The 52,398-nt window shown below is 32.9% G+C and carries 32 protein-coding genes and 1 pseudogene; 23 read left to right on the forward strand and 10 right to left on the reverse strand.

The window, feature by feature from the left end:
- Positions 1-1,822, forward strand: a 1,822-nt coding sequence (locus F0000_RS27810; RefSeq protein WP_188112165.1) for a TonB-dependent siderophore receptor, incomplete at its 5' end; no start/stop codon positions are given.
- A gap of 294 nt (positions 1,823-2,116) precedes the next feature.
- Here F0000_RS27810 and F0000_RS17575 read toward each other — a convergent pair.
- A complete protein-coding gene (locus tag F0000_RS17575; protein WP_149626043.1) occupies positions 2,117-7,642 on the reverse strand; it encodes an alpha-2-macroglobulin in 5,526 nt (1,841 codons plus the stop codon).
- 563 nt (positions 7,643-8,205) lie between these two features.
- The gene (locus tag F0000_RS17580) at positions 8,206-9,189 is read right to left on the reverse strand and encodes a toll/interleukin-1 receptor domain-containing protein (RefSeq protein ID WP_149626044.1); all 984 of its coding nucleotides are present in this window, start codon (positions 9,187-9,189) and stop codon (positions 8,206-8,208) included.
- Positions 9,190-9,709: 520 nt separating this feature from the next.
- Here F0000_RS17580 and F0000_RS17585 point away from each other — a divergent pair.
- From F0000_RS17585 to F0000_RS17675, 19 genes are all read left to right on the forward strand, one after another.
- Positions 9,710-10,282: a hypothetical protein gene (locus tag F0000_RS17585; protein WP_223148918.1), complete on the forward strand. Its 573-nt coding sequence runs from the start codon at positions 9,710-9,712 to the stop codon at positions 10,280-10,282.
- 23 nt (positions 10,283-10,305) lie between these two features.
- On the forward strand, positions 10,306-10,899 hold the full coding sequence (locus F0000_RS17590; RefSeq protein WP_149626046.1) for an acyltransferase: 594 nt from the start codon (positions 10,306-10,308) through the stop codon (positions 10,897-10,899).
- Positions 10,900-10,961: 62 nt separating this feature from the next.
- On the forward strand, positions 10,962-11,936 hold the full coding sequence (locus tag F0000_RS17595) for a Gfo/Idh/MocA family protein (RefSeq protein WP_149626047.1): 975 nt from the start codon (positions 10,962-10,964) through the stop codon (positions 11,934-11,936).
- Between the two features lie 60 nt (positions 11,937-11,996).
- Positions 11,997-13,439 carry a lipopolysaccharide biosynthesis protein gene (locus tag F0000_RS17600; RefSeq protein ID WP_149626048.1) on the forward strand — a complete coding sequence of 481 codons (1,443 nt, stop codon included), beginning with the start codon at positions 11,997-11,999 and terminating at the stop codon, positions 13,437-13,439.
- Between the two features lie 17 nt (positions 13,440-13,456).
- A complete protein-coding gene (locus F0000_RS17605) occupies positions 13,457-14,287 on the forward strand; it encodes an FkbM family methyltransferase (RefSeq protein ID WP_149626049.1) in 831 nt (276 codons plus the stop codon).
- Positions 14,288-15,379 (forward strand): glycosyltransferase family 4 protein, encoded by a 1,092-nt coding sequence (locus tag F0000_RS17610; RefSeq protein WP_149626050.1) that lies wholly within the window; start codon positions 14,288-14,290, stop codon positions 15,377-15,379.
- Positions 15,379-16,788, forward strand: coding sequence for a glycosyltransferase family 39 protein (locus tag F0000_RS17615; protein WP_149626051.1), 1,410 nt, complete (start codon positions 15,379-15,381; stop codon positions 16,786-16,788). Before F0000_RS17610 ends, F0000_RS17615 begins: the two co-directional genes overlap by 1 nt.
- Positions 16,789-16,798: 10 nt before the next feature.
- Complete coding sequence (locus F0000_RS17620; RefSeq protein ID WP_149626052.1) at positions 16,799-18,568, forward strand: asparagine synthase-related protein; 1,770 nt, start codon at positions 16,799-16,801, stop codon at positions 18,566-18,568.
- On the forward strand, positions 18,537-19,598 hold the full coding sequence (locus tag F0000_RS17625; protein WP_149626053.1) for a RimK family alpha-L-glutamate ligase: 1,062 nt from the start codon (positions 18,537-18,539) through the stop codon (positions 19,596-19,598). Before F0000_RS17620 ends, F0000_RS17625 begins: the two co-directional genes overlap by 32 nt.
- Positions 19,599-19,618: 20 nt before the next feature.
- Positions 19,619-20,536, forward strand: a complete 918-nt coding sequence (locus tag F0000_RS17630) for a glycosyltransferase family 4 protein (RefSeq protein ID WP_149626054.1) — start codon at positions 19,619-19,621, stop codon at positions 20,534-20,536.
- Entirely contained in the window at positions 20,536-21,540 is a 1,005-nt protein-coding gene (locus F0000_RS17635) for a peptidoglycan bridge formation glycyltransferase FemA/FemB family protein (protein ID WP_188112166.1), read from the forward strand. Before F0000_RS17630 ends, F0000_RS17635 begins: the two co-directional genes overlap by 1 nt.
- A gap of 25 nt (positions 21,541-21,565) precedes the next feature.
- The gene (locus F0000_RS17640) at positions 21,566-22,633 is read left to right on the forward strand and encodes a DUF354 domain-containing protein (RefSeq protein WP_149626056.1); all 1,068 of its coding nucleotides are present in this window, start codon (positions 21,566-21,568) and stop codon (positions 22,631-22,633) included.
- Positions 22,630-23,394 (forward strand): hypothetical protein, encoded by a 765-nt coding sequence (locus F0000_RS17645; RefSeq protein WP_223148919.1) that lies wholly within the window; start codon positions 22,630-22,632, stop codon positions 23,392-23,394. Before F0000_RS17640 ends, F0000_RS17645 begins: the two co-directional genes overlap by 4 nt.
- Complete coding sequence (locus F0000_RS17650) at positions 23,391-24,827, forward strand: MBOAT family protein (protein WP_149626057.1); 1,437 nt, start codon at positions 23,391-23,393, stop codon at positions 24,825-24,827. The genes F0000_RS17645 and F0000_RS17650 overlap by 4 nt, the downstream gene beginning before the upstream one ends.
- 1 nt (position 24,828) lies before the next feature.
- The gene (locus F0000_RS17655) at positions 24,829-25,770 is read left to right on the forward strand and encodes a hypothetical protein (protein WP_149626058.1); all 942 of its coding nucleotides are present in this window, start codon (positions 24,829-24,831) and stop codon (positions 25,768-25,770) included.
- A 468-nt stretch (positions 25,771-26,238) separates the two neighbouring features.
- Complete coding sequence (locus F0000_RS17660) at positions 26,239-27,387, forward strand: sugar transferase (protein WP_188112167.1); 1,149 nt, start codon at positions 26,239-26,241, stop codon at positions 27,385-27,387.
- Positions 27,388-27,532: 145 nt separating this feature from the next.
- Complete coding sequence (locus F0000_RS17665; protein ID WP_149626060.1) at positions 27,533-29,884, forward strand: polysaccharide biosynthesis tyrosine autokinase; 2,352 nt, start codon at positions 27,533-27,535, stop codon at positions 29,882-29,884.
- Between the two features lie 798 nt (positions 29,885-30,682).
- On the forward strand, positions 30,683-31,168 hold the full coding sequence (locus F0000_RS17670) for a ferritin-like domain-containing protein (protein WP_149626061.1): 486 nt from the start codon (positions 30,683-30,685) through the stop codon (positions 31,166-31,168).
- A 1,580-nt stretch (positions 31,169-32,748) separates the two neighbouring features.
- Positions 32,749-37,350, forward strand: coding sequence for a carbohydrate-binding protein (locus tag F0000_RS17675; protein ID WP_149626062.1), 4,602 nt, complete (start codon positions 32,749-32,751; stop codon positions 37,348-37,350).
- A 201-nt stretch (positions 37,351-37,551) separates the two neighbouring features.
- On the opposite strand, the gene F0000_RS17680 is transcribed toward F0000_RS17675, so the two are convergent.
- A complete protein-coding gene (locus tag F0000_RS17680) occupies positions 37,552-38,400 on the reverse strand; it encodes a M57 family metalloprotease (protein ID WP_188112168.1) in 849 nt (282 codons plus the stop codon).
- Between the two features lie 761 nt (positions 38,401-39,161).
- Here F0000_RS17680 and F0000_RS17685 point away from each other — a divergent pair.
- Complete coding sequence (locus tag F0000_RS17685; protein WP_149626064.1) at positions 39,162-41,576, forward strand: TonB-dependent receptor; 2,415 nt, start codon at positions 39,162-39,164, stop codon at positions 41,574-41,576.
- A 76-nt stretch (positions 41,577-41,652) separates the two neighbouring features.
- Positions 41,653-42,495 (forward strand): DUF4249 domain-containing protein, encoded by an 843-nt coding sequence (locus F0000_RS17690; RefSeq protein ID WP_149626065.1) that lies wholly within the window; start codon positions 41,653-41,655, stop codon positions 42,493-42,495.
- A gap of 657 nt (positions 42,496-43,152) precedes the next feature.
- Here the strand turns inward: F0000_RS17690 and F0000_RS17695 are convergent.
- The 7 genes from F0000_RS17695 to F0000_RS28630 form a co-directional block, all read right to left on the reverse strand.
- Positions 43,153-44,853 carry an erythromycin esterase family protein gene (locus F0000_RS17695; protein ID WP_188112169.1) on the reverse strand — a complete coding sequence of 567 codons (1,701 nt, stop codon included), beginning with the start codon at positions 44,851-44,853 and terminating at the stop codon, positions 43,153-43,155.
- 119 nt (positions 44,854-44,972) lie between these two features.
- Positions 44,973-45,269, reverse strand: coding sequence for a hypothetical protein (locus F0000_RS17700; protein ID WP_149626067.1), 297 nt, complete (start codon positions 45,267-45,269; stop codon positions 44,973-44,975).
- Between the two features lie 72 nt (positions 45,270-45,341).
- Positions 45,342-47,033: a S8 family serine peptidase gene (locus F0000_RS17705; RefSeq protein ID WP_188112170.1), complete on the reverse strand. Its 1,692-nt coding sequence runs from the start codon at positions 47,031-47,033 to the stop codon at positions 45,342-45,344.
- Positions 47,034-47,179: 146 nt separating this feature from the next.
- Positions 47,180-48,355 carry an erythromycin esterase family protein gene (locus F0000_RS17710; protein ID WP_149626069.1) on the reverse strand — a complete coding sequence of 392 codons (1,176 nt, stop codon included), beginning with the start codon at positions 48,353-48,355 and terminating at the stop codon, positions 47,180-47,182.
- A 164-nt stretch (positions 48,356-48,519) separates the two neighbouring features.
- Positions 48,520-50,241, reverse strand: coding sequence for an erythromycin esterase family protein (locus F0000_RS17715; protein WP_188112171.1), 1,722 nt, complete (start codon positions 50,239-50,241; stop codon positions 48,520-48,522).
- Between the two features lie 211 nt (positions 50,242-50,452).
- Positions 50,453-50,626 carry a class I lanthipeptide gene (locus F0000_RS27815; RefSeq protein WP_188112172.1) on the reverse strand — a complete coding sequence of 58 codons (174 nt, stop codon included), beginning with the start codon at positions 50,624-50,626 and terminating at the stop codon, positions 50,453-50,455.
- A 111-nt stretch (positions 50,627-50,737) separates the two neighbouring features.
- Entirely contained in the window at positions 50,738-52,222 is a 1,485-nt protein-coding gene (locus tag F0000_RS28630) for a helix-turn-helix domain-containing protein (protein WP_368668114.1), read from the reverse strand.
- Positions 52,223-52,273: 51 nt separating this feature from the next.
- On the opposite strand from F0000_RS28630, the pseudogene F0000_RS17725 reads away from it, so the two are divergent.
- A pseudogene (locus tag F0000_RS17725) lies at positions 52,274-52,398 on the forward strand (transposase); the annotation flags it as partial.

Raw genomic sequence — 52,398 nt, forward strand, 5'->3', positions numbered from 1 at the left:
TGACTTACTCTCTGTTTTTAATCCATATGTTACAGAAAGTGTAAAAGTATCTCGCAGCTTTGCAGCTTTACAATATGATAGCAGAGTTGGGGGAGTGATTGATATCACATCAAAAAATAGTATTCCCAGAGATATCGGTATCGGTATTGGTAGCAACTTCACACATGCTGATATATATACTGAGATTCCTCTGGGGAGAAAAACAGGCTTGATCCTTTCTGGCAGAAGATCGTATATTGATATCCTGGACACGCCAACCGAAGAAATGTATTCAAAAAGAATATTGGGTCATCGATTTTGGGGTTTTACAGCAGAAGGCCTATTTGGAACAGATGTAGCTGTTACCGAAAATAACAATCCACAATATCAAGATTATACAACAAAAATAATCACAGATTTAAGTGCTTCCAGTAAACTGACCATAAGTGGATTTTGGCATCAAGGTGAATCTGACAATAAAATTTATTTGAATGAGGATGATTCTCTTTCAGATTTTAGTTCGACAGAAGAAGATATTTTAGAGAACCAGAATATTGGGTTAGGTATCAATTGGGCTAAAAACTGGGGGACAAATTTTTCAATAACCGCTTCTGGATATTATACTAATGTAACACAAGAATATAGAAATTCAAATTTTGACACTAGTGGCAAAACTCCCGAATTAATTGAAAAATTCGATCTGATAGGTAATCTCGTAGATTTTGGAACATCGATACATCTGGATTGGCAGCTACATAAAAAACATACACTTACTTTAGGATATAATTTTTCTGAAGCAACCATACAAGATAGTTTTCAAGTCCCTATTTCCCTTTCTCCAGAAGATGAAAATTCTGGCTCCAGCTTCGGTTTTACAGTTAAGAATGTTACACATGCACCTTATCTCGAAGATCTTTTTAAAATATCTAATACCATATCTTTAAGCTTAGGAGGAAAGGCAAATTATTTTTCTATATATAATCGATTTTATTTTGAACCAAGGGCAGGTCTTACATTTCTTATCAATAAGAACATAACCACCAACATTTTTGCAGAACGAAAACATCAGGTCATCGATCAACGGTTTGATATTCCATCTCCACTTTTTTTAGTAGATTTCAGATTTTGGAGATTAAGATCACCTGAACTCTTTGATCCCATTCTGAAAAGTGATCAGATTAGCACAAGTTTTTCCTGGAATCAGAAAAACTGGCTTATTGAGTTTGAAGGATATTATAAAAAAAAATATGGTATTGATGATGCATCAAATGCCGTTGGTGACAACAATATTATAGGTTTTGGAAGCTCTGATACTTTTGGTATTGACCTATTGATAAAAAAAAGGATTGGTCGTTACAATACGTGGTTATCATATTCTTATATCGATCAAACATTTCGTTTTGATGATTTTAAAGAAAAACAACCTTTCTCAGGTTCTCTGGATATTACTCATAATATTTCCTGGATTCATTCATATCTTTTGGGGAATTTTGAATTTTCATTAGGATGGAATATCAGAACTGGAAAACCCTACTCTCCTTTGGAAGGAATAACAGATCAAACTTCTAATGGCTCCCATCCTTTATTATTTGGAGATGTTAACAGCAAACGCCTGGATCCATATCATCGGATGGATTTCTCTGCTTCTTATAGGTTTACCCTTGCAAAGGATAGCAAATGGAGAGGAAAAGCCGCACTTTCTATTATTAATCTATATGACAAAAAAAATGTATTAGATAGAAGAGGTACTATTCTAAATAGAGAAAATAGATCAATCGCGTCTGAATTTGATGTGATATCATTAGGTTTTACACCAAATATATCTCTTAGGTTTGATTTCTGAGAAAAGAATATATAATAAATAGACACTAAAACTCTTTTTATAAAATGACGTGATTAAAACTTTTTTTAATTCGCTATAAAAAAACTCTTTTTAATTCCATTTCCGGGCAACAGCTCAATAATTGCGTTTTCAAGAAAAAAGAAGAAGTTATGCCACGTATCATTTGAGTTTTATTCTTGCTTAATATAGTATGTATTAAGTTTACAAATACCAGATTATACAATTCAATTCTCAAATAAAGATATCTGCTAATACAATTATTCAACAGCTTAAAAAGTTTTTCTATATCAACAATTATTTAATCACATCGATCCATTTCCCTTTAGTACGTACCGAATAGTCATTATCATACATGGCCTCACATTGGATCCCCGGTAAATAATATTTTCCTAAATAGGATGCATTCAGTAAAATAGTAATTGTCTTACTCTCTCGTGATTTTAAATCAAAGTAAAAATTTGTTCTATCATCCCTGATATCTGTATAGGTCACCTTATTAGCCTTAAAAGACCCAAAATCAGTAAATCGGGTATTTACGATTTCCCAGCCTGAAGGAAAAATTTCGGTCAGTGCAATATCTTTTACTTTATTCCCTGTTGTATTTGTTATAGTTACTTCGGCTACAAAATCAGTTCCTTGTGATAATTTGATTACATCTATAATGTTACCATCTCTATTTTTATAATCTACAATAGCTTTCAGGTTGCTTTGGATTACTTTTTCTTCTCCTACAGGTAAAATTCCACTTGTTGCTAATTGTATAAAAACGGTATTACCTTTATTGTTTTTTAGCTTTAATTTGTTGTTTTTAAGAATAGATATTTCTCCGGAAGATGCAATTGTCTTATCTATATTAATGTTTGAAGATATACCGTTGAGTTCATAACGTACCTGAACCCCTTTTCCTCCGACATAGGTTGCATATGCAGCCATTGCAATTAATGCATATGATGTAGTTTGAGTACTCATCCAATTCTTTGCAGATAATTCTTTTGCCAATACTGTAGCTACTTTCTGAGCTTTTTCTTTTTGATCCAATAAAACCAATGTCTCTAATGCCATAGAACGATTTCTATTGATAGACCCATAGGTATAATAGTCTCTTTTCCCAGATTGAAAATCAATCGTAGCGCTTCCTAATAATTTATCAGAAGCGTTCTTTTGTCCAACAAGCCCATAGGCCGCTGCCAACCTCAGTCTTGCATCATTTGTAAGACCAGATGTTTCTCTTAATCTATTCATAGAGGATAAATCCGGACTACCGGCTAATGCCAATGTGTATAATCTATAGGCCTGTGCGAGATGATTTGAACCATTTCTCCATCGTTTTGCTTGCTGTTGCTGATACTTAATCCAATTGCTCTTAAATCCAATTGGCAAGACATATCCCTGTTTGTTTGCTTCTAACAAAAAATGTCCTGCATAGGTAGTCCCCCAATCATTTGAACTAGCGTACCCAGGCCAATACGACATCCCGCCAGTAGGCTGGATAAACCGTTTCAACCTATTGATAGCTGCTTCAATATTATACTGTATTTCCTTTTTTCTCTCTGATGACAGATTAAATACTTCTCCCAAATACAATTGCGGAAAGGCAGAAGATGTCGTTTGTTCTAAACATCCATGAGGATATCGAATTAAATATTTTAGTCTACTTTCAAAATTCATAGGTGGCAACGATGAAAACTCAATCGTCACACTATTACTACCATCGATCCCAAACGCAGCAAAATCTATTTCCTGCTCACTATTAGGTTCCAAAATGATAGAACTCACCTCTGTGGTCATAGGATTGGGATTCACAATATCAATAGGAACAGCATAGGAAGCTTTTTCTCCATTTCCGCTGGCGACAACTTCAATATTGGTAATAGAAGCACCTTCCAGCACTTCGATATCAAAATATACCATTTTTTCGTCTGGTTGAGAGAAAGAGAGTTTTTTACTTGCTTCTCCTATAACAATAAATCCTTTGTTTGGTTTTAAGCGTACATTTACATTTTTCACCTTATTTTCCATAGCAAAAACTGTAACAGGAATTGTTACTTTTTCTCCTGGAGTAATCTTTCTGGGTATAGATGTTAAGACCATTAATGGTTTTCTTACGGGTGTCGTTTTCTCCGTGTTCCCGTAGGCTGCATTAGTAACATCAGAGGCAATCACCATGGTTCTGACAGATCCTACATATTTTGGTATTTTAATGGAGTGTGATTTGGTTTCACCCTTTTTGAGCTCAAAAGGTCCTTTATAGATCACCATGGGTTTAAAACGATTGGCTTTTTTGGATTTACTACCTCCCGCTTCTGCATCACCACCAATACTAAAAATTTGATTTATACTTCCGCCATACGCTCCGATAACGTCATCATACACATCCCATGTTTTTACACCTAGTGCTTCTCTGGCATAAAATGTACTCCAGGGATCAGGGGTCTTAAAACGTGTTAGATCTAACAAGCCTTCATCCACAATAGCGATAGAATACGTCATAGGTTTTCCTTGCTCCTCATTGATTTTGATATCAATAGTTTCTTCTGGTCTTAATTCATCAGGCATGGATATTTTTGGATTGATCCTGGTTGATGGATTTTCTACAGAAATAGGAACCACCCCATACAATCGAATTGGTAAATCATTTGCAGAGGACCCGTGCGGTTGTAGCAAGGTAATATTAATGTATACATTGGGGGTATATAATTCATCGATTGGCAATTCGAATTTAGTCTCTCCTTTTTGTGGAGTAATCCAGAGAGATGATAATACTTCAGTACCATTTTCTACAGTTACTAATGCTCTGCTTCCTTCTCCCGACGGAAAAGTTATCGTTGCTTTATCGCCTACATTGTATGTTTTTTTATCTGTAGAGAACACCAACATCGTAGCCGCAGATGGGTCATTTTTATTTGCTCTGCCGGCCCAGCCCGGCCAATCGATATACATAGTTTTTCCTGTAGCATGACCTCCATCAGGATCGATCACTCTTACCAGATATCTTCCCCATTCGGGATATTTTAATTCAAAATCAAACTTAGCTTCTCCTTTTGCATTGGTAGAAACTTTAGTTTTAAAGACTTCGTTCCTATAAGAACTCCGGTTATAAGAAGATAAATTATCTTCTGATGTATCCCACCACCATCTCCAGTTTACTTTGTACACATATACTTCTAAATCCTTAACAGCTTTAGGTTTTCCTTTCTGATCTACCGAGATTATTTCGAAAGTATGCTTCGTATCTGTCAGTAACATTCCACGGGTTTTATCCCCTTTGGGAACATTTATTCCTACATAGGTATCATAAGGTGAAAAATCTTTGGAGATGACATCTGTGCTAAAATCTCCTCCATTTTCATATACTTTAGTAATAAAAGAAGCCCGCAACATTCCGGCTGCCTTACTTTCCAACTTTGGCTTCATGGAAAAATTGACTTTACCTTCTCCAGAAATTTTTCCCTGAAATACTTCTTGTGCTTCAGCGTTAAATTTTCTTGAAGGGTCATCAAAAATATATCCGGGATATGTCTTAAAACTAGTTTTTTTGGCATTAAAACGTACATTAATATCAGTCTTAAGGTTTTTTGCAATAGCTCCGTGAAGCCATAAAACTTCGAGATTTCCGGTAATACTTTTTTGAGTTCCTAATATTTCATCATCAAAAGATGTTTTGATTTTGAGACGATTCGGTTTGATCGTCTCGATTTTTAATGATTTGCTAAAGCTCGCCCCTCCAACACTAATTTTGGCTTGCCAGTTTCCTGTTGGTACCTCCTCATGTGTGTTTACTTCAAAATTATAAAAATTACCTGTTCCTTCTGTTTTAATCTCTTGATGTGTAACTTTTCCATAAGGATCTTTTAATTCAAACTTTACAGGATGACCCTCTGGTAATTTATTAGCATTATCATTTAGCATAAAAGACAAAAACAAGGTATCTCCTGGTCTCCAAACTCCTCTTTCGCCATATATATATCCTTTGATTCCTTTTTGTAATCGTACTCCGGAGACATCAAATTTACTTACAGACAAGGCATTACCATCATTCAATTTTACATATGTCTGTTGTTTTCCCGAGGTAGCTATCGCAAAATATGCTTGTTTATCTGCATCAAAACCTGTCATCCCTTCTGCATCCGTAGTGACAGCACCTATCTCTTGTTGCTGGTAATTATAGAAAGTAATCCTTACATTACTAAGAGGATTTGTAGTCATAATATCATTAACCGCAATCGTATAGGTATTGTTTAATCCTTTTTTGACAACAACTCCCAGATTAGAGGCTAACACATTTGCTGCCAATTTCTTATCTCTAAAATATGAATTGCTGCAAGGGTTCTCTCTTTGGTTCCAGTCATAATCATAATAATCTTCATAGTAATATTGTGTACTATCCCAGAAACTAGATTCCTCTTCTGTATCATAATCTTCTGTTAGCTCATTAATCGCAATCGTATTGGTTGCCGTTCCTTCACATTTATATAATGAATATGCTTTTCTGTATTTTAACTCAACTCTATAAATAGCGCCTGGATCCGGAGATATCAATTCTTTTAGGTCCACAGCAAATGCGTTCCATTTACTCAGATTCAAAGATGTATTCTCTTGTAAGTTAATAAGTTTCTTTGCAGCTGGTCTTGCTACATTTCTTAAATTAGCCGAACCATTAAGATTATTACTTTGTAAAAACTGAAGTATATTATTTTCAAATATCTTAACTACCTGAACTTCTACAGCCCGAAGATTGATCGCTTCAAAATTAAATTTTAAGTTTTCTGAAGTAGGTAAAATCACGCCGCTTTGTAACAGTTTTACTTCTGGTTTTGGCTGCTGAAAGGATATCTTCTCTGTATATGTATTTTTAAGTTTATAACTATCAATACTCTTGATTCCTTCAAAAACAGTAACTTCTAATGTTCCTTTTAATTCTTCTTTTGGATATACTTTTAAATCATTTCCAACCACTGTATATTTTAGATTTTTTACATCTCCAATAGTTACCAATCCTTCAAAATTTTGGTTTTTCTTAAGTGGATCAGAAAAATTTATTTCTACATATTGATTCTCAAAATTAGATACAGAAACACTAATCACAGAAAAATTATTTTTTCCAGGAATACTAAATGAATTTTTGCCTTCTGTGTCAATATCAAAAGATTTTCCGGACCATTTAATTTCTAGTTCAGAATCTTCTTCAAAACGCTGAATACTATCAATTCTAAAACTAAATTGATTTCCGTCGGAAAGAGGCGCTTCAAGTTTTACCGCTACAGTTTTTCCTTCCTGCGTAGCAGTTATTAATTGTTTTGCTGTATCAAAATTCAGCCGATCACTTGCGGTAATTGTACCATCAATATATTGCCAATCCTTACTGTATGACTGAAGATTATCTGTAAGCACAGAAAATTGTTGTTTTACTGTTTTTAAACTAAAAACAAACTCATTATCCAATTCTCCTTTTAAATCTACAACTAAATCTTTCAGATTTAAAGTAAATTTGTAATCTGTGTCTTGCTCAAAACCTATTTCTGGTTGAAAAGAAATGGTTCTATTATTGACTGCAATTACTTTTCCTTTTACTTTAGGAGAAACTGAAAGTATTTTACCGGATAGTTCCTGATTATCATCCCAGTCACTTACCGGTGTTTGTAAAACCACATAGACATTATCCAGAACCGAAATTACGCCTGTAGAAACATCAGAGATATATTCCTGATACTTATTTAGTTCTGAAGCATTTGCCTCTGCAATCTCTTTAGGATCTTTCTTCTTACAAGAAAAAAACAATATCGAAAATAAGGATAGATAGAGAATATACGATAATCTCATATGGATTGATTTTAGTTTATCATAAATGTAAGGTATTTTTGAGTGTAGTAAAACCCTGAAAATAGTGAATTTTATTTTTTATTTAAAATCACTTATTTACACCAAAAAAACCTTTAGCCATAAGATAATCAATCTGTTAAACACACAAAGAAGACTCTTTACTTTTTAAAAACCATCATTAACTATACTCCACAAAAAATTAAGTAAACTAAAAGTCTTTTTTGTTGACCTCATTTTATACAGTCGTTTCTGATGAAAAAAGTTTAGCTTTTTTGCCACAGCAACCTGTAAACACAGACGATCGGCGTACAAAAAGTAAATTTTTCAAATCAAAACATCATTCAAGATAAGTTCATTATGAAGTGGTTTACACTTAGAACTCATCTTGAATTTTTCTATTTTCTATAAAAATGCTCTTTTCACTCAATTTCCGGTTTTTTCTTACTAAAAGCGCTGCTCTGGAGTGCAAAAAAACACCCTTTAATTGATCAAAAAATAACTACTCTTCACCAGAATCAAAAAAGCTTAAACGACTTCTATAAGAATGATTGTTTCCTAAATCCTTATAATGATATATTTTTACAAAAATCAATTAATGCGATTCTACCTTTAAAATACCTAAAAGTAAGATATCGAATCTTTCCTTCATTGTCTTCTAACGCAATGGGGGTATTCAACTCAAAAGTATATGGTTGGTCTTTTCCTCCTTCTATCGCTATATTATCCGCATTCAGTTCTAATTTCTTAGCAGGAGTCATTACTGGTTCTATTTTCCCTAAAATCCCGGGTATCTGACCAAATTTATTAATGACTACAGAACCTGAATCCGGTATTTTTTTGATAACTACTTCTATATCTTCTTTTGGGTTTATATTATGAAAAAGTACTGCAGGATATTCTGAATGTGCAATGAGAACAGAATATAATTTTCTGGTTCTCATCACAAAATGAACCAATCCTTTTTCATCAGAAAACCCTTCTAAGTATGTAGAGTTATTTGCCACCAGGACTACCTTGGCATGTCTGACCAAGGCTCCTTTTTCATCCAACACCTTAATGGTAAAGATAAATGGTTTTGGATTAATCATTGTAGAGAGTTTCGACCATCGGTTTTTTAGAAATGTCTGATCTTTACTCAACTTCTTCTCAATCAAGATGGCTAATTCTTCTGGAGTCTTATATTGAAGATTTATATAACCGATTGTTCTAAGAACTCCGGGGATTTCTGTATCATCAAATCTGGCAGGCAGTATATACTCCCTACTTTCCTGAAATGCTCGCGCTTGCATCGAAACCCTCTCATGATTTGTCCATAATTTTTTATTATAAAAACCAGATATAAATAGCACCGTATATTGTGCCTTGTTCTGGTATATTTCTGATAAATATTCGTATAGGTTTTTACCCCATAGATTCGCCTCTTCAAATAAGTCATAAAACACATTAATTCCTTTGAGTTGTAGACTATTTGCGACTTCCTCAACATATGCCCTGTTCTCTCCTGCAAAAGAAAGAGCTACATCATATTCATAACTTCTATTCCTCATCACTGACTATTTTTAAACCTAATTACTGACCTGAGATCCTCTCAAAAAGAACCTAGTACAAAATTACCTTCTTTATTTGGAATTATTCCATTTTTCGTTGGAAAAATTCCAACAATATTTTTACTTCTAAACCGTAATTTTACCATGACAATAAGTAAGAAAATAATCAAATAAACATAGAATTAAAATTTATAAAAAAAGCACCGCAATACTTAGTTATAATCACAATATCCTTAAAATCAATAGTGTATTATGTTTTTAAATTACCTTTTTTGTGGTTAAACGGTAACTAGGTAAGGGAAAATTCCGTTAAATTTACATTCAACTAAGTTACAAGTTTCATAAAGGGCACTTGGTAACTTGTAGTATCATCGTTTAATTTTAAAAATAAAGTTGATCACTAAAACTCTAAAAGTTCTTTATTTAATTACGCCACATAAATATCTATTTAGGTCTATCGCAAAATAGAAGACCAACCGAATGAATACGCTTAAAAATTGAATATAGAGGATGTCTGAATATGATTTTGAAAAAAGTAGTAACTCTGGTTTTTTTATGTACTGGTATGCTGATAAGTAGTGGGCAAGAAAGTGATCCCTGGTCACTAGGCATCGGTGTTAATATTGTAGATAACTCAGGGAGTCGTTTTGATGAATTACTAAACATAAAAGAAAACTGGAACATCTCTAGACTATTAAAAGCTACTATCGAAAAAAGATTTGAATATGATTTTGGAGTAGAAATCTCTTTTTCGATGAACAGTTTTACGAGAGGTAAAGTAATAAATAGTGTTGTAAATCAAGAGAAAGTAAACTACTTCGCTGTTGATGTAATGGTCAAAAATTATTTTTCGAACTATCTGGAGGATGCAAGACATGCAAAGTTTGCACTCTATATAGTAGGAGGATGGGGTGGTAATTTTTTTAATGCTACTATCAATGAAACCTTGAATATAGGGATAGGCTTAAACATAAAACTGGGAACCTATTTATGGCTAAATTTTCAAACTTTAGGTAAGTTCTCTATAGATGAAAACACACCAGGAAATGCGAATCATTTGCAACACTCTACCTCTGTAATATTCTGGTTATAAACGAATAAAAATATTTATTTTATATGAAACAAAACTATTTTGCACACGAATCATCAGTAATCGATCAGGGATCCCATATAGGTGATCATACTAAAATATGGCATTTTTCACATATTATGAATAACGCTGTCATAGGTCAGCATTGTAATATTGGTCAAAACGTTGTTATTGCTCCCAAAGTGGTTCTTGGTAATAATGTAAAAATACAGAACAATGTATCTGTATACACTGGTGTTACTTGTGCTGATGATGTTTTTCTAGGTCCTTCTTGTGTTTTTACAAATGTTATTAATCCACGAAGCGGAGTGAACAGAAGAGGCTTGTATAGTGAAACATATGTAGGTAAAGGAGCTACCATCGGTGCTAATGCAACTATTGTATGCGGCAATAATATTGGTGAGTATGCATTTATTGGAGCTGGTGCTGTAGTAACAAAAAACATAAAACCCTATGCACTGGTGGTCGGGAATCCATCGCAACAGATAGGATGGATGAGCGAATATGGACACCGATTAAAATTTAATGACAATCATTTGGCTACGTGCCCAGAAAGTAATCAAGTATATAGGCTGGAGCATAATCAAGTTACCAGGGAACAAGTACCCGAAAAGATCTAATTACTACATACCTCTCCCCAATTCTAGTACAACCATTAATTAATGTTAAAAAACATCAAAAAATGACTCAAAAAAATTTTGCATTGATCGGAGCTGCAGGGTATGTTGCTCCTAAACATCTTAAAGCGATTAAAGAGACTGACAATAATCTTCTGGCAGCTCTTGACAAATTTGATAGTGTAGGCGTATTAGATAGTTACTTCCCTAATACCGACTTCTTCGTAGAGTTTGAACGCTTTGACAGGCATTTAGAAAAATTAAAAAGAAGAAAAGGTATTATTTTAGATTATGTTAGTATCTGTACTCCAAACTATCTACACGATGCTCATATAAGAATGGCACTGAGAAGAGGTGCCGATGCTATATGTGAAAAGCCACTTGTACTAAACCCCTGGAATATACAACCTCTTATAGAGATAGAGCGTGAATGCAATGCCAAAGTTAATACCGTGTTACAACTGCGATTACACGATAGTATTATTGCTCTTAAAAACAAGGTAGCAAACGGACCAAAAGATAAAATATATGATATTGACCTTACCTATATTGCTTCCAGAGGTAACTGGTATAATAACTCCTGGAAAGGTGAGATTGCTAAATCCGGAGGAGTGGCTACCAACATAGGTATCCATTTTTTTGATATGCTTATCTGGATATTTGGTGGAGTAACAGAAAATATTGTGCACAAACATGATCTTACGTGTTCTTCTGGATACCTCGAATTAGAAAATGCAAAAGTAAGATGGTTTCTATCAATTGATAACAATCACATCCCAGAAGCCATTAAATTAAAAAATCAAAGAACGTATAGATCTGTAATGATCGATGGAGAAGAAATTGAGTTTAGTTCAGGTTTCACTGAGTTACATACCAAGAGTTATCGGGAGATTCTAAAAGGAAATGGTTTTGGGTTAATTGATGCAAAACCATCCATTCAGGTAGTTCACGATATAAGAAATGCAGAAAAAACACCTGTTCGAGGAGAATACCATCCATTGCTAAATACACTAAAAAAAGCAACTCAGGTGTATTCATAACAAAAAGTATTGAACAACTTTTGATTGTAGACTTTTTTTTTAAAACTAACGTATCTATTTGTGAGTATTTTACAAAAAAAAACAACCATTGGGTTAGTCTGGAGCAGCATTGATAAATTCTCGACAATGCTTGTACAATTTATTCTAGGGATTGTATTAGCCAGAATACTTATGCCCGAAGATTATGGACTTATCGGAATGATTGCAATTTTTATTGCTATTTCTCAATCAATAGTCGATAGTGGTTTTTTTACTGCCCTTGTTCAAAAAAAAGACGTAAACCAAACAGATTACTCTACCATATTTTTTTTCAATATTATAGTAGGGTGTTTTCTGTATGGTTTACTATTTGTATGCGCAGATAGTATTGCTAATTTCTATGAAACCAACGTATTAACAAATATCATAAAGGTGATTGGTCTTAATGTTATCATTGTTTCTACTACCATTGTACATAAAGCTTTTATCACGACCAAGATTGACTTTAAGACACTTGCTATCATTAATATTACCTCTGCAATAATCGGTGGAGGTGTGGGTATATATCTGGCTTTGCATAATTATGGAGTATGGGCATTAGTATATCAATCGATAGTGCGGAGTATGACAATGGCTATCTTATACTGGATGCTCAATCAGTGGAAGCCGGATTTTATCTTTAATAAAAAATCTTTTACGTCTCTTTTTGGGTTTGGATCTAAGCTTATGCTCTCAGAGTTACTTAAAACGTTTTTTAAGAATATCTATCTTATTATTATAGGTAAAATATACAAAGCAGAAGAGCTTGGCTATTTTACAAGAGCTACATTATTTAAACAAATTCCGGCCACCTTAATAACGTCTATTTTACAGAGTGTAACATTTCCCGTTCTGGTAAAAGTAATTGATGAGGATCATAAAGTAAAAAACCTGCTGGAACGAAGTGTAAAACTCACAGCCTTTGTCTTATTTCCTATTATAATGATGCTTCTATTCTATGCTAAACCTATTATCTTGGTATTACTCACTAATAAATGGTTACCTACAGTAGTCTTACTACAAATATTATCCATAGAAATCATTTTTCATCCGCTCCAATACATCAATCTTAATTTTCTGAATGCAAAAGGAAGATCAGATCTATTTTTAAAGCTGGAATTGATAAAAAACATATTAATTATTCTGGCTATTCTGGCGACCTATCAATTTGGACTAATCTGGATGAGTATCGGTTATGTAATCGTATCTTGTATGGGGTTCTTTATCAACACCTATTATACTAAAAAGTACATTCGATACTCTGCTTTCGATCAATTAAAAGATCTCTTACCTTATTTTTCGGCAAGCGTTCTTGCATCAGGCACAGGGTTTCTTATTTCCGGGTTTTTTAATATTCCTTTAATTCAATTAATCACAGGAGTGACGATAAGTCTGGCGCTCTATTTTTTATTTTCTCGAATCATGAAATTTAAGGAATTAATCGAAATTCAAAATCTGGTGCTTCATAAAATCAAAACTAAATAATCAGTAATCTCTAGAAAATGAAACGAATTATTAAAAAAATAATGACGACACTAATCAATGGCATCATGATATTGATTCCTGGGAAAAAACAAAAAGCATTATTTCTGGGATTCGTAAGTAAGATCTTTATGAATACCAATAATAATGTAGAATACGATAAAGATTATGACATGTACTGGCTTAAAAATAAAGAGCAGTATTTGTATATGGTAAAAAAACCATATTTCAATTTCAGCAAAGAAAAACTTTATAAAAGTATAGAAAGAATAGCATGTCAATATTACATTCCTAAGAAAGGAGATGTGATTATAGATGTTGGGGCAGGAATTGGCACAGAAACTCTTTTTTTTGATGAAAAAACAGAAAGTACCGGTAAAATATATTCTATAGAAGCTAGTAAGAGTAGTCATCAAAAATTAGTAGAACTATGCAATAAAAATGGAATTAAAATTTCTGAAAACCTGAATCTGGCAATTACCAATAGTAATCAAAAACTATGGATTGAAGAAACGAATAACTACCAAGTAGATTCTGTTAATAAAGAATCCAAAGGGTTAGAAATAGACGGTGTAACATTAGATTCCTTTATAGAAGAAAACAAAATAAAAAATATAGACTTTTTAAAAGTTAACATAGAAGGATCAGAATTACAGATGATTGAAGGCATGAAGAATGCTATAAAAATTACGAAAAACATTGCGGTCTCTTGTCATGATTTCCTTTTTGATGATGATAGACAAATAAAGTCCAAAGTTTCTGAATTCTTACAATCTAACAATTTTCAGGTTTCATACAATCATACTGGTCATGACGTAGTAGATAGTTGGATTTATGGGAAACAAATATAGATGAGAATAGTACATATCATATCGACTTTAAATATTGGTGGCGCAGAAAATTTTGTCGTTCAACTAGCCAATGAACAGTCCAAATTCAATGCCGTTACAATTATAGTTACCGGAATCACAGACCTTAATAAAAATTATCGTAGCCAGATTCATAATACAATTACCCTTTATGAATTAGGTTGGACAAAAAAGTATAACATTTTACAATTTATAAGACTTAATTCTTTACTAAAACGATTGATGCCAGAACGAATTTTTGTTCATCTACATAATCCATTATATTATATCTATGGTATTTCATTTATACAGAGAAAAATATCATATGTACATACTATTCATAGTAGTTTTGACAACTGGAAACCAATCTTAAAATATCTAAATAAGCTCCGTTTATTTAATAACAAAATCTTACACGTATGTGTAGCACCTACTATTTATAACAGTTTAAAAAAGAACTTCCCAAAATTAAAAACTACTGTTATAAGAAATGGTATCGGAGAGCATCAGCTAAAAAGAGAATCGATAGAAATTAAAGAATTTTGGAATAGTTTTTCTATAAAACCCAAAAAAGGGAAACGTTTTTTAGCAATTGGCAATATTAACCGGCACAAGAATTATAAACTATTATCATTAAGTTTTGACAAAATATACTCACAATATGCGGATGCCATGTGCATTCAGGTAGGTAATGAAATGGATCCAATACTTGCCAGGGAGCTTAAGAAAATTAATACCCCGAATCTATTTTTTGCCGGTTCGCAAAATAATGCGGCAGATTTTTTACTACATGCAGATGCATTGATCGTAAGTTCTCTTCAAGAAGGAATGCCTATTGTGATATTAGAAGCATTATCCATGGGAGTCCCTATTATCAGTACTCCCGCTGGAGGAATAAAAGATATTATTGTAAATGGAGAAAATGGATTTATTACTCAAGATTTTGAAGTATCTTCTTTAACGTCTGCGATATTAAAATTTATTGAATCCTCTAACGAGGATAAGAAAAAAATGGCTAAAAATGCCAGAGTATGTTTTGAACAGCATTACGAAATTCAAAAAATAAGTAAAATCTATCAAAACAAATCTGCATAATGTTCTGGACAAAAGCAAATACTACTATTTTGGTTTTTTTTACAATAGGAATATTGCTTCTTCACCTTGTGGCATTTCCTGACTATATAATGCCATTTCCAATACTACTTGCCGGAATTGGTGCTATTATTTTTTTTGTTGCAGGTCTACAGTACTATTCGCAGATCTGGAGTCAGGTAAATAATTTTGGCCAAAGGATATTTTTTACTAGCCTTTTATTTCGCTTAATAGCTATTGAGTCTCTATATCTACTTACGTTTTTCTATGATCCAGCTAATTTACCAATGGAAATACACGCTCAGGATTCCTGGAATTATCATTATTCCGGATCTATGGTAGCCGATGCCTTAAATGAAGGAAGACCTATATCGATAGCACTTTCTAACATATGGAAAAGTGAGACCGATTATGGATTTGCTACTGTTATAGGTTTTATATACTACTTGTTTGGAAAAAACATTTTGATCATAAAACTATTTAACGCCATACTAAGCAGTATTACAGTCATAAGAATTTATCAAATAGCTCGATTCTCCTACGATGAACAAAGAGCGCGACTGGCGGGGATCATCACTATGCTAATGCCTCCTTTGCTTTGGTTTTCAGCTTTTTACCTCAAAGAAACCATTTTGATTTTTTTAATTGTAAACATAGGATATCTTACTCATATCCTTATCGTCAAAAAGAAATTAAGAGTATTCAATTCTTTTTTAATTCTATGTCATTTTGGAGTTATTTTTTATTTCAGGGTAATACTCGCTCCATTATTAATGACCTGTGTAATTACTCAGGTATTATTTTGGAAAAATACCAGTAAAAACTATAAACTCTCTTCTATACTCGTCACCTTACTATTTGTTGTTGGCAGTTTTTGGGTTATGAAAGAGCTGGGAATGTATAAATATATAGAATCTGCCCTTGAAGCGAGTAAAGATCAATTTGGTAATGAACTCAGTGATACTTCCAAAAAACGTGGAGTGACCTATGCAGCTGCAATCATCAGTCCACTTTTGATAGCAGCTGCAATCATTACTCCTTTTCCGTCATTACTAGATTTTAGTGATGCTCAATTGGGCATTTATTCTCATTTTCAAAATGAAATTATACGTAACTGCCTATACTTCTTTGTTTTTCTAGGACTATTCAATGCTATCAAAAAGAAAAACAAAGGAGTCATTTTTATTGGAGGATTCGCGATTACTTATATAATGATCCTCGCGGCTTCAGGGATATCCTTTCAGGATCGATTTCAGATACTTGCATTACCATTTTTGATCATTTTTATGGCAGATGGTATTGCCACAAAATACCCCAAACGCACTAAACACTGGATGCGGTATTTGTCCGCTATTTTCATAGTAATATTAAGTTGGAACTTATTTAAACTATCTAACAGAGGATTAATTTAAACAGAAAAGAATGACAGATTTTATCATTATAAACAAAAAGGTAATTCCCAAAACTTCAAAAAAGAAGTCTTTGAAATTAACCTCTGATTGGTTCTTATTGACAGACAAAGTCAATTATATTGAATATAATATAACCGACTCAAGAATAATTATCATTGGAGATTATATTGATTCTGTAGAAGATTTTTTTAGAGTTACTGATAATGAAATACCTAAACTCAGAGGGCATTTCTATGCCATTATCGTAAAAGGTAATTGTGTAAAAGTATACAATAGTTTTTTTAGTATGCTGCCTATCTATTACTGTAGTGATCATTGTTTTATTTCGTCATCAGTACAATTGATAAAAAATCACATTAAGATCGATTTAGATATTGATAAAAAGTTTATTCTGGAAAATCTCTTGTTCAATTATGGATTCTTCAATCGTACTTTATATAAGAACATACATCTTCTCCCATGCCACTCCTTTCTTATTCTTAGAAATAATAAAGTCACAGTAGTCAAACATTTTAGCATCGATACACTCTTTGTTCCCTTCCCTAAAAAAGGTAAAAAAGTTGTTAATGAGCTTAGTGAGCTATTTATAGAAACCACAAAACACTATTTCCCTAACAAGGAATTTGATATTGCCTTTACCAGCGGTTTTGACGGGCGAACTTTGGTAAGTTGCGCAACACATCATCAAAAAAGTTTTAAAACATTTTCTTTTGGCAGACCAGAAAATGATGATGTCACTATCCCGCTCAATAATGCAAAAGCACTGGATATACCCTATCAATATTTTAATCTTGGCAGTTCTCAATATCTTACAGAACATTACTATACCAATGCGCAAGAATATAGTACCTCAGGATATTTCGGAAATGGATTTATATATCCTCATTTCTTATTCAGTACAAAAGAGATTTCTCACAATACAAACTACCTTTTATCTGGCGCAGCCGGAAGCGAATTATTCAGGGCATTGCATAATACAGGTGCGGTTACATCTCGAGCCCTGGTAGATGTTTTTAAATCAAACAATGATATCGAAATAAGGGAAGCGCTAAAAAACGCTAAGCCACTGGAAGCCCTGAACTTATCAGAATTCTCTGAAGAGCTGGAAGAACTCATAGAAGAAATCATCGTATATAAAAGAGCATTGCCAAATGACATTTCTATGAATCAACGATTTTATATTTTTGTTTTTGAAGAGATATTCAGAAAGTTTTTTGGTCAATGGATTACGCTGCAACAACAGCATCTTGCTGTAAGAACCCCTTTTTTGGATTACAAATTTGTAAAAGAACTTCTTTCGACTTCATATGCCGGTGCCAATAATGATTTTTTTACTGACAACCCATTAAAAAGAATGAAAGGTCAGTATCTCTATGCTGATATCATTAAAAAAACGAATAGCGCAATTTACCTTCAAAAAACAGGAAAAGGATATCGCCCGATCGATGTACGAGATCCTAAATATGTTCATAATATTATTCTCCCATTTCTGAAGAAAAAACTACTCAAAAAAGTTACTACAACGAATTTGGATAATCTGGGAATTATATCAGGAATTCTTGAAAATGAAGAAAAGATACATGAATTGATTCATAGTGATCAATCGTTTTTTAATACTGATTTTCTATATAAATCATATAAAAATCTGACTCCCTACACTCCAGAAAAAGATCGGGATACCTTATTAATGTCGCTCTCGATTTTACACAATTTAACGCATCGTTCCGTTTCACAAAAAGTAAATACCTATGAAATCTATAATAGCATTGATGGATTATAAAGCAAAGTTTGGCTCAAAACATTTTGATACGCCTTACCGCAGTGGTCTGGATAAAAAAAAGCTATCCGGATACTTTGTCGAATTGGAGTATAAGATAGAATACATGTACCTCAATGAAATCAATCTAGAGACTCAAAACTATAAGGATAAGGATATTATTTATACCTCATCAGAGGATATTGGTTATAAATACAAGTCATATATAGAAGATATCATGTATTCTCTAGAGTTATCCGGCGCACATATAATCCCGGGTTACAAACACCTTAAAGCTAATAATAATAAGGTTTTTATGGAACTTATGAGACAGTATTTACACCTGACCAATAACCTTAAATCCAGAATATTTGGGTCTATGAAAGACCTGTGTATGCATCTCGATTCTATAAAATATCCTACGGTGCTTAAAACGTCTGGAGGCGCCTCTGGAACAGGAGTATTTCTTCTCAAATCAGAAAAAGAATTGATCACTAAGGTAAAAGAGATCAATCAACGTAATTATATAACAGACATGAGAGATTATGGGAGATCAATCAAACACAAAGGATATATTAAAGAATCCTTATACCGAGAAAAATTCATTTTACAAGAATTCATCCCAGAGCTCAAAAATGATTGGAAAGTTTACATTTTTGGAGACAAACTGTATGTTTTTAACAGACCACTGCTCAAGGGGAGAGGTATCAAAGCCAGTGGAGGTGGATATGACAATTATTTTTATGGATTAGAAGCCGAAGCTCCGGATGGTCTTTTTGAGTATGCATTAAGCATATTCAAAAAAATGGATGTTCCTCATATTTCGATTGATATCGCGTATGACGGTTCAGATTTTTACCTCATAGAATTCCAATCCATTTATTTTGGTACCGCAGGCATCCCCTATTCTTATGGATATTTTACAAAAACTAATACCGGCTGGGAATTCATAGCTAAAAAACTAGAAATAGAAAAAGTATATGCGGATAGTATTGTAGTCTATCTGCAAAGTAAAAATATCAGTACGAGTAACACCCTAAGTATCACACAATAATTGTTTTTATAAACTAGTACATGAACATCCTTTTTATCAGTAGTGGAAACACAAAAAGCGGGATCTCTCCCATTGTTTTCAATCAAGGTAATTCTTTGATGGAGATGGGGCATCACGTCTCATTTTTTACCATAAAAGAAAAAGGACTAAAAGGCTATGTAAAATATATATTTATACTTCGAAAATTTCTTAAAAACCACTCATATGAGATTATTCACGCCCATTATTCTCTAAGTGCTATTGTTGCCGGACTTGCTGGAGGAAAACCTATAGTAGTTTCGCTAATGGGTAGTGATATAAAAGCTTCTCCATTATTAAAATACCTAATCAAAATCTGTAAATTATTCTTTTGGAAAAGGATAATCGTAAAGTCCTCAGATATGAGAATTTCTTGCGGAATAGAATCTGCAGCTGTAATCCCAAATGGAGTTGATTTCTCTAAATTCAAACAATTTTCTAAAAAAGAAAGTCTGGAAATTACCCATTGGAACCCGAACAAAAAGCATATCCTTTTTGCCGCAAACCCCAAAAGAAAAGAAAAAAATTTCCCTTTGGCAAAAAGCGCTTTTCAGGAATTGAATGCTGAGAACACAGAGCTTCATACACTCGTTGATATACCAAATCATAAAATGCCTGCATATTTTAATGCCGCAGATGTGATTATTCTTACCAGCCTTTGGGAAGGTTCTCCCAATGTAATAAAAGAAGCATTGGCATGTAACTGTAAAATTGTAGCAGTCAATGTTGGAGATATCAAAGAAATTATCGGAAACGCATCTGGGTGTTTTATAACTGGATTTAATAAAACCGAAATAGCAGACTGTATAAAAAAAGCTTTAGCCTATACAGAAAAACCTGATGGAAGAACGCATATATCTCATTTAAGTTCTGATGTCATTGCCAAAAAAATAACCAACTTATATAAAGAAGTTCTATGATGACAAATACTATAATCTCACATAACAGTATTAGTACAATAAGTACAGAACAACTAGACGCACTTTTGGAAAATGATTCTGGTAATTTTTTTCAGACAAAAGAAGCTCTTCATTTTTTTAGAACTATTGGTTTAGAAACCTTTACCTACGCCGTAGAGAATAATAAAAAAATAACAGCAATTGTATCCGGAATTATACAAAAAGAAAAAGGAATTAAATCCTCATTTACAAGCAGGGCAATAATTTATGGGGGATTTATTCTATCTGCAGACATCGAAAAAGAACACCTCACAGAACTCTTTAAGATTGTTATCAAAAATCTTAAAAACAAAGTAATATATATAGAGATACGCAATTTTAATGATTACAGTAATTATAAAGAAATATTAGACCCGATGGGTTTTGAATATCATCCACATTTAAATTTTCATTTGGAGTGTGATACCGAAGAAAAAGCAAGAAAAAGAGTAAGTAGCAGCAAGCTTAGACAAATAAAAAAGAGCTTAAAAGAAGGGGCAGAAGTACGTGAAGCAAAAACAGAATCAGAGATTGAAGCTTATTATGAGATTCTGAGTGATTTATATAAAACAAAGGTAAAAACACCAATACCGGATGTATATTTTTTTACAACACTATGGAGCCAGGGAATCGCTAAGTTTTTCCTCGTTTTTTATAAAGACAAGGTCATTGGAGGAATTGTGTGTCCAATTTTTAAGAACAAGGTTATCTATGAATGGTACGTATGTGGGCAAGACAGGATGTATAAAAATATATATCCAAGTATTCTGGCTACCTGGTCTGCTATCACATATGCGTGCAAAAATAATATCCCAAGATTTGATTTTATGGGAGCAGGAAGACCTGATGAAGACTATGGTGTTAGAGAATTTAAGTCAAAATTTGGGGGTACACTGGTAGAACACGGGCGGTTTATTTATATCATAAACCCATTACTATACAGTATAGGTCGCAGTGCTGTAAAAGCTTTAAAAAAATGGCATTAAAGAGTACTCATAAAACACAAACTCTATGAAAGTTCTCATTGATATAGGACACCCCGGTCATGTGCATTTATTCAGAAACTTTGCATATCAAATGCAAGAAAAAGGACATCAATTTCTATTTACATGTAGAGAAAAAGAATTTGAAATCGAACTCTTAAAAGCTGCTCAATTACCTTATGTCTCTTTTGGGAAAAAATATAATAGCACACTGGGAAAAATAATAGGTCTCCTCAAGTTTGATTTTCTGGAACTCAAACAAGGGCTTTTGTTTAAACCTGATGTTTTTATGAGTCACGGATCTCCGTATGCCGCGCATGCGGCTGCTCTATTAGGCAAACCACATATTTCTCTCGAAGATTCAGGAAATTGGGAGCAAATGAAACTATATCTTCCCTTTACCTCTTGCGTTCTTACTCCGGATGTTCTATTCGAAGATTTAGGAAAAAAACAAATTAAATATCAATCGTATCATGAATTAGCATATTTACACCCTAATTATTTTTCTCCAAAAGGAAATTATACGTCTATACTTAATCTGGCTGAAGATCAGAAATATGTGATCGTTCGTTTTGTTTCCTGGAATGCATCTCATGATAAAGGTCAAACAGGTTTCTCAGAACAAGAAAAGGCTAAAATTATAGACTATCTGTCAGCTCATTATAAAATATTCATCACTTCTGAAGGGTATCTGCCAGAAAAATATCAGCCATATAAAATAAAAATAGCACCCGAAGATATTCATGAAGTACTGGCTGGTGCAGAACTTTTTATTGGAGAAGGTGCAACTATGGCTGCAGAATCCGGAGTATTAGGAACCCCCTCGATATATGTCAATTCTATAAGAAGAGCATATAATGAAGACCAGGAGAAATATGGATTAGTTTTTAATTTCCAGAATGAAAAGGGTGTGCTGGAAAAAATAAAGGAGATCCAGAAAATCCAGGATCTCAAAAATACTTTTGCCAAAAGACGCTTGACGATGTTAAAAGATAAAATAGACATCACGGCCTTTATGGTCTGGTTTGTTGAAAACTATCCGGAAAGTAAAAAATTAATAACCAATAATCCCAAAATACAATACGAATATAAATGATTGATTTTACAGTACAGAAATATCGAGAATTATTGTCATCTCTGGTTAAAGGGAACTATACATTCCAAACTTTTGAAGAGTTTATAACAAAACCTAACCGCAAAAGTGTTATTCTGAGACATGATGTAGATCTACTGCCAAGTAATTCTCTGGTTTTTGCCAGAATTCAGGCAGCAAAAGGAATCAAAGGAACGTATTACTTTAGAGCAGTTCCTGAAAGCTGGGATGAAACTGTCATAAAAAAAATTGCAACACTCGGTCATGAAATCGGATATCATTATGAGTGCCTGACCACTACACAAGGCGACTTGGTTTCTGGTATTAATGATTTCTCAAAGAATCTATCTGCATTGAGGCAGCTTGCACCAGTATCTACCATCTGCATGCACGGCTCACCCTTGTCCAGATATGATTCAAAAGATTTATGGAAGACCTATAATTATCAGGATTACGAAATTTTAGCAGAGCCTTATTTTGATATTAATTATAATCAGGTGTATTATCTAACGGATACTGGTAGAAAATGGGATGGACAAAAAACAAGTGTTAGAGATAGAGTCGATACACATTTTACAAGAACATATCATCATACATCAGAAATTATACGCTCTCTCAATGCCAATGCTTTTCCTGATCAGGTGATGTTTACTTTTCATCCCCAAAGATGGAATGATAATATGATGAAATGGAGTAAAGAATTAGTGATGCAAAATGTGAAAAATATAGTAAAAAAACACTTTTATGTTAATCGGTACTTATGATTTTTAATTCCCTGGATTTCGCAATTTTTCTACCAATAGTATTTGTACTATACTGGTTTGTTTTTAGAAATAATTTAAAAGTACAGAATCTTCTTATTGTAATTGCCAGTTACGTATTTTACGGTTGGTGGGACTGGCGTTTTTTATCTTTAATCTTATTCAGCAGTATGGTAGATTTTTGCGTGGGATTAGCATTGAATCAGTCTCAACATACTGGGAAACGGAAAGCCTTACTATGGGTAAGTATTATCGTCAACCTTGGATTCCTGGGCTTTTTTAAATATTATAATTTCTTTCTTGATAATTTTATAAGTGCTTTTACTTTTTTTGGAGCAGAAATAACCAGTAATTCATTACACATAATACTTCCTGTTGGTATTAGTTTTTATACATTTCAGACATTGAGTTACACGATAGATGTATATCACAATAAACTGAAACCAACCCGGGATTTTGTCATTTTCTCTGCATTTGTAGCTTTCTTCCCTCAGTTGGTTGCAGGCCCTATAGAAAGAGCCACTAGTTTATTGCCTCAATTTTACAAGAAAAGAGAATTTCACTATAATCTGGCAGTAGATGGTCTGCGTCAGATTTTATGGGGATTATTTAAAAAAGTAGTCATTGCAGATACTTGTGCTGGATATGCCAATACCATATTCAATAGTTCGGCTATGTTTTCTGGTAGTACTCTGGTCATCGGAGCTGTTTTTTTTGCGTTTCAGATTTATGGAGATTTTTCCGGATATTCTGATATTGCTATTGGAACCTCTCGGTTGTTTGGTTTTCATCTTAATCGCAATTTTGCCTTCCCATATTTCTCCAGAGATATTGCAGAATTCTGGAGAAGATGGCATATTTCTTTATCTACCTGGTTTAGAGATTATTTATATATCCCATTAGGAGGTAGTAGAGGTGGTACTTGGATGAAAATCAGAAATACATTCATCATCTTTATCGTGAGTGGCTTTTGGCACGGAGCGAACTGGACATTCATTGTTTGGGGAGCATTAAATGCATTCTATTTTCTCCCCCTACTATTATCAGGCAATAATCGCACTCACATGCAAATAGTTGCCCACAACAACTTCTTACCATCTATAAAAGAAACCACGAGCATATTCATCACTTTTGGGTTAACAGTACTTGCCTGGATTTTTTTTAGAGCAGAAAATATAACTCATGCGATTGATATCCTGACAGCAATCTTTTCTTCTTCATTCTTTACATATCCTGAGATATTACCAAAAAAAATAATCCTGCTTATCCTAATATTTGTAAGTATAGAATGGCTGGGGCGCAAAAGTGAGTTTGCCCTACAGCATATCAATTATCAATTCCCAACGATCCCGAGGTGGGTCAGCTATCTGTGGTTGATTGGTATGATATTATATTTTTCCGGGAAACCGCAACAGTTCATCTATTTCCAGTTTTGATATGAAAAAATTTATCAGTAGGTCTTTTTTATTATTTGGGATCATCATTATACTAACCAAATCATTATTTCTTTTTGCAGATAACAGAAAGGAATCTAATGAGTATATGGCTGCTCTTACGGATAAGCATGACAGGATCAAGGCGATTAGTGGTAGAAAAATGATCCTTGCCGGAGGCTCTAATTTGGTATTTGGAATCGATAGCCAAAAATTAGAAAAAGAATTTAATACACCTGTGGTTAATTTAGGGCTACATGCCAAATTAGGGTTACGGTTTATCATAAATGAATTAAAAGATATAGCGAGGCAAGGTGATATTATCATATTATCTATAGAACACGATATGACTCTTATGGGAAATTTAGAACTACAAAAAATGACTTCCTTTTACAACCCATTTGCTGCTAAATATTATAAGGAATCTAATGACACTTGGATAGGTCAATTTATGAACATTATAGACAACTCGCACCTGATGTTCAAAAAAACAATTTCTAATGTAATTGATAACCTAAAAAATGATCCGGTATACACTAGAAAAGGGTTAAATATGTATGGTGATGGGGTGTATCACCTCGATTTACCTTCTTCTTCGGTTTTGGGGAGTAAATCTGTACTCAAAGATACCAGAGATGCAAAGCTCAAACTATTAAACGATTTTTATGATTTTACGAAATCAAATGAAATAACGGTATTATTCACTTATGGTGCCTATGAAATCTCGGAATACAAAAAAAATAAGGTTGCTCTGGAAAAAGTACATCAAAAAATGAAACAAAATCTAAAAATTGAAATGATTACAGGTCTTCAGGATTTTGTATACCCCACCTCCTATTTTTATGATAGTGTATATCATTTGAACAAAAAAGGAAGAACTATTCACACTAAAAATATGATCAAAAAAATAAGCAATAGTTCAGTATCTATTATTTTGAATAAATAAAGAAATTTTCCCTTTTTTAATTTGAATTAAAATTCCCCTTAATTAGAACCAATTAATAGATTTTAAACTCTTTCTGATTTTCAAATTTATTCCTGTTAAAAAAATAAAAAATATTCATCAAATACAACACTTAATCAATATTAATTATGTTTTTAGCTATATAAAATTCATATTTAACATATTTAGTAAGATATTTTAACTTAAAATAACACCTTATCTTAAAAATAATTAAAAATTCCCCTTTTACTTACTTGTAAAATGCTATAAATCATACATATAACCTATCTATTTTGTGGTTTAACCATCAGTTTAATTAATAGTAATAAACTATCTTTAAATCAACGAATCAAAAAGGTATTTATGTTACTAAAAAGACAAAAATTAGATACAATAAATAGTCATTTTACAAACACTAAAAAAAATAGTTTTTTTCAACCCTTTTTTGTCCAACAAATTAATCCACGTAGAATGATCAGTAAGGATATCCGTGTCAAAACCTATCCGGTTTTGAAAAAAAACACCAAAATCCTTACTGATTCTATTCAACAAAAGACAGGACAGAAAAGAAGTAAGGTTGCCATAAAAAAGATAATCACTAAAAAACTTGGAAATCAGGTATGTGATTTTATTACTAATCACATACAAGGTTTCAAATTATTTGATGTCTTATTATCTGATACTAACAACAAAGACGATATTACATCGTCCCCTAAAAATGAGTATCAAGTCATTGTAAATTTACATAGTGTCAATAATTACCGACGTATTAATAAATTCTTTGAAGCTGCAAATCACAAGTTGGCAGAGGGTGGTATATTCATTAATACTTTTGAGACTCATAAAAAACGAAAAGAGAGACTTTTAAAAAAATTTCTAAAACCTTTTAATTGGATATATTATTCAGGAGACTTCATATTTCACCGAGTATTCCCAAAAGTAAATTTGACTAAAAAATTATATTTTTGGATAACCCAGGGAAAAGGCAGAGTACTCACTAAAACAGAAGTTCTGGGCAGATTGTATTCCTGTGGTTTTGATCTTATCGAGGAAAGGGCAATCAATAACCGAGTATATTTTGTAGCAAAGAAAAAGACCAAACCTCAATATGATCTAAATCCTACCTATGGGCCATTAATTAGCCTGAAACGAGTAGGGAAAAACGGGAAACCGATTCAGGTATACAAATTCCGTACGATGCATCCATATTCGGAGTATTTGCAACAATATGTTTTTGAAAAAAATAATCTGAGAAAAGGAGGGAAATTAAAAGATGATTTTAGAATTTCGAATCTTGGAAGATTGTTCAGAAAATACTGGATCGATGAATTGCCTATGCTTATGAATTTTATGAAAGGTGATCTAAAACTAGTAGGAGGTCGTCCATTGAGCAATCATTATTTCAGTTTATACACAAAAGAATTACAAGAAAAAAGAATAAAGCATAAACCTGGGCTTATCCCTCCATTCTATGCTGATATGCCTAGCACTCTGGATGAGATAATAAAATCTGAAATGAGATATCTCGAAGAATATGAGAAAAACCCATTGGGTACTGATTTGAATTATCTATTCAGAATTTTTAAAAATATTGTACTTAGAGGAAAGAGAAGTTTTTAAAATTTGATTGATTTGTATTACTTCGATTAGTTTACCATTATCTGCAAGCATTATAAATATTGAAATTTCCCCATTATGTTCGCAGATAATGGCTAAATTTATACAAAATCTTGATCAATATTTTAAAAACGAAAGAATTCAGTAAATGAATTATGAAATAGATGATGATTCTGAGAACATATTCATAAAAGAATTATTAGAGCGATATTTTTCACATTGGAAACTTTTTATAGCTGCCTTCGCAATTTGTTTTGTGATAGGTTTTTTCTATTTGCGGTATACTCCAAAATTATACCGTGTCACCTCTACTATTTTAATCAAATCTGATAAAAACGGAGTCAAATCTGAACTTTCTGCATTTGAAGATCTGAGTATTTTTAAAAATATAAATAAAGACGTAGAAAATGAAATAGAAATCATTCGATCAAGACCATTATTAGAGAATGTTGTAAAAAAACTACAGCTAAACATAGGATACTACAGTAAAACAAAATATTCTCATAGACTGGTAGAATTTACAGAAAACACTCCATTCAAAGTACATTTTCCAGACAATGATTGTTATAACCGTAATATAAGTTTTATAATCAATGCTTTTTCGCAAGAAGAATTTGTGCTCAAGGATACTCAAGAGAATTTGATAACAAAAGGCACTTTTAATCAATGTGTTAATACGCCCTTTGGTGATATCTCTATTGAACCAAATTATAGTGTTTTGGCTCAATTTATTAATGACAATATTTACATCCACGTTTCTCCGATTGCAGATGTTGTAGAAAAATATAAAGCCACTATTAATGTAGGGCTCACGAATCAAAATACAAGTGTGGTTACTTTAACGATGACCACCATTGCTCAGGAAAGAGCTACTAAAATATTAAATAGTTTAATTGACGAATACAATAAAGATGTTATCAATGATAAAAATCTGATCTCCTCTAATACAGCTAATTTTATTAAAGATCGCTTAAATATTATCAATCAGGATCTTGATAATCTGGAAGGGAATCTGGAGTTTTTCAAAACAGAAAACAATCTCACAGATCTTACTTCTGAAGGGAATATTATGCTGGAAAAGGCTTCAGAAAATGAACGTATCATATTGCAGACCAGTATTCAGGTAGGGCTTTCTGATTTTTTAATCGAATATCTGCAAAATTCTAAAAATGAACTTTTGCCAGCCAATCTTGGTTTTACAGATCTTACAACAGTCGCATCTATAAACAAACACAATGAATTTGTACTAAAAAGAAGTAGATTAATTAAAAGTTCTGGCATAGAAAATCCACTACTTATTGACCTTAATGAACAACTCTCTGCATTAAGATCAAGCATACAACAAAGTCTTATTAATCTAAAACAAACCTTAGAATTAAAAATCAGTCGCCTTAAAAACCGGGACACAAAGGTTAATGCTCAAATTGCACAGATCCCTGAGAAAAAAAGAAAACTACGTGATATTAAACGGCAACAGGAAATTAAAGAAACATTATTCTTATATCTATTAGAAAAAAGGGAAGAAACAGCCATTTCACTGGCAGCAACAGTATCAAACGTAAAAATTATAGAAAAGGCATATGCTTCTAGAGGTCCTATTAAGCCAAAAAAAAATATTGTTTTTTTAACCGGTCTTCTTGCATCCTTACTCATTCCTATCATTATTGTCTTTTTTAAAGATCTTCTGGATACCAAAATTAGAGATATCAAAGAGCTAAAAAAGAAGTTAAAACTTCCTATTATTGGTACTATCCCTAAATCTGAAAGTAAAGAACTCGTCACCCCAAAAGAAGATAGATCTATTCTGGCAGAAGCTTTTAGGCTGATGGAAACAAATCTCGATTTTCTCTTAGCATATTCTAAAGAAAAAGGAAAAACCATTCTTATTACATCTAGTATAAAAGGAGAAGGTAAATCCTTTGCCGCTAGTAATCTTGGTGTTACTCTGGGTAGGTCAGGGAAAAAAGTAGCGTTATTAGAAATGGATTTACGCTCTTCACAATTAAAAGAGCGTATGGAGATCAATACCAAAAAAGGGATCACTAATTTTATTAAAGATAAAGATGTTACCATAGAAGACATCTCTTCAAATATAAAAGGTTTTAAAAACCTTAATATCCTTATATCAGGTCCTAAACCACCAAACCCTGCAGAATTGCTGAAACATCCAAGAATTACTACGCTATTTGATCAATTAAAAAAAGAGTATGACTATATTCTCATCGATACACCTCCAATCACTGTAGTTGCTGATACTCTTTTATTAAGTTCTTATGCAGACCTATGTATTTATGTAGTACGACAAAAATATTCTGACAAAAGATTGTTAGATATCCCCAAAAACTTACTGCAAGAAAAAAGATTCACATCCCTCGCTATTCTATTCAATGATGTAGATTTCAACAAAGGATATGGCGGGTATGGATACGGATACGGATACGGTGAAAAACCAAAAATTAGGGTGGCTAAAAGAATTCTTAATCGACTATTTAATCGGTAAATTGCTATCAAAGTACTTATATATAGATTCCTATCATGGCCAAATTGATAGTCTTTATAGTGATTAGCTTTTACCTGTTTTGAAATACATGAACTTATACGATTTACGGGTGAGAATTTCGTAAAAATAATGGCAAGGATTTTTCGCTAGATTGATGAATCAAATTAAAGAATAGCCATAGCTATTGTTTCATTTTATGAAGAAAATATAGTAGAAAAAGAATGTCATTAGATGCGAAATTTTTATTCGTAAATCGTATTATACGATTTGTGATTAAAAAATTCGTATAAATTCATTGAATTATTTTTTCTTTATGCAAGGCAAAAAAATCAAGCATAGCTATAGCTACGGTTTATTTTTTAAACGAAGTAGAAAGGAAAAAGAAACGATGAATATGCGAATTTTTTAGTTATAAATCGTATTACTCATAGAAAATATTAAAAATTGTTAAAGAAACGAATTTTACTTTTTGAAGAAGTCTTATTTAGTTCTTCAATAATAATGCTAGAGCACTAAATTTATTTGGATTAAGAATCATTTAAAAAAAGCACTTAGTTCCCTTTCTATGAAATTATTTTTGCTAAAAAAATGAGAATCATTGTTTTTATCGTATTCTAACATTATTCTGAAATATTCACAAAGAATATTACAGCTATTTAACATAAAAACACTATCTTATTATAGCAAAAAATAATGAAAGCCCTAAAATAAACCAAACTAGCTGTACACATAGATTTTATACCATCGTAATTTTTTAAAAGCGCATAGATAAAGAGCATTAACCAAACTTTAAATAATATGAAAAATTTTAAAAATTTACTTGAGCATCAATTAAAAAATCTTTACAACACAGAAAATCAATGGATTGAAATATTACCAAGAATTATAGAAAATATTTCTGATGAGAGATTGAAATTTATTTTCATACATCATTTAGAAGAGACTAAAAAACAAAAAAAACAGCTGGAGCAAGTTTGTAATGACTTAGATATAGAACCAACAGGTGAAAAATGCACAGCTATGGAAGGTCTGCTAAAAGAAACTAAAGACTTTTTATCAGAGGTAGCTGATATCAATGTAATGAATGCTGGTCTTATAGCCGAGGCTCAAAAAGTAGCGCATTATAAAATTTCTGGCTATTGTATTACGATTAGATATGCAAAAGAATTAGGGTACTGCGAGGTTTCTAGAAAACTTCAAAAAATACTAAATGAAAAATATGATATTGATGATAAGTTAGAAGAAATAGCAGAAAATAGAATGAACAAAAAGGCAATGGCGTAATCAAAATTTTATTCAATAGTAACCATCTTTTTTTGATTATCATAAAATCGTACTCCTTTCGAGTATGTTTAAAAAGAATACAAATTAAAAATCAATAGTTTGAGGTGCTGAGCACACTTCAAATCGTGAGCATATCGAGATATTTGAAATATTTGAAGTAACTCACAATTCTTAAAATATTTGTTTTCAAGAAGTAAGTTTTTTAAACATACTCTAAGATCCTTTTTATTATCAAACCCAGGGGCTACCTGCAATTCATAATCACTGCTTTTAGTTTGTAATCTGGGAGATGATAAAAGAAAGCTATTGCAAATAAAAATCCCGTCTTAGTGCGGTGACATTTTTTATAGGCTCAAAATCGATTACCTCCATTAGCAAGTACATCCTACATCACATACCTACCATACTTTTGAATGTATATCATTTTTGCTTTAAAGTTACGCAAATAAAATACAGTTGTTTTTTCTTTAGGCAAAAAAGAAAAGTTCAGCATAGCCTACGGTTAATTTTTATTTTGAAGCATAAGGAGAAAAGAGCAAATTTTAGCTGGTAATTTTAAGGTAGAAATGGTATTACTGGACTAAAACATTTTTTTTACAGTAAACTACCTCGGGGCAAGCCCACGAGGCATTTATTAGAAAAAAATCATTTTCGATTTAGAAGCAAGCCTTGGAGCATTTAAATCTCAATTATCGAGTAATACGATTTATAACTAAAAATTTCGCATATTCATCGTTTCTTTTTCCTTTCTACTTCGTTTAAAAAATAAACCGTAGCTATAGCTATGCTTGATTTTTTTGCCTTGCATAAAGAAAAAATAATTCAATGAATTTATACGAATTTTTTAATCACAAATCGTATAAATTCAATCCACAAGTGATATCACATGAGTTTATAAAAAGCAAAACAAGAATCTGGCAAGACGACTCAGATTTGATTGTTATCGAGATCTATTTTATTCATAATATATTATAAAATATAGAGCATATCCATCAAAATTAAGATACAACCAAAATAATAACACAGGAAAAAAAACGTTTAAAACAATATTAATCAACAACTTGTACTAAATTACTCATATTTTGTACTTATGTATTTCTCATATTCAATAGTATTGTAGCATATAATAAATGTTTAAGATTTTATTCATTAAAGTACTAAACATACATTTATTAGAGAAATCAATGTTCAACATAAAACAACAGTAGTATAAGAAGAAGAATTGCAAACAGCTTACAAAACATCAATTACTAATCGTGATACCATATTTTACGCTTAAGAAAAATATTCTTCCCTCCTAAACAACATTCTTAAGTTCTAATTTTTATTCAGATCGTGATTCTTTCTATTAGAAAATTTGAAAGATACAGGAATAATGTAATAATCCATTTTCTATTGTATTGTCTGTTAACAAACTACCTCGGGACAAGCCCACGAGGCATTTGTTAAAAAAAACATTTTGATTTCGAGGCAAGCCTCGAAGCATTTAAATCTCGATTATCGAGTAAAACCAGACAAATCAACATTGTTCTGCACATAACACATATGATTTACAATCACTTTTAACACAAACTCAACAAATGATAAAAAAAACAATAACCCTGATTAAACTCCTACAGCATAAAATAATACAAAAAAGCATAATCACCATGGCTATGCTCGTGATCCTGATGTTTTGTATTAGTAAAATTTTTGCTACTAGTGCAGTTCCACCGACTAAGGTTACCTCTTCTTATGATTGTGTACCTCCAACTAACTTGGCTACAATTAGGCCAATTAATTCTGGTTTATGGACAGATGCGTCTACCTGGCCCAATGGTATAAAACCCACAGCAAATGATGATGTAGTGGTTCCTCCAGGAATTGACTTGAGAATGCTAGGAATCTGTAGGGCTAATAACATCACCGTGCAAGGAAAATTAAGTGCAATAAATTACCAATCCGAAGGTGCCTGGATTGATTTAGAAGCCCGAAGTATTATGGTAGCCAATGGAGGTTACATGGAAATCGGAACCGAAGACCAGCCTTACTATGCCAATAAGGGCCCTGGAGGTGTTAGATGTCAAATCACACTTACGGGAAATAAAATAAATAACGCCCCAGCATCCTATAAGGCCATTATGGTGATGGGTGGAGGCCGTTTAGAATTGCACGGAAAGAAAAGAATGAGCTGGACTAATCTTGTGGCCACAGCAAATGCAGGAGCTACACAAATCACTTTAAAAGAGGAGGTAGATTGGGAAGTAGGAGATAAGATCGCATTGACCGCTACAGGCTTGGCAAGCGGTCAATCTAAAGCCTGGAACAATGTAGACGAGGCCGAAATTACTGCAATTAGTGGTAATAGAAGAACCCTGACATTAGCATCTGCTCTTAAATTTAAGCATATCGGTGGATCTAAGAGGTATACCAGAGACAGAGATGGAAAAACCTGGAATGTAGATATCCAGGGGGAAGTTGGTTTGTTATCGCACTATATCAAGATTCAGGGTAAAATGGATGGAAACAATGAACAAACTGGATTTGGAGGTCATATCATGCTTATGAAAAATTCTACCGCTCATGCAGAACATGTAGAACTCTACAAAATGGGACAGAAAGGGGTTTTAGGAAGATATCCATTCCATTGGCATTTAAATGAAGATAAAGCACAAGGCAGTTATTTAAGAAACAGTAGTGTACATAAATCTTTTAATCGTGCAGTAACAATTCATGGTACAGATTATGTCACTGTAGACGGTGTATTTGCCTATGATCATATAGGTCATGGTATTTTTCTAGAAGATGGAGGAGAACGTTTTAATACCATCAAAAATAATGTGGTGTTTGTAACCAGGAGACCAAAACCTGGAGAGCAACTAACACCTTCTGATAATCAATTTAATGAAGCCCAAAATAGAACACCCGCATCTTATTGGATCACCAACCCAAATAACTATTTTGAGAACAATGTAGCCGCAGGTACCGAAGGAACAGGGTTTTGGTTTGCTTTTCCAACAAAACCTATGTTTACTTCTCGTAATTTACCTTATTTTCAAGGTGTAAATCCAACTACACAACCCTTAGGACGATTTGATGGTTTTGTAGCACATACCTGTATGACTGGTTGGGATGTTTTTGACCAACTGAATCCTGATCATTCCATAAAAAAGAATTTTGGATGGAATGTTAATACTAGACAATTGATCAAGGATGGTTTATTTTATGGAAATGATCAAGCTATATATAGTGGATTAGGTGTAGGAGGAATAAACAAAAATACGGTTTTCTATAATTGTGCTTTTAGTGATAATAAAACCGTTTCTATGCTTGCAGGTGATCTCACCATAGAAAATAGCCTTTTTAACGTAGATACAGATTTGGGTGTTTTTAACGGTATTCGAGAATTCTTTAGATTTTACGATGGTCCTGGTAGACATTTCGATTGCCATTTTGAAGGATGGAATCGATCAAATTCCCAAATGATAAAGCAAATTACTGGTGGAGGAGCTACTGAGAATTTTAATCCTTCCTTTAAAGGGACGACCAAAGGATTTTCAGAACCTTTTCCATTTAGATTTTTTCCTTTACCGAATACAGATCATACACGTGCCAGAAAGATTGGTCAATTTTTCAAAGATTATGATGGAGGATTAACAGGAAAGGCTAATACAACATTGATTAGAGATGTAGCATTTCTTAGAGATGGGCATGAGTATAGACATCCTTCCTGGAGAAATGCAGCTCGATCTGATTATTACTTTGCATCCCTATGGATGGCTAGAATAAATTCAAGTGGGACTCGGATATCAGTAGTTCGGTCCAAGCCAGGTACAGATGATGCTTGTTTTTATGAGTCTGGAAATAAAACTTCAGGGGCCTATAAATTTCCTATGATTGTCAATGAGGATTTTCAGTATACCTTTTATTTTAATAGTACTCCTGCAAATAAAAGTATATTGCTTATATGGAATAGAGGAGACGCTGGAGATTTAGGATTCACATGCTTTAAAGGTTTAGGGAAACTAGGAAATTTTAGAGTGAATGGATCACCACGGTTGAATTCTATTGCAGCCGTAAAAAATGCTACCAATAATGGGTATTTTATCGCCAGTAATGGGGATGTGTATATTAAGTTTAGAGCTGCTGGAGGCGATACCAGAGTAAATGTTACCCTAAATTGGGATAATAACGGAAGTTTTCAGCCACCTACTCTTCCTTGTAAGACAAATGATCTCGATGGAGTTACTGCCCTTGATAGCGATGGTGATGGAACGCCGGATATCACCGAAGTAGATACTTGTGGGAACCCAAATAATGCCTCCGATTTAAATTTTGAGTTTAGTAATACAAATGAGAGCTTTCAGAAAGTTAATATCGCCGCAGATAATACCAATAGTGATGTTTATTGGTTAGTAAGAGCTGATAACTCTAGTGATCCATATGTAATAAGAAGTGGTTTAAAGTTTAATGGTAGTCAAGTCCCGCAATTAAAGATTAGAGCAAAGTCCGAAGCCACTGGTTCTTTCCAGCTCTTTTGGACAACCACGGATCAAACAGGTTTTGCTGTGGCTCGATCTGTATCCGTCACTCCTCAAACTACGAATGTCTTTGAAGAACTTGTTTTTGATATGAGTAATCTCAATACCTGGATGGGAAAAACAATTACCAAAATTCGATTAGATTTTCCTCCGGATACATCAGCACCTAGACATACATTTATTGATTATATCCATGGTCCGGAGGCATCAGATGCTCCTTGTGATAATACCACAGACATTGTGTTCACAAGCCCTACTAATAAACAGTTAAAAGAAGGAGACGATTTGGGCGTAGTTGTTTCTGTTACTAGCGGGAGTGTGTCTAATATTAAACTATATTTGAATAATGTATTAGTAAGACAAGAAGGAGCTGCGCCGTATGAATGGGGTACTGCAAATACAACTCAAGAAGATCTTGCTTTATCAAACCTGGCAATAGGAACGTATGAGTTAAAAGCTATAGCAACCACACCTAGTGGCGAAACAACTACCGAAACCATAACAATTATAGTGACTAGCATAAATGGAGGAGAAAATGCAATACCAATACCAGGAAATTTTGAAGCCGAAGCCTTTGCCAATACATCAGGTAGTGTTCGCACAGAAAACACTCCTGATGGTGGACAAAACCTTGGTTACATACTAAATAACAACTACACTGATTATCAGATTAATGTATCAGCTCCAGGAACCTATGATTTTATGGCATTTGCCTCGAGTAATACCAATGGAGGTAAGATAGAGATTTATACAAATAATTCGTTAAAAGGATCCATACAAATCCCGGGTAATGGCAATTGGCACTCCTATCAGTCTTATGTAACTTCGGTGACACTAGCTGCAGGTGTTCAGACAATACGATTAGTATATAGAGGCCCAGGTGGTTATCTGTTTAACCTCGATAGAGTACAAATAATAAAACCCGTAGTTGTAGAAAGAACGACAACACTTTCTGCTATACACGATGCTTATCTGGACAATGGCACACGATTTAATAACACTATGGTACGATTAGAAAGTGGAAGACGTACTGGATATTTAATGTTTGATACTTCTGGTATTAATGGAGAGATCATCGATGCTACCTTAGAATTTCAGGTGTTTGGAGATGCCGGCAATGGTGAATTACTCGTTCACGAAGGAACTAATAACCTTTGGACCGAAACCAATCTCACTAGCCAAAACAAACCTGCTGTCAAACTACAAGCTATCGGCTCTAGAACAACTCCATACACGATAGGTTCCACAATACAAATCCCTTTAGATCTTTCTAAAGCTTCTTCAGATAAACTAAGTCTTATCCTGAAAATGAACAGAGGAAACGATTTTGCTTTTGGTTCTAAAGAAAACACAGTAACAGGAGCTCCAAAGCTGATTGTCAACTATCTGGAAAACAAAAACCCTGACATAGTACAGGAGAACCCTATACTCTACCCCAATCCAGTAAAAGATGTCTTACGTATCTCTGCTGCTAATTTCCAAAAAATCATCAAAGTATATGACTTACTGGGTACCGTAAAAATCAGCAAATCTTTGGATGATCACGAAAATGAAATTGATTTTAGTCAAGTATCAAATGGAGTATATATGGTACGAATTATCAATCAGGAGAATCACCCACAAGAAGATCAAAGAATGTATAAAATTGTAAAAACTAAGTAATCTTTCGACTAACCTCAAGGTTTTCTTTATCTTGAGGTTATCCTTTTTCTGGTTTTAATATACTCAGATAAAAAAGAACAAATTTTAATGAGTTCATTAAATCAGAAGTCATATTATTTATAAAGTAATAAAGAAAAAACCTTTTCAAATTTGTTAACCTCATTTTGAAAAGGTTTTCATAAAATCATAAAAAAGTAATCCTTATCTAAATCCATAAAGAAAACGGATTGCCCTAATGTCATTGTCCGTATATCCTCCAAATGGATTTGAATTTTGTCCAGATGTCATAATAGAACTTATATCAAAACCTGAAGTATCAGTACCTGGGATAGGGACTCGACCAAATTGATCTGGTGCCTGACCTGTAAGACCAAAATCAGTATGTCTCAGACCAAAAGTATGTCCTACCTCGTGCATGATAGTATTGCGTAAACGCGCTCTGGTACCAATTAGATTGCTTCTGAAGTTTAAACGGATATTTTTTCCAGGTAATCCATTAGAAGGCAAGTCTGCAACAGCTATAGTATTTATATTACCAAGGTAAAAAACAGCAATATCTTTTGGTGTAGATGCAAAATTACTACCATTAGCAAAAACTATGTTTAATCGGATTGTAGTTCTCAAGGTGTTATTAAAGAGAAATACCGCATCACCTGCCGCCTGTCGCTGAAAAGGCTGGTTAAAATCAAAAAAAGCAATTGTATAATTTCTATTCCCTCCTACCGTATTAAAAGTCCTGAATTGTTTTTCAAAAGTAGGAGTATCTTCCTGATTCATTATTTTTTCTATCGCCTCATCAGAATATGACATATCCTGATATGTATAAAAATCATTTGTAGTACCATCAGGAAATACAACTTTATCTTTCTTAGTTTCTATTGGATTGAATCCTAAATTCTCAAGGACTTTAGTAATCTTTGGAGAAAAATCATCAGTTATTTCTTCGAGCTCATTTGAAAAAGATTCATGTACCTCCGCTGTGGTACATTGCGTCAAACTATATATTATAACAAGTAGTCCAAAAAGCTGCAAGTTTCTAAAAATTTTCATATCATTTATAAGTTTTAAAGAGTTTATATATAAGAGCATGTTTAAAAACAATGCAAACTGATTGTCAGTAGTTTGGTGTTCTGACGACACTTCAAATCGACGACATATCGAGATATGTTGTTTATTTGAAGTAAAGTCAAGGTTGTCAAAGTAATGACCAGCAGGCAGAAGGGTTTTTAAACATACTCTAATTAAAACAAGATATAACGTACTTCCCCTATATTAATAGTACGTTAATTATCCAGGTGCAACTGTTAAAGTATTTTCCGGTTTTTAGACTATTTTTAGCTAGACATCTACATCCAAAAAATAGTTTTTGCAGATCAGTTTCTTATACTTTTAAAAATGTTCTTTCGTTGATAACAAGCCTACTTTAATATATTTTTTCAATAGCACTTTTAACCAGTAAAACACTATTCATCAATATCATAACACGGCCATATCTATTTTAGTAATTCTTACCAAAAAATAAATCCTAAGTGGGTTAACATAAATGATTCTGCAAGTAATTTGAATTGGTGCATTGTTTTTTTTTCAAAGAATCTAAGATCCTCCTCAATACTTTGAATTTAATATAAAGAAATTGTAACCAGTATGACCACGCCAATTATTACTAAAAATCCCCTTGAAAAATATTATTTCATAAAATTTAACAATTAAAATATCCCCGAAATGCAACCTTTTATTTTCCGGTTTGTCAATAAACAATATGGAACACCTAATCAACTATTTTATCAATTAAAAACAAAAACCAGGTACACATGCCACAAAATTTAAAATCAAAAACTGGAAAGAAAAACAGGTGCATACCTATTATTTTCTTCATAACACTCTGTTTTATAACTAGCAGTATAGAAGCTCAGGAAAGCTATACGCTAAGTGGAACTATCAAAGACATCAAGAATGGGGAAACACTTTTTGGTGCTTCTGTTTTTTTCAAAGGAACTTCTATTGGAGTTATTACCAATGAATATGGATTTTATTCTATTACTGCACCAAAAGGAAACTATACCTTAATAATTTCTTTTGTTGGGTACAACGAAATCAAAGAAGAAATTGTACTGGATAAGAATCAAAAATTAGATGTTGAGGTTACAGAATCTTCTATGCAATTAGATGAGGTAGTTATTAAAAGTGGGCAAACAGAACGTGTAAGTCTCAGAAAACCAGAAATGAGCGTTTCTAAGCTAAACATCAAAACTGTAAAACAGATGCCTGTAGTATTAGGAGAGGTTGATATTATAAAATCTATTCAAATGCTTCCTGGGGTTACTAATAATGGCGAAGGTTCCAGCGGATTTCACGTAAGAGGTGGAGCGGCAGACCAAAACCTCGTTTTACTTGATGAAGCTATCATTTATAACACCTCTCATTTGTTAGGATTCTTCTCCGTTTTTAATGCGGATGCAATTAAAGATATAAAACTATACAAAGGAGGTATTCCTGCTCGTTTTGGGGGTAGAACCTCTTCTGTGCTGGATGTTCGTCAAAAAGATGGAAATAATAAAAATTTCGGACTCACAGGTGGAATAGGCGTTATCTCCAGCAGACTAACTGCAGAAGGACCTTTGTTTGATGACAAAGGTTCTTTTCTGGTCGCAGGTAGAACTTCGTATGTCGATCTTATCCTAAAAGCTGCAGGAGAAAAAAACACTGCTGGATTTTATGATCTAAATCTTAAAACTAATTATAGCCTTAACCAAAAAAACAAACTATTCCTCTCGGGATATTATGGTAGAGATAATTTTAAATTTGGAGACAATTTCAAGTCTAGTTATGGTAATTTATCTGGTAATTTGCGATGGAATCATATCTTTACTGACAAACTATTCTCTAATGCATCTATTATCTATAGTAAATATGATTATGATCTGGATATTGTAATCGAAAAATTCGAGTGGATTTCATCCATCAATAACTTCAATATAAAATATGATCTTAAATACTATGCCAGTGATAAGTTCAAACTAGATTTCGGGATTAGTAGTATCTATTATGATTTTGATCCCGGACAGGTGCGTCCTACTTCAGAAAGTTCTGCAATCAATCCATTATCTCTTGATCGCAAAAAGGCAGTAGAGTCTGGAGCCTATGTGAATGCAGAACATAAACTTACTGATAACCTTACAGTGCAGTATGGTATCCGATATAGTACCTTTAGCAGATTGGGAGGTCAGCCCATTGCAAACTATGCTAATGACCAACCCGTTGTTTATAACAATACTTTGGGTATTTATGAGAGAGGAACAGAAATTGGAGAAACAATTTTTGAGAAAAGTGAAACTATTAAAAGCTATGGTAATTTTGAACCCCGAGCATCATTAGCATATCAATTAAATGAGTATTCTTCTATAAAAATGGGCTATTCCAGAGCGGCACAATACGTTCACCTTTTATCGAATACTACCTCAGTAACACCACTGGATATATGGACTCCCAGCGGAGAGTTTATAAAACCACAACTATCCAATCAATATGCATTGGGATATTTTAGAAATTTTAATGATAAAATGTTTTCATTAGAAGTAGAAACCTATTATAAAACAACAGACAACAGAATAGATTATATCGATGGCTCTGACCTTATTGGTCAAAATAATATTGAAACAGAAATCCTGAATGGAGAATCCAGAGCATATGGGTTAGAGTTTTTGCTTCGCAAAAATGAAGGTAAATTTACAGGATGGCTCTCCTATACATTGTCAAAATCTGAACAAAGAACTCTGGGGGGTACCGCCGGAGGTCCGGGAATCAATAATGGAGATTGGTATAACACCCCTTTTGACAGAACTCATGATTTCTCACTAACAGCTGCATATCAATTGAATGAAAAATGGAATTTTGGAGCAAATATGGTTTTTCAGACGGGAAGACCAATAACTTACCCCAATGGTCAGTATCAATATGAAGGGCTATCAATAGCCAGTTATTCTGATAGAAATTCTGACAGATTGCCTGCATACCACAGACTTGATATTTCTGCTACTTACAAACCTAATAAGAAGCCCAATAAAAGATGGAAGGGAGAATGGGTATTCGGCATTTACAATCTATATAATCAAAAAAATGCAGCTGCTATTTCATTCAGTCAAAATATTGAGACCGGAGCTAATGAAGCGACAAGAACTGCAATTTTTGGGATTGTACCTTCTATACAATATAATTTTAAATTTTAACAACTGGGATTATCGCTATTAGTTGTATTACATAATAGCAGCTAATCCAATATGCAACAAAAAAAATATCATACAGATGAAAACATATTTAAAAATCATACTCCTCTTCTCGATCATACACTTTGTCTCTTGTGAAGATGTGATCGATGTGGATGTGCAGACAGCACCTTCCAGGTTAACGATAGAAGCTTCTCTGGACTGGGAAAAAGGGACTACAGGAAATAATCAGACAATAAAGCTCAGTACTTCTACTCCATATTTTGATACTACATCAAATACCGGCGTTACCGGAGCTTCAGTAATAGTGACGAATACTACAACCGGGGCAGAGTTTGTTTTTGAAGACCAAAATAATGGAACATATACAACCACGGTATTTGAACCCATATTGAATCAGTCCTATACCTTGGATGTTATCTATAATGGTGAAAACTATACAGCAACAGAGACATTAATATCAGTTCCGGATATTACAGAAATCAATCAATCTCTAGAAGATGGTTTTGATGAGGATCTGCTAGAGGTGAACATTATATTTGATGATCCCGAGGAAGAAGACAATTTTTACCTCTTTAGGTTTAAAGAAGTGGGAGATCGTTTTCCCGTGTTTGAAGATTTTGATGACGAATTCGTAAACGGAAATGAAGTACGATGGTTTTATGAAAAAGAAGATGATGATGAAGCCAATACGACAGCATTTGAACCAGGAGATACGGTTACTATTGATCTCTTTGGTATTTCTGAGACATATTATAATTATATAAGAATCCTCATCGAGCAATCCGAAGGTGCAGGTCTTTTTAGCACAATTCCTGTAGCTCTAAAAGGAAATTGTATTAATATGGATAATCCTGACAATTATGCTCACGGGTATTTCAGGCTAACACAAGTGGAGCGCATGCAGTATACGTTTGAGTAATACGATTTATAACTAAAAATTTCGCATATTCATCGTTTCTTTTTCCTTTCTACTTCGTTTAAAAAATAAACCGTAGCTATAGCTATGCTTGATTTTTTTGTCTTGTATAAAGAAAAAATAATTCAATGAATTTATACGAATTTTTTAATCACAAATCGTATAATACCATTTATTGCTTCAATTTAGCAGAAAAGGAAATTATGATAAACCTGGTTGAACCAATTAAGAAAACAACCTCGATGCATACATTGAGGTTGTTTTTTTTAAATAATGTTGTATTACTAATCGGATAAAAGAAAATTAGTTATGCCACATCGAGTACATAAGGTAGGAGCGTGTATCGAGATGCAATCAGTGCTACTTTGACCAGGTCTTGATACAATTTTTCTTCGCTATCGCTACGATAAATCACTCGACCTGACGTGCTGACTTTTACTTATATTATTAACCCGACGCTACGTCACATCGAGTGCGTGAGGTACGAGTGTGTATCGAGATGCAATCAGTGCTACTTTGATCAGGTCTCGATACAATTTCTCTTCGCTACCGCTACGACAAATCACTCGACCAGACGTCTTGATATTTTTAGTTCATTGGCTGATAATCAGCATACCCCATCTATCATACAGCAAAGGCGAAAACCTTATCTCCCTATTATCACTTCCCGTTTTGTATTCGTTTTTCTATTTCTTTTTCTCCTGCTGGGGTAAGTACTGCACTAGAAGTCTCTTTGATAAAAATCATCCCGTCAAAACTCTTGCTTGGCGATATATCAAAAGCTGGTAATATCCCATAATCCAGACTCCAGCTAGCTCCACACGAATACGCCTTTCTTTCTTGGCTCAAAAAGGTAGCGATAGTTTTGGGGTGTAACGATTTAACAAAGTCAATAAAGAAAATTTCTTTATAAACTTGTGCAAAATACCAATCCAGATTACCTTGTTTAGCAGGGGGAAGTTTGAAAATAGTATTCTTATCATTTTTCCCTTTGTTGACATTTCTATTCATAGCTCTAAAACTTCCTTGATTGGTAGAAAAACCAACTGCATAATATCTTTTTCCAATATATTCTTTTAAAATGCTACCTAGAGGGCGAATTTTTCCAGTTATTTCGGTTTCAGCGTTTTTTGAAATATGACAGTTATGAGCCCAAAGTGCCATTTTAGCATCGGGTTTTTCGTTTTGTAGGATTTCCAAAACTGTTTGTGCCATATATTCATCACGGGGATTAAAGGATATACTTTTTCCAAACTTACGATCGCCGTCTTCAACACCTTGAATAATTTTTCTTACATCTTTAATGATACCTATGTATGCTGCTCTAGATGTCTTATTTACCAATTTGAATTCATTTACTACAAGGTAAAATAACAGGGTATATAGTTGTTGACGTTGTAAAGACAGATCACTTCTATCTGCTATTGCTGAAAGTTCGCGAAATAAAGAATCTACTTCGACGGTAAGCAATTCACTTTTTCCTGTCTTTTTTATAAAGTTACCAACATTTTTATAAGCTAGATCTAGAGCTACCATTTGCGTATCTATCCCAAAAAATTTAATTTTTTTGTTATCGGGAACAGTTTTATTATATGTTCTCATCCACTCGATCATATCAATGACTTCTTCGGTATTCCATATCCAAAAGCCTTGCTCTGTCAAAGCTTCTCTACTGTTACCTTTACCATGTAACACATAGTCATTAATAGATCTGCAACCTACATTACTCGCTTCTATTGCAAAAATTGTAAATCCCATCTCTTTGACTAAAAACTCCAGCATACGATGTTTCATCTGGAAGACCTCTTTCGTGCCATGGCTAGTTTCTCCTAATCCAACTACTTGTATATCTTTTAATATTGGTTTTAGATACATAAGATCTTCAAATCCTTTCTTAGCCTTCACACTTTTTAGAGTAATAGACTTGTTTTTTATCCAATTGATCACACTATCCTTTCGCACTTTTCTAGCATGCTGTAATTGGGTATGTTCTATAGACGAGAGTATCTCATATTTAGAAACCAGATAACTGCCATTAATCTTTTTGACATGTTTTTGTCTAATAGAATCGGTAAAACTTTCGGGAATAAACGGGATAACTTCAAAATGATAAGTTTGGTTTTGCTCCGAGACAAACTCAACAATCTCTATGCCATTGACCCCATTAGGAGAATCAAAAAGTTGTAGAGTATCATTACTAGAAGAAAAAGCTATAATCTGAAGATCTACATTTTTTTGAAGAAGTTCCAATTGTAGTAATTCTCCTTTATTTAATTTTACTTGATATACATGTCTTTTGCTTCCTTGTACTGGAGTTTCTTTTCCTACTTTAAATTGAAATAGTGTTTCTTGCGCGATCAAGTTTAACGGTAGAAGTAGAAATAAAAGAATATTTTTTGTGATTAAGTAGATTATGCTTTTTTCTATTATTACCATAGGTAAATTCTTTTTCTATATAAAGTATTAAACAATAACTTATATTATTTGATATATTCAAGCTTTACAACTATAAATAAAGCAAAATATAAGTGATTTCTCATAGCAAACACAATAAAATAAATCCTAAGCTGTAGGTAGAAAAAAGTAAATATTTTTTGAGAAAGGTTAAAAGCGTACTTCCCTTGCTCCTGTAACCAATCAATAACGGTAGAATCTTCTAGGTTTTCTAAGGTACGATAAGGATCTTCTATTTTTTGCCCGTGGTATTCATCTATGGCTATTATAGATGTAGCTTGTGCGGGTTTTTGACTAATTCCTAAACAGGAAATGAACGTCATAAGGAGAAAAAGAATTCTTTTTTGTATCACTTTTCTTAGACTATTAGTGTTGGTGGAATCAAAAAAAACTAATTATTTCTTATTATTAGAAATCTGCTCTGCTATCAATAACGCATTGTAAGCATTCACTATTTTACCTGATTTAGAAAGTTCAGAGAATGGAACTGTCTTTTTAGTACCATCTTCTTGTTTTATTTCTACATTGATATTATATGAGTTTCCTGATTGCATAAGAACATTCTTCATTTCTGCTGCTGAGAGATCTGGATAATAAGACCATACTAATGCAGCAATTCCAGATACAATGGCTGTTGAAATAGAAGTTCCTCTTTCTATCGTATAACTGTTTTCGGGAAGTGTTGTTTTTATATTGTCACCAGGAGCAAAAACATCCACATCTATATTTCCATAATTTGAAAAATCAGTGATTAGATTCTCATTAACTTCATCAGAACTAGCACCTATCATCATAAAATTAGATGAAATCTCTGAACCATTATTTATGTTATCATTTGGATAATATTCATTCTCAACTTTATTAAGATCAAAGTGATTATTCCCGGCAGAAGAAACTATCAAAACGTTATTTTTTTCTGCATATTTGAAAGCGTCATCTACCCATTTTTTATTTAGAGAAAAAAGTTTGCCAAAGCTCATATTGATAACCTTCGCTCCATTATCAACAGCATATTTAATAGCTAAAGCAATATCTTTATCGTGTTCATCACCATAAACTGAAATACAAACAGGCATAATTTTTACATTGGCAACTCCATCAATACCGATATTATTATTTCTTTTAGCTCCAATTACTCCAGATACAATAGTACTATGTTCAAAAAAATTTATTTTCTGATTAACTATATTATTTCCATAATTGTGATCTAATAAATTTTCAGAATTATCGCCAAGTATAGTTCGATCATTATAGCTTAGGTTTAAAAGCTTATTAATATTCTCTTCGGCTAATAACTTATAATTGGTAATATATTTCTCAGTAAAATCATATTTGATGAAGTTGCTCATTCTTAAAATATCTCTTTGTAAAAGGGTATCTTTTGGGTATAATAGTTTTAGGCTGTCTAACGAGGATATTGTATAATTATGATTAGGAAAATAAGTTTTTAATGTATTTTTTGCATTCGAATGAGATTTATATAACATATTTCCATAAATAGTATCCTCAATTGCTAATTTTATTTGTTTATTAAATTTTTTATTTGCCTTACTATATAATTGAAAAGAACTAGAATCTTTTGAAGAAATACTATTATCTAAAGTTGTATTATTGAATAGGCTGTCATATTTCCTAAGAATCCTAGTAAACTCATAATTGCTAAATAAAACTTGTTCACCTTTGCTGCTTCCTGTAAAATTCCATCCTTGTATGTCATCTATATATCCATTATCATCATCATCAATACCATTATTTGGGATTTCATTTTTATTGATCCATATTTGTTGTTTAAGATCTTCATGATTATTGTCTATGGGAGAATCAAGAATTGCCACTATAATTGTATCTCTAATTGATTTATCAATAAGAAAAGTATATGCCTTATTTAAGCTTATACCAGGTATTGTATCTTTAATAATATCTTTATGATACCAATCTTCATATTCTTCTTTAGTTAATTGCTTAACTTTAGGAACTAACATGGAATAAGTAGGAACTGAAATTATCTCGATGTTTTTTTTTAGATTATTATCCTTACACGATAAAATAAACAGAACGGCTAAAACCAAATAGGAAAACATTTTCATAATTAACATTTTTTAGTAAATAAAATAAACAGCTTAAAATAATAAAACTTTGAAAATATTATTAGCTATTTAAGGAACCTATTATTTAATGCACTTCTGCATTCTAAAGATTCATTCAATGATTAAAAAGATATTGGTTATGATATTTATCCATCTACCTTGTTTCTTAATTTACGATCAGCTACCTCTATACCCTGAATAATTTTTCTTAGATCAGCCAATACCTTATGATACTCTTTTCTTGAACTTTTAGTAATTAGGTTCATTTCATTCACAAAGAGGTAGGATAGGACTGTATATAACTGCTGCCGATGATCAGATAAATCACTTCTGTCTGTAATTGCTTTAATATTCTGAAATACCAAGTCAACGTGCACTTCTAGCAAGGGATGGGGCTTCGTCTTTTTTATATAATCTTCTATTTTTTTATATGCCAACTCCAATCCGTTGGTTTGAGTATCGATCCCAATAAACTTTACCTTTTTAGCATCAGCTACCGTTTTATTATAGCGATACATCCACTCGATCATATCAATTACCGACTCTACATTCCAGATCCAGAAGCCCTGAGCCGATAGCGCATCTCTGCTATTACCTTTGCCATAGAGTACATAATCATTAATCGGCTGGCAGCCTATATGACTGGCTTCAATACCAAAAAGGGTAAACCCCATCTCTTTGACCAGAAACTCCAACATACGGTGTTTCATCTGGAAAATCTCTTTGGTGCCATGACTGGTCTCTCCCATCCCCACAATTTGCACATCTTGCAACAGCAGTTTTAAATAAGAAAGGTCACTAAATCCTGTTTCTGCCACTACGCTGCTAAGCGGGATTGATTTCTTCTGTATCCAGCCAATAACGCTATCTTGTTGCGCTTTTCTAAATTTCTGGAGTGCCTTGTATTCTTTAGGCGAAAAAACTTTAAACTTTTCTACTATATAACTTCCATCTATATTATTGATAAAGTTTTGCCGTACAGAATCTTTTAACCATCGCGATATAAAAGGAGAAACTTTAAAGGTATAGGTGTCACTTTTTTTAACAGGAAATTCAACAATCTCAAGACCTTCTTTTCTAAAGTTAGCCAAAAAACCTTTAAGGGTATCTTTTTTGGGGGATGATATGATCACCTGAAGGTTTACATCTTGTTGCCGTAAATGCAATTGCACAAAATCACCTTTGGTAAGCGATAGTGTATACGAATGTAGCTCATTGCCTACGATATTCTTTTCTTGCCCTTCCTTAAATGATAGAGATCTGTCTTGTGCCATCAATAGCTGCGAACAGATAAATGATATCAGTATATATATGATTTTCATAATCTATTGTATAACAGAAAAATTGAAATGTATACTATAAGTAAATACCTTTTTGATCGTATTTTGTGATGTTAACGAATCCAAAACAATAATCATTTTAGTTAATATTTACGATACTCAAGAAAGGAATTAAAGATAAGAAAACACCTCTTTACCATCCTATATTACTTCTCATTTTGTATTCGCTTTTCTATTTCTTTTTCTCCTCCGGGAGTAAGTACCGCAGTAGAAGTCTCTTTGATAAAAATCATCCCATCAAAAGAGTTACCAGGGATTATTTTTATTGTTGGAGAATATGTACGCCCAAAAGCCCAATTAGAAAATGCTGTATGCGTGCTTAGATTTTTATTCAAAAAAGCTTGTATAGCCTTATGATTAGGGTACTGCTTAAAATCCAAAAATAACATTTTCTTCTTAGACTGTGTAAAATACCAATCCAGGCTTCCTTCTTTGCTAGGATATATTTTAAAGGAGCCTACTTTATCATATATGTATTCTCCTTCTCTTTTAAAGTAACTTCTTGCTTGAAAACTTCCCTGATAGGTAGCAAAACCGATAGCATAATATTTGATATCCCCCAAGTATCTTTTTAAAACACTCCCTAGCGGTTTTTGACTTCCGTTAGTGAAAGATTCAGGATCTTTATTAATATGAGTGTTATGAGCCCATAGCATCATTTTGGCTTCTCCCCCTTCTTTTTGTAATACTTCCAGAATAGTTTGTGCCATATATTCATCACGAACATTATAATCTACCTTGTTTCTTAATTTACGATCAGCCACCTCTATACCCTGAATAATTTTTCTTAGATCAGCCAATACCTTATGATACTCTTTTCTTGAACTTTTAGTAATTAGATTCATTTCATTCACAAAGAGGTAGGATAGGACTGTATATAACTGCTGCCGATGATCAGATAAATCACTTCTGTCTGTAATTGCTTTAATATTCTGAAATACCAAGTCAACGTGCACTTCTAGCAAGGGATGGGGCTTCGTCTTTTTTATATAATCTTCTATTTTTTTATATGCCAACTCCAATCCGTTGGTTTGAGTATCGATCCCAATAAACTTTACCTTTTTAGCATCAGCTACCGTTTTATTATAGCGATACATCCACTCGATCATATCAATTACCGACTCTACATTCCAGATCCAGAAGCCCTGAGCCGATAGCGCATCTCTGCTATTACCTTTGCCATAGAGTACATAATCATTAATCGGCTGGCAGCCTATATGACTGGCTTCAATACCAAAAAGGGTAAACCCCATCTCTTTGACCAGAAACTCCAACATACGGTGTTTCATCTGGAAAATCTCTTTGGTGCCATGACTGGTCTCTCCCATCCCCACAATTTGCACATCTTGCAACAGCAGTTTTAAATAAGAAAGGTCACTAAATCCTGTTTCTGCCTGTACACTGCTAAGTGAGATTGATTTCTTTTGTATCCACCCAATAACACTGTCTTGTTGTGCTTTTCTAAATTTTACTAATGCTTTATGCTCTTTGGGAGATAAGACTTTAAATTTTTCTACTACATAACTTCCTTCTATACTATTGATAAAATCTTGCCGTTCTTTACCTTTTAACCATTTTGAAATGTAAGGAGAAACTTTAAAGGTATAGGTATCACTTTTTTTAATAGGAAGTTCTACAATCTCAAGACCATCTTTTCTAAGGTTAGCCAAAAAACCCTTAAGCGTATCTTTTTTAGGAATCGAAGCTATCACCTGAAGATTTACATTTTTTTGCCGCAAATGTAACTGTACAAAATCACCTTTGGTAAGCGATAGCGTATACGAATGTAGTTCATTTCCTTTGACACTTTTTTCTTGTCCTTCCCGAAATGAAATAGAGGAGTTCTGACTGAAAATTTCTTTTGACACAAAAACCAGTAGCACGAATAATAAAAGAACATCTGGTAACTTAATTTTGTAAAAAGATATATTTATTAAATTATAAATGTTCATTTTATATTTGTCCAAAACGCTGTTATTTGCTTTTAAAAATTATATTCCAAAGACAAACTTTAGATAAATTATCAAAGTAGAATATAAAAATAATCTCAACTAATTTCTAACGGATTAATAATGTTTATTAACAAGTTGCTGCCTGTTCACTTCCTTGACAATTTGGATCATTATTCTGTTTAGTTTTTTCTTCCTGGCATAGATCGTTATCTGATCCTCCTCTAATCCTTTTCATATTATGGGTATGAAGTTTAGAAATTGTAATTTTAGTTAACTGTAATTTTTTTGGATTCGTTTTCATTTCTATTTTTTTAGTTTGGAGACAAATGTACGTTGATACCTGTTAATAGTATATAAAAGGTAGTCTTATTTCTAGAATTAAGACCATCAAAATGTTTATACATATTGATTTTCAGGAGTTTATTTTTTTTATAAAATAAGAAGGGTATATTCCGGTTCTTTTATGAAATGACTTTGAGAACACTTCGGTTGAATTAAAACCAGCTTCATTCGCTAGTGCTTTAATCGTGTACTTTCGTATTTTTGTATCCGTTTTTAATTGTTCTATGATATAGTCAATTCTTAAATCATTGATGTAGGGAGAAAAAGTTTTATCTCTATAAAATTTAATAACTTTGGTTAAATATTTTGAATTCGTATTCATTTTTTTTGCTAAAATAGAGGAGGTAAGATTAACTTCTAAAAACCCCTTGTTTTTTTCAAAATCTTCCAGTTCTACTAGAATCAATTCAACCACATCTTTTGTAATATCAATCGAAGAACTATTCGTAGTTGTGGTATTGACTTTTTTAACCTCTTTTTTGGTATTCACCATAAGGTTATCAAAACGTTTTTTGTATCGTTTATTTTTTTTATAGCTTATAAAGAGCGTACAGGTAACTCCCAGAATCACGAGTAGTGAAATAAGAATAATATAATAAGATCGATTGTTCTTGGTGGTAAGCTCCTGTATGATACTCTCTTTTTGCGACATCAGAATAGGGGTGTCGAATTCTTTATTCAATTTATCAGTAGTAGACTTATACCGGGTATGAAAGATACTGTCATTATAGAGTAATCTATTGATGTAATAGAGCTGGTTATCCTTATCATTAATAGATTTATAGTATTTTATCATTTCTGGATAGGCTGGTCTTGATTCAGATATTAAATCATCGTATTTTAATACAATAGAATCTATTTTTTTAAAATAATCTATGGCAATTTCTTGTCGATTTATTGCATTATAACATTTCCCTAAATAAAGATAGCCATTGATTAAATTGTGATAGCCATTACTAAATCTATATTCACTTTTCAAAAATTGTTTTATTCCTCCTTTAATCGATTTTATTGAGAGATCATAGTCTTCATCATAATACTGTAATATTCCTTTATTTAAAGTATAAACAGCTTTAACATGAGTATTCTGAGACATTTTTTCACCCTGATTATAAAAATAATAAGCAGAATCAATTTCTTTGTTTAATCGACATGTAGACACTAATTCTGAAAGGAACCTAAGGTATCGTATTGAATCCTTTGTTTTATTACCAATTTGTGATTTTTCATACTGTATAGATTTTTTATAGAGAGCTTTGGCCTCATCATACTTTCCAAATTTTCTTTTTAAGGTTGCAATTTTAGAACGAAAAAGAGAGATATAGACAAAAACACTCTTTTTTTCCGCATGTTCTAGCCCTTCCAAATAATAACTCAAAGCTTTATTATAATTGCCTTTTCTCTGAGTAATTATACCTTTAGTTAAGTACATAGACCCTGTTTGTAATACATGTTTGGTGTTTTTAACCTTAGTAATACCACTATCCAAATAGATAATGCGCTTTTCATAGTTTTTTTCAAAAAAATATGATATCCAAAAATAGCCCCTAGCCATTTCAGAAATACTATCCAGATCTTTTGCTTTTTGTAAATAAGCCTTTGCAATCCGGTGGTCATTGATAGTTGGCAAAATAACTGGGAGGAACTCTCACAATATTTTCAATTTAGTGCTCCTATCCGTAAAATGATCTATACCACTAACGCAGTAGAAGGCTTTCATCGCCAAGTACG

The sequence above is a fragment of the Aquimarina sp. RZ0 genome (genome assembly GCF_008370685.1).
Classification (GTDB): domain Bacteria; phylum Bacteroidota; class Bacteroidia; order Flavobacteriales; family Flavobacteriaceae; genus Aquimarina.

Excerpts from the sequence above, each read along its gene's own strand:
- F0000_RS17575 (WP_149626043.1), bottom strand. The coding sequence starts at position 7,642 with ATGAGATTATCGTATATTCTCTATCTATCCTTATTTTCGATATTGTTT.
- F0000_RS17580 (WP_149626044.1), bottom strand. The coding sequence starts at position 9,189 with ATGAGGAATAGAAGTTATGAATATGATGTAGCTCTTTCTTTTGCAGGA.
- F0000_RS17585 (WP_223148918.1), top strand. The coding sequence starts at position 9,710 with ATGATTTTGAAAAAAGTAGTAACTCTGGTTTTTTTATGTACTGGTATG.
- F0000_RS17590 (WP_149626046.1), top strand. The coding sequence starts at position 10,306 with ATGAAACAAAACTATTTTGCACACGAATCATCAGTAATCGATCAGGGA.
- F0000_RS17595 (WP_149626047.1), top strand. The coding sequence starts at position 10,962 with ATGACTCAAAAAAATTTTGCATTGATCGGAGCTGCAGGGTATGTTGCT.
- F0000_RS17605 (WP_149626049.1), top strand. The coding sequence starts at position 13,457 with ATGAAACGAATTATTAAAAAAATAATGACGACACTAATCAATGGCATC.
- F0000_RS17610 (WP_149626050.1), top strand. The coding sequence starts at position 14,288 with ATGAGAATAGTACATATCATATCGACTTTAAATATTGGTGGCGCAGAA.
- F0000_RS17615 (WP_149626051.1), top strand. The coding sequence starts at position 15,379 with ATGTTCTGGACAAAAGCAAATACTACTATTTTGGTTTTTTTTACAATA.
- F0000_RS17620 (WP_149626052.1), top strand. The coding sequence starts at position 16,799 with ATGACAGATTTTATCATTATAAACAAAAAGGTAATTCCCAAAACTTCA.
- F0000_RS17625 (WP_149626053.1), top strand. The coding sequence starts at position 18,537 with ATGAAATCTATAATAGCATTGATGGATTATAAAGCAAAGTTTGGCTCA.
- F0000_RS17630 (WP_149626054.1), top strand. The coding sequence starts at position 19,619 with ATGAACATCCTTTTTATCAGTAGTGGAAACACAAAAAGCGGGATCTCT.
- F0000_RS17635 (WP_188112166.1), top strand. The coding sequence starts at position 20,536 with ATGACAAATACTATAATCTCACATAACAGTATTAGTACAATAAGTACA.
- F0000_RS17640 (WP_149626056.1), top strand. The coding sequence starts at position 21,566 with ATGAAAGTTCTCATTGATATAGGACACCCCGGTCATGTGCATTTATTC.
- F0000_RS17645 (WP_223148919.1), top strand. The coding sequence starts at position 22,630 with ATGATTGATTTTACAGTACAGAAATATCGAGAATTATTGTCATCTCTG.
- F0000_RS17650 (WP_149626057.1), top strand. The coding sequence starts at position 23,391 with ATGATTTTTAATTCCCTGGATTTCGCAATTTTTCTACCAATAGTATTT.
- F0000_RS17655 (WP_149626058.1), top strand. The coding sequence starts at position 24,829 with ATGAAAAAATTTATCAGTAGGTCTTTTTTATTATTTGGGATCATCATT.
- F0000_RS17660 (WP_188112167.1), top strand. The coding sequence starts at position 26,239 with ATGATCAGTAAGGATATCCGTGTCAAAACCTATCCGGTTTTGAAAAAA.
- F0000_RS17665 (WP_149626060.1), top strand. The coding sequence starts at position 27,533 with ATGAATTATGAAATAGATGATGATTCTGAGAACATATTCATAAAAGAA.
- F0000_RS17670 (WP_149626061.1), top strand. The coding sequence starts at position 30,683 with ATGAAAAATTTTAAAAATTTACTTGAGCATCAATTAAAAAATCTTTAC.
- F0000_RS17675 (WP_149626062.1), top strand. The coding sequence starts at position 32,749 with ATGATAAAAAAAACAATAACCCTGATTAAACTCCTACAGCATAAAATA.
- F0000_RS17680 (WP_188112168.1), bottom strand. The coding sequence starts at position 38,400 with ATGAAAATTTTTAGAAACTTGCAGCTTTTTGGACTACTTGTTATAATA.
- F0000_RS17685 (WP_149626064.1), top strand. The coding sequence starts at position 39,162 with ATGCCACAAAATTTAAAATCAAAAACTGGAAAGAAAAACAGGTGCATA.
- F0000_RS17690 (WP_149626065.1), top strand. The coding sequence starts at position 41,653 with ATGAAAACATATTTAAAAATCATACTCCTCTTCTCGATCATACACTTT.
- F0000_RS17700 (WP_149626067.1), bottom strand. The coding sequence starts at position 45,269 with ATGACGTTCATTTCCTGTTTAGGAATTAGTCAAAAACCCGCACAAGCT.
- F0000_RS17705 (WP_188112170.1), bottom strand. The coding sequence starts at position 47,033 with ATGAAAATGTTTTCCTATTTGGTTTTAGCCGTTCTGTTTATTTTATCG.
- F0000_RS17710 (WP_149626069.1), bottom strand. The coding sequence starts at position 48,355 with ATGAAAATCATATATATACTGATATCATTTATCTGTTCGCAGCTATTG.
- F0000_RS27815 (WP_188112172.1), bottom strand. The coding sequence starts at position 50,626 with ATGAAAACGAATCCAAAAAAATTACAGTTAACTAAAATTACAATTTCT.
- F0000_RS28630 (WP_368668114.1), bottom strand. The coding sequence starts at position 52,222 with ATGGCTAGGGGCTATTTTTGGATATCATATTTTTTTGAAAAAAACTAT.